Consider the following 42,348-nt stretch of genomic DNA (forward strand, 5'->3'; position numbering starts at 1 on the left):
CTAGCAAACTTTGCTCTTCTAGTTTTTTTGAGGATTGAAAATAGCATTTTTCCTATTTCGGCTGCGTATGTGTAGATACTGTTAAAGGCTTTTTCTTCTATATATTCTGTGTCTTTCAACAGAGAAAGCCAATATTTAGTTTCCAGACATTCTTTATATGCAATGGATATTTTGGCGGAAAAATCTGCTGCTGAAATTCCTCCATTGGCTTCAGCAATGTTAGCACCTATTGATGTACCACTTCTGATTAGTTGCTTCGATAAAATAAACTCTTTTTTGTCTTGAGTCAGATATTTATATGCTTTGACTATTCGGATAGCAAACTTATATGCTTTTTCATATACCAAGCTGTTCATGTCAGTTAACAGTTAACAGTAGACAGTTATCAGTTTATTAATAAAAGACCTTAAAAGCTTCCGAGTTTATCCTTAGCTCTACCTCATAAACTCTAACTAATACTTTGATAACTGTTCACTCATAACTGATAACTGTTTTACGCCCCCGCCACCACACGAAAACCCACATAGTTGAATCGATTCTCGCGCGCGAAGTCGCGACAGCTGGCAGAACGTAAATTCCTGGCATCGGTGATCCAACTACCGCCACGCAACAGTTTTATGTTATTATCTTTACTATTTAACCACGCACTTCTATCTTCCGGTGCGCCTTGGTAATTTTTGTTATATACATCTTGACACCATTCGTATACATTACCACACATATCACACAAACCAAAAGGGTTTGCCGGAAATATTCCGACATTTGTTGTTTCCCCTAGACCTTTACCTTTGGGTGCAGCGCCGTAGGGATAATCGCCGTTGTAGTTAACTAATTCTGGGGTGATGGTTTCCCCAAAATAAAACGGCGTTTCTGTACCCGCACGACAAGCATATTCCCATTCCGCCTCACTGGGTAGTTTATATTTACGTCCTGTTTTTTCACTCAATTTTTTACAAAACTCTACCGCATCATCCCAACTCACTTGTTCTACAGGTTGGTTCTCACCTTTGAAATGGGAAGGATTTTTCTCCATAATTGCTTGATACTGCGCCTGCGTGACTTCATATTTCCCCATAAAGAAGCCAGAAACTTTTACCTGACGCTGGGGACTTTCATCTGAACCTCGGTCTTTTTCGGTTGGTGGTGAACCCATCATAAAGGTTCCCCCTGGTATCTGCACCATTTCCAAGGTGACACCATTTCCCAAGTCTTCGACAAACTGTTTTCCTTGCAATTTAGGGCGACTGATAACATTTCCTTTTGCATCTACTTTTGCAGTTTGAAATGGAAAGGTTTTCATTTTGCTTGTACTAGTCTTTCCTGAATAGAACTCCCAATGTTCGGATAATGATGAAATTGATGAAATTACAGTACCAAAACCAGCAACCGCCGTGACTACAACGCCAACAGTTTGAATCACCTTTCGCCGTGACAGGTTAATTACTGGTGACGGTGAATAAGTTGTTGAAGATTTTGGCGTGATAGGTTTTGGATTTGAAGGAGTATTACGAGGAAGTGGTGAGGTTGACTTTGGCTGCGGTGTATTTGTCGCTGACTTAGGTGAAACTGGTTGTTGAGATATATCAGGAGTTGAGTTACGTAACCGTTCAATTCTTTGCAACGCCCTCACCGCTTCCATATCTGCACCAGAAGCCGCAGCTAACACCCTTTATCCATAATTGTTCAGCTAAATCTAAATTTCCTTCATCTTTGGCGCGATAAGCATCATTTTTCAAAGTCGCAATATCCGCCAAGGTTGCATATCGCGGTACAAGTATCAGGTGAGATTTATTTACAGGTTCAGCAATAATATATGGTGTTTGCCGCGCATTTTTATGCTGACGCACAATTTCCGGCACACGAAAATTGAGATACTGATTTAACCTTTCAACGGTGGCGCATTGTCCGCGAACTCCCAACCCTTCTAATAACGCCGTAGTAAATGCACCTTGTTGCAGTGCTTCAATTTCATAAGAATATTCCTGGGGACTACAAGAAAATATACTAATCACGCCTTTTTGTCGCGCTTCCTCTTCTGTCTGTCTCCCAATACCTTCACCACTTTTTTGACCGTGGTTGCGACAAGCATCTAAAATCAACACAACGTTATCTGCACCACAACGCCGCAACCGTTCGGTGACAAAGTTAATGGGTATCGCTGTTTCTTCAATATCTGCGGGGTTCCCATCCAAAGGCATGAGATAATCGCGTTCAGCATGGCGCATCCCATGTCCACTAAAAAAGAACCAGAAGTTATCACCCGCACCCATGAAGGGTTGATTAAATAACTCTAAAAATACGCGCCGCAAATTTGCGCGGGTGGGACGAGTCGATTTTCCACCAATATCAGGAGAGTCATCGGTAAAGAAAAAAATCCTCTCAAACCCCGCCTCGGTGCGAAGAAACTGCTGGATTAATTCTGCATCCCGCTTGGCATAATTTAGCTGTTGCAGATAATCATACCTGTTGATACCGACTGCGATCGCCCAATTTTTCGCCATCTACTTTGGTTCTTGTCGCTTGAATGTCAGCTTTATCGCGCCTTTCCCACTAGCTTTTGCACCACTTCCAATTAACTTGACTTCCCCTTCACCGCTAATTTCCACCGATAATTCAATTTCTTCTAGCTGCATTTTAGAATTTGCTTGCTGTTCTGCACGGCTAAACAAGCGTCCTACTACTTGCAGAAAGTTTCCCATGTTTTGCTCTAATATTTGAGCGTTAACTTTCACGGCATCGTCTTTAGTGCTAGTAGATTCCTTTACCGTTTCGTCTTTCCAACTGCGTGTATTACTTCCGCCTTTTGCACCGTCAGGAATTGAAATTTGTGGAACGTCATCGGTAACAATCCAAATGCTGTCTTGAGATGTGTCTGGCATATTAAACTCAGTGTTTATTTAGCATTTTTGCATAAATATTTTGTATCACGCAGAGGCGCAAAGATGCAAAGAAATCTCTTATGTAATAGTCAATAGCTGATGAAGCAAAGTTGATTAATATATACACATTTCCAGTAATTTAGCTGCCTGAATGGATTACAATTTGAAGGTTCAGAGGCACAGGTTAATTAGCGATCGCCTAAATTTCCTTGATTCATTTCCTCATACACAATGCTTTTATCTCTTTCAAAAAATGCGTTATATCTACCATATTTACAACCATTAGTCAAATAAAAAGCTAGTTTTTATAATAAAATTTTACTTTTAAAAGTAAGCAAAAAGTAAGAAATGGATTTTTTGAGAAATCCTGAAAACGTTATATAGCAAGAAAAATAAATGGTACGACCGCGCAAGGTATTTGCTCAACATTGGCTCAAAAGTGACAAGGCACTCAACGCAATTGTGCAGGCGGCAGAGTGTAGTACAAATGACCGCATCCTGGAAATTGGGCCAGGTACAGGCATTCTAACTCGACGTTTATTACCTTTAATACAGGCTTTGGTAGCAGTCGAAATCGATAGAGATTTATGTAAGTTATTAGTCAAAGAATTAGGAAATAAAGAAAACTTTTTATTATTACAAGGTGATTTTCTAGAGTTAAATTTAGAAACAAATTTAGTAGCATTTCCTCAATTTCAAAATGCAAATAAAGTAGTGGCGAACATTCCCTACAATATCACCGGTCCCATCATCGAGAAACTATTAGGAACCATCGCCAATCCTAACCCCAAACCATTTGATTCCATAGTGCTATTAATTCAGAAAGAAGTAGCAGAAAGATTGTATGCTAAAGCCGGGTCAAAAACTTTTGGAGCTTTATCAGTAAGAGTGCAGTATTTAGCAGAATGTGAGTTAATTTGTCCAGTTCCCGCAAGTGCATTTTACCCACCACCAAAAGTAGACTCAGCAGTAGTGAGGTTGCGTCCGCGTCGATTGGAAATTCTTGCCAACGACCCACGCAGATTAGAGAATCTGATAAAGTTAGGATTTGGGTCAAAGCGCAAAATGTTGCGGAATAATTTGCAATCTGTAATTGACCGCGATCGCCTGACTCATTTACTGGAACAATTAGAAATAAATCCCCAAGCTAGAGCTGAAGACATCAGCACTCAGCAATGGGTAACTCTCGCTAATGAAGTGGGAAGCATGAAGTCTGAAGTATGAAGTATTCATTTCAGACTTCACACTTCAGACTTCACACTTAATCCTTAATGTTTTTGAACATGCGTTCCTACAGTTTAATTGCTCCTGCCAAAATAAATTTGTATTTAGAAATCATCGGCGATCGCCCAGACGGTTATCATGAATTAGTCATGATTTTGCAAAGCATCGACCTCGCCGACAAAATTTCTGTCCGCGCCATCAGTGACGAAACTATTCGCGTTCACTGTAACCATCCCCAAGTCCCCACAGATAAAACTAATCTGGTATATCGCGCCGCCGAACTGATGGCGACACAATTTCCCGAAGCTTGGGCTAAACATGGTGGAGTGGAAATTACATTAGAGAAAAACATCCCCGTCGCGGCTGGGTTGGCGGGAGGTTCAACAAACGCCGCAGCAGTTTTGGTAGGAATAGATTTACTCTGGAACTTGGGACTTACCCAAACAGAAATCGAAGAATTGGGCGCTACCCTAGGTTCAGATATACCATTTTGTGTCGCAGGTGGGACAGCGATCGCCACAGGTAGAGGTGAACAACTTGCGCCACTGCCAAATTTAGATCATATATATATAGTATTAGCCAAATATCGCAGTCTAGAAATTTCTACACCTTGGGCATACAAAACCTATCGTCAAGAATTTGGTCATACCTATATTAAAACTACCGAAGATTTAGCAGCACGCGCCGCCGCAGTTCATTCTGGTGGAATAGTCAAAGCCATTGTGCATAAAGATGCAGCCGAAATTGCCCAAAAACTGCACAATGACTTAGAGCGTGTTGTTTTACCTGCTCATCCCCAAGTTATGCAACTACGCGAACTTTTTGCAACTCAACCGGGAGTTTTAGGAACAATGATGTCTGGTTCCGGGCCGAGTGTCTTTGCAATTATTGAGTCTGAACCACAAGCCCAAGCCGTGAAACAATACATTAGAGAAGCAATACCCAATGAAGATTTAGAATTGTTCGTGACTCGCACCATTACCCACGGCATTCAGATAGCATCTTAAGAAGGGAACAGGGAACAGGGAACAGTTTTATGAGTGAAAACATTACACCACAAGAAACAGCAACCCAGGCGCAAGCATCACCACTACGCTGCATTACAGGTGCCATAATTTCCAGTGGAATGGCTTATGCTTTATATTCGCTGATGATTGCGATCGCAACTTCCTTTGCCAGCAAACCCGTCCATTCTACTAATGAACTAGTCATCAAAATTACCTCTGCGGTACGTACCTTAGTAGTTGGTATAGTTGCTTTAGGCAGTGGGATATTTGGGATAGTAGCGCTCGGATTAATAGCTTTGGGTGTGCAACTATTAATCCAGCAGTTGTCTCAGCCAAAGAATAATTAAAATTATTGCTGGCCTGTTTATGTTTGAACAACAGGTAAGCACTTTTCCAACTGAGTGCAAGTATTAAAAAACTCCTGCTTTTTTCGCCAATGTTTGGGAGGTATGCCATGATGCTGTCGAAACTGGCGAGAAAAGTGACAAGCATTTTGATAACCTAAAGCCAGAGCAATTTGCTCAACGGTTTGGTTAGTATTCTTCAACAAAGAACGCGCCGCCATCATTCGCCGCTTAACAATCCATCCATTGACAGTTTCTCCTGTGTGTTTCGCAACTCTATTAGTTAAATAAGCCCGGGAATAACCCACCGCCTCAGCAACTTTAGCTAAGGTAATTCCTTGGTGATAATTAGCTTCAATGTAGTCGAAAACTTTTTGGAATTGAGGAACCGAAGGGAAAAATGGCTCAGGAGTGTTCGACACCGCGATATTTGCAGGTATAGATTGCGATATTTGATGTGTTTGAGTAGCATACCAATACCTAAGCAGAGCTTGTTTTTCCAATCGAATATTGATCGCCCTCAACAATTGCTCAACAGTTAAAGGTTTGGTCAGATAATCGTCCGCACCCAACTCCATCCCTTTACGTAAAGCATCCTTAGTATCGCTACCGGTCAGAAAAATAAAAGGAATAATCGCTGTCAGTTGGTCTTGACGCAAAGCATTTAAAACATCGTAACCATCCATATCTGGCATTAAGATATCGCAGATCACCAAATCTGGTAAATGCTCTTGTGTTAGTTGAATACCAATACGACCATTTTCTGCACCGATTGTGTCATAACCTTCAGCTTGTAAACTGTCTAAGAAGAGATTGCGGGTAACAGCATCATCTTCAATGACTAGAATTGTTGGCGACGATGTGTGCATCATTGTTCTACTACTAGGATTTGTGGCAGGTTGAAAAAACTCATTCAAAACTTTTATTTCACTGATGGCAGCATAATAGTAAAAGTTGTGCCTACACCAACTTCACTTTTCATATCAATATGACCACCGTGTAAGTCAACCAGAGTTTTCACAATTGCTAGTCCTAGTCCAGTACCCGGTAGATTCGCAATATTACTACCTCGATAAAATGGTTCAAATAGCCGCGCTTTATCTGCTGTGGGAATACCAATACCTCTATCCGTGACTTGAAAAATCACTGTCTCTTGTTCCCATGAAAGTTGGAAATCCACCACAGCACCTGATGGAGAATACTTGATTGCATTGTCGAGCAAGTTCTTCAGTATTGGCTCCAGCAATTTTTTATCGAAAAAGGCAGTAAAAGAGCAATCTTGACTGACAAAATTAATTCTGTTTTCGCTACTGTAGGTATGGACTTGTGCCACAATCTCATGACAAAACCGCACTACATTCAGTGGTTTAGCCTCAAAGTGGAGTTTAGCCGCTTCTGCTTTAGCAAAAAAAATAATGTCGTCTAGCATTTTGCTGAGTTGTTCTACAGCTATTTGAATGCGATCTAATAATGGTTTAGTTTTTTCCTCTGTCCATTCATAGATGTGTCTTTTGAGTAAGCTATTAGAAAATGAAACTACATTCAGCGGTGTACGTAATTGATGAGAAAGCATAGATAAAAATTGCGCTCTCAATTCACCCAGTTGTTTAGACTGTTCTAAAGCTTGGCTCAGTTCGGAAATATCCCAAATACTCCAAACTCTACCAATCACTTCGTGATTTACCTTCTGCGGTTTAGAGTATTGAGCGAAGACTCTACCATCCTTTAACTCTAGAATGTCGTAGCGATCGCTCTGACAATCACACTTCATTTCCCACATCGAATCCCGAAATAGTTGCGGCTGTTTGAGTTGATTCTCAAAAAAAGCTTGGCATGGAAAACTATGTCTCGATATTGTCAGAGAGTTAGGTATCTGCCACATCTGGACAAATTGTTGATTAAAACTAACAATATCTTCCTCTAAACTAACTGCAATCATGCCATGAGCCGTTGATTCCAAAATAGAACGAAGTAAAGTGACAGATTTTTCTAAACTTGCCTCCTTCTGCTTCCGTTCTACAATTTCTTGCAGTAAATGTTTGTTAACCTGTTTTAATTCCTCAATTAAAGTGTGCATATTTAACTCTACTATTTCATCACTCTTACACCTACAAAAGTAGTTAAATCCCCACAACTCGGATTGTGGCTTTAGCACCGATTTCGAGATGGAAAGAACTAACGTGTAGCCGTTAGTATTCATATCCCGCACTCCTTTTAACTATTTGACACTAAAGCTATATAGCGGAGAATTGGCAACTTTCACAGGCTGAATCCGGCTGTAAATCATTAATGGCAATAGCAAAGGGAAATTAAAAAATAATTTAAATTTCTGATTTATTTAAAAATATTCTACCAATAAAAAGATATCACTTCGATTTTTTACTGAGAAAAAACATTTCTTTTTATAAATTAAGATTTTTATATAGACAAGATAAAGATTACTTCATTCTTATTGCCAATGTATCGCAATTCTCAGAAGAGAATTAGCATATTTCCCTAATCAAAACCTGTATTTTTAATTCATACCATCTAATAAATAATTAGTATTTTCCTAGAGCTAAATAGTATAAATTTATCTAACAATTTTAGATTATTATTGAATATAATAAAAATTCTCTTAGTGTAGTTATCATGGTGTAAACTCGCATATATTTACTTTTATCGCTCATCCACAAAAATATATTTTTGTCAAATATATGTGTATTTTATAGTCTTACTTTTTTCATGTTGCATTGATTTTTTAAATTTTACTCCCTATGGAATCTAACTATAAAATAATAGACTAAATCATCTATCTAAAGATATAAATAATTTGATAATTAAGATAAATCAACAGATAAAATAAGTAAAATAATTGCCTTTACTTCCCTCTGAAGAAATAAAAAAAATTAAGATTTAATGTGTTGTAGAATACATAAAATTCATGAAATGGACAAAAAAACCAAAGTTAGACTGACACATTTATGGTTATCTAGACAGTGTTATGACTCCAAACCAGATTGCATTTGCAGCATTTTTTCCAACAAGCAGAGATATATTTAGTCTTGACAAAATTTAATCAATGGCAAGAGCGAAAAAACAGATAGGTCTAGCAAAACAATGATCATATATCTGCGACCTAATATTCAGTAGTCTTAACAAAGAAGCAGCTTCTGCAACACGGTTTATTGATAGGGGGAGGATATTTCTAAATTCACTCAGCAGATCATAATGCTAGTTGATTTAATCCACCCCTATTTTCAAATTTCATTTGTGCTGTAGTGTCAAACTAGTTTTGTTGAGGTAGCGAGATTAATTGGAAAATCAGGCGATCGCACTATGTTCCCTACAACAGTTTCAAAAAAATGCCGATGATTTGTGATTGACCCACCTACAATACCTTTGGCGATGTTCGTGTATCGCGCACTATCACTAAAGTTAAAATGGACACTGCCTTAGCAGATAGCCTGTTTCACCTGGATTCTCAGCGTAGAAGCTTATTTACCAGCAGCTACGAATATCCAGAACGATATAAAAGATGGGCAATTAACTTGAATTCTCTAATGGAATTAACCATCAGAGAACAAGCTTTCACTTTCTCGGCACAAAGCGATCGCGCCAGACATCACAAGCAGCACCAGCAATCTACCACGCAAATAGGGTTCAACGTCTTCTACCAACACACAACGCTGACCACGAAACAGGTTAGTAGGTGAAATTAGTTGAGGTGGCACTTGACTACTTTAGCCAGGGTGATTTATTTGAAGTAGTTCCGAGTCAAAACTTTTTTCAGGCCTGTGAACAGCCACCCAGTCAGCTATGCCAAACATAAAAACAAATCAATCCCAGCGCTTATGGGTTGACAATATTTGTTTAATTGTGAAAGAAACTATCGATTATATAGCCTTTACTACATCCTATTTATATCCGTGAACTAATAGGCGGATACCCTGAACAGAGTTTTTGGTGTTAGAGACAATCCAAACTATAAAATCTGGAGCTTAAAACCAGAGAGAGGGTTTTATGCATCAACTCGACAATTTACAAAACGCCAAAAAAATTAATACAGAACAAGTTGAACAAATTGTTAAAGCAATTATTGCCGGTAAGTATTCCTGGGCATGTGTTTTAATGCTCCGGTTTTCTGGTTATAACCCTATAGATTACATCCCATATCGCACCTACATTCGCCTCCTAAAAAATAACTACTTACTTGAAGGTGCAAAGCGAAAAGAAGCAAAAGATTCCGAACAAAAATTAGGCGTTTTTGACATCAAATCAAATTGGGTACGCTCTTAAAAACTCCACTTGCTTAACTACCCAGAAGAAATTTAATCATTGGCCAGATGTTTCTGGCTAATTTTCATGTTTTGAAATAGCCTATATAGGCTATTTCAAAACATGTAGCGGGAGCTTTACCCAACAAAGCCTGGATGATTTTGGGTTTCGTTACTCCACTAAAAGTTTTGGTGTAACTGTAACTTTCCTATAAAAATGCCAAAACTTCAGCTTTCCAAGATTAGTGAAAACAACTTTACTCAGCAAGATTTGTTTGGCTGAGGTGAATGCTTCATAGTTTCTGATTTAGTTCATCTGCCAATTTTTTACAACTTATGATTTATCCGATGACTACTGTGAATTCTCATCTCCAACCGATGTTAAGAGAAATTGTGTGGCAGAAAAAGCAAGAAGTAGCACAGATTCAACAACACATGTCTTTAGCTTCTTTGCAACGTCAGTTAACAGCTGCGCCAACTGTACGAGATTTCTTAACAGCTTTACAACAAAGTCCTCATCATCCTAGTCTGATTGCAGAAATTCAAAAAGTTTCTCCAGGTTATGGCATGATTCGTGCAGACTTTGATGCTATTGCGATCGCCAAAGCATATCAACGTGCTGGTGCTGCTTGTATTTCTGTTTTCACTGAAAGAACATTTTTTCAAGGTAGTTTTGAAAGTCTGCGGATAATTCGCCACAAAGTATCAGTACCACTGCTTTGCAAAGAGTTTATTATTGATCCCTGCCAAATTTATTTAGCACGAGCCGCAGGTGCAGATGCAGTTCTACTGATAGCCGCAATTCTTACAGATAGACAACTACAAGATTTTCAACGCATTATTCATTATTTGGGGATGAATGCCTTAATAGAAGTGCATACCCTAGCGGAACTGGATCGAGTATTGCAGCTAGATGATGTTCGTTTGATTGGGATTAACAACCAAAGTTTGGTTGACTTCACCGTGGATATCAGCACAACTCAAAGACTACTAGCAGCCAGGCGATCGCAAATCCAAAACTTAGGTGCGATCGTTGTTAGTGAATCAGGTTTGTATACCAATACGGATTTATCCCTCATGGCTGAAGCCGGTACTAACGCCGTTTTAATCGGAGAATCTTTAATCAAAGAAACAGATATAGAACAAGCTGTACGCCGTTTGCTGAATATTGATTCTTCAACGTTCAAAGAGTAGTAGCATGATCGGACTAATTTAGTGTATGGGCAGCTTCAACAAAAAATCTCAGACACGCAACTTTAGTTCTGAATCATCCTTTCTACCCCTCTAAATTAGTCTTACCCATCAAGAAGTTGGGTTTTGCATTGCTTAACCCAACAATTTAAAATAAATATTTATATAAATATATTGATTGATGACTATTGATACACAAGTAAGTTACTCTTAAGAAAAATTAACATTTAAATTCCGCCGATGCTAAGACTATTTACCGACTTCGACGGCCCCATTGTTGATGTTTCTGAACGGTACTATCGCGTTTATCAATATTGTTTAGAAAAAACTAAACGTCCAGGACAAGCGGTTCGCCAACTAAAAAAAGCTGAATTTTGGCAACAGAAGCGATCGCGCATTCCCGAAATCCAAATTGCTTTAAATTCCGGACTGGATGAGGTGCAAGCACAAGAATTTTCTCAACTGCGGCGGAAAACAGTACATACACAACCTTATTTTGAATATGACACCCTAGTACCAGGTGCAGTAGATGCACTGTTCAAAATTCAAGCAGCTGGAATTGATTTAGCAGTCATGACAATGCGAAGAGTCTGGGAATTAGACTTCGCCTTCCAGAAATTTGATTTAGAGAGATTTTTCCCGGAAAATCGCTGTTATTGCCTAAGTAACGATTATGTGAAGACTCGTGACATCGAAGATAAGCCAATGTTAATGGCAAAAGCATTAAAAGAACTATCTCCCGCTGCTGATACATGGATGGTAGGAGATACAGAAGCTGATATCACTGCTGCTAAAAAACATAATATTCAAGTTATGGCAGTCGAGTCTGGTATCCGCGATCGCACTCAACTAGAACTGTACCACCCCGACTTAATTGTTCCCGATTTAAGTTCAGCAGTGGCTCTCATCTTAGAGAATAGAACTCTAGCTCTCAGATAGTGCCTCTTGTGCAAAAAATGGGTAACAGCATAAATCATCTGCTACCCATAAAGAATTTCAAGCTTTATACCTTACCGCAAAAAACTACTAATCAACCACAATAATATAAATGTGAACACTGTAGAAAATTGCTCAGTACTCAGCCTACCTAAATTGAATTGTGGTAAAAGCCAGCTTGCAACTAATCCGCCAATAATCAAGCCTAGTATCAGACCAATCAGCGTTAACAAAACGGCTCTACCAAACTTACCTTCTTTACGATTGAGAAAGTAAACACTAATACCTACCCCAACCACTAACACCAACTGTAAAACTTGATCACCCGTGGCAGGATAAAAAATACCGATAGCACTCAAACCCAAATACCAAGCACCTGGTAACAGTACATCTGCCGTTGTTGGCTGATCTAATATTCTTTGTAGCCATGCAGGTGACTGTTCACGAGGAGTGGAAACTTCTTTAGGAGGAAATTGCACTCGTAGTTCTGGAAACCGGATTCGCTCAGGTACTTTGATTTTGCCTTCCTGACGCATCCGTAACCGATCCATTAAAATTGCGTCATAAGAAGCTTCAATTAGTTCCAGACTCTTAGCATCGCCACTGTGTTGCTCCAATAGGCGATTGCGAGCATCCTGAATTTCATCAAAGCTTGCATCTTCGGACACCCCAAGTTTGTCGTAGGGATTTTGATCGCTCATGGGAGTTTACACTTCAACCTTAGTCAGCGGCGGTATTTTGCTTTTTGGAAAACAACTTTAGGTTTTGCCTAGATTTAAACAAATGTTGCCAGCAACTTAATATGCTCTACCAGGAATAGTAGCACGGGTAAGTTAAACTGACCCAGGAAATTTAACTATAGCAACTTTAACATATTGCTAGAACTCCGTGTATCCCCTCATGTCGTTGACCAGTGAGGGCTTTACTCTAGAATTTGAACTAAGACTTCTTAAAACTTATTTTTTTATGAAAAAATTAATTTTTATGTTTCAAATTTGGCAATTTACCGTGCCTTGAGGCAATTTAGATGAACTAGCTTCACAATCACTAGTGGTATCCACAAGCATATCGATATTAAAATTGAAAAGCTTTAAATTACCACGTAATTGGGAGTAGGAAATTTTCCTAAGTTACAGAACTGCTATAACTAGCGATTACAGTACCAGCATCTCAAGTGCGGGTAACACTAGCAAATGTTGTGTAACAATCCCAAATACGCAATTCTCCTGTTAATCTTACGAATTTTTGTGCAAAGTGATGGTCATGGCTCCTGCCAAGATTCTTGTAGTTGATGACGACCCTGCGGTTCGCAACTTAATCCAACGCTTTTTGATTAAGCAGAACTATCAGGTGGAGGCGGCTGAGGATGGTAAAACAGCCTTAGCGCTATTCGAGCAATTTAACCCTGACTTGGTAATTTTAGATGTAAATTTACCAGACGTTATCGGGTTCAACCTCTGCCAAGAGATGCAAAGTCGTAATGGTGTGTTTGTTCTCATGCTCACTAGCCGTGCGGATGAAGCTGACAAGATTCGCGGCTTTGCTAAAGGTGCTGATGACTATCTCACCAAGCCATTTGGTTTAGGAGAGTTAGAAGTCAGAGTTGCTGCTATTTTGCGGCGACAACGGGTTGTGACAACGGCAGAACAAAAACGCCTAGTATTTGAAAAACTGATGATCGATCCCGTCCGTCGGGAAGTGACATTGAACAACCTACCAGTACCCCTAACAGCCTTAGAATTTGACCTGTTACATTTTTTAGCCAGCCATCCTGGGCGGGTTTGGCGACGAGCCGAACTAATTCAAGAGGTTTGGGACTATGAATATGTTGGCGACCAACGGGTTGTAGATGTACATATCGGTCAAATTCGTAAGAAAATTGAAGTTGATGCCAGCCAACCAGCATTAATTCAGACGGTACGTGGCGTAGGTTATAAGTTTGAATGTCCTACTCATTCTCCGCAATTGGAAACCAACCCTTGAATTAATTGTTTCATAATTAATACTAAGTCAGGGCGAACAAATGTTCGCCCTGACTATTATGTATTCTGTTTTTGCCTAAGTCCTGATTGGTATAGCCGTAGTCACATAGATGAGGACAGTATTGATTGCTCAAAGCCTTGAGATTACTGGTTTTCTCCTCAGCACTTTGCTATATAGCGATCGCCAAGATAGTTAAGATATCAGGAAATTTAAACAACCGCACAAGATTTTAAATTCTGTCCCCTATCCCCTACTACATAACTAGCAGTTATGGAATAAAGTTTCTAAATAAACACGAGCAGCACGGCGATCGCTATCCCCATTTTGCAGTAAAAACAGTGACAATGCTGCTGTCAGCACACGGGTTTGATCCCAATCAGGGTGAGTTTCTAAATAGCTTTTGAGGGATTCATGGAGTGTTTCGGGAATTTCCGTAAAAATGCTCACCGTTGCGTTCATGAGATTTTCCTTCTCTGAGGTCGATCAAGCGAATTTACTGGCACTTTTGAAGCAAAGAATGGAACCTCCAAACATCTCAGGAATGTTTTGAGTTCCCCAGATAACTTGGGCTAGAAAAAAGTGCCAGTCGCATCATTGTGCTTCAAGAGGGGGTAGGTTTGTCAATGCTGCGAAATGTTAAAACCGGTTCTTTAAAAAAGAAATCTTGACGCAATAATCAGACTTAGAGCTAAGTTTTTGTTACATAAATTCACAAAAACTCAGTCACTGAACTAAGCAATAACTGTGAAGTAAAAATCCCCAGTAACATCGCAAGTGCTGATCATCTCGTGGAGTATCTGTGGAAAACTACTAAAATGCCTGTGGAAACCCTGTGGAATCAGTGAGGAAAATTTCAGCGAATGATAAGAATTACAAAAAATGTGAAGTCTGAATAATGACTTTTTTCTCCCACTTCCTGATTCTTCAGCGACGACGTTCTTGTAACTTTCGATATACAGCCTTTAAATCAACTTGATGATGAGCTAAGGCCACCAAGGTGTGATAAAGCAAATCCGCAACTTCACCGGCAATTGCATCTGCTTCATCATCTTTAAAAGCCATGACAACCTCAGCCGATTCCTCACCTATCTTTTTCAAAATCTTATTATCGCCGCCTGCGAATAGCTTGCAGGTATAAGAAGTATCCGTGGGGTTGTCCCGGCGATCGCAGATCACCTGAAACACCTGCGATAATGTATCTGCTGGCGGTGGATTAATTTTGCCATCTACTTGATGAAAACAACTGCGCTCTCCAGTGTGGCAAGCAATATCTCCAATTTGCTCCACCCCAATTAACAAAGCATCACTATCACAGTCATAACGGATGCTTTGAACTTTTTGAATATGACCAGAAGTCCCTCCCTTATGCCATAACTCTTGCCGGGAACGACTCCAAAACCAAGTTTCTCTAGTTTCCAAAGTCTTTTGTAACGACTCCCGATTCATCCACGCCATCATCAACACTGTGCCATCTAAATAGTCCTGCACAATAGCCGCTACCAAACCCCGTTCATCGTAGCGAATTTTTTCAACGGGAATAGCGTGACGCAATGAATCTGATTCGGTAGAAAACATACCAACTTACTTGACTCTAACAACAATGATTAATGGATTCACGATACCATTCTCAATATGACAGCTGGTATGTTTTATAAAAATGAAAATTTATTATTTAGCCTGAAACAACAACATTTCTGTCCATTGCAGACTGCATTTTAACCGCACTTAACGCAACTTGATGAGCTTTTGATGCTTCACCATACCAATGGAGAGCCGAGTTAAAAGCAGCACGGTAAAGCTCCTGGTATGCCTCAGATAACCGATTCCGGATTTCTAAAGGCAAGTCATCATTGGACTTGTACAACATGGTTGTTATTTTCCTGGTTCAGCTATTTCTATAGGATAGAAATTATGCACAGTTTTTAACCCTATCCTAAGATAGAGCTTTTTTTGTTCCTCACTTTTAGGAGACAGCCTTGGTAAACACCACAATTAAAACCACAAAATCACAAGAAATTTTCGCCGCCGCCCAAAACCTCATGCCAGGAGGAGTCAGTTCTCCTGTCAGAGCATTTAAATCTGTAGGTGGACAACCCATAGTTTTTGATCGTGTCAAAGGAGCATACTTCTGGGATGTTGATGGCAACCAATACATAGACTATGTGGGTACTTGGGGGCCAGCAATTTGCGGTCATGCTCATCCAGAAGTTATCTCAGCACTCCATGAAGCTTTAGAAAAAGGCACTAGTTTTGGAGCGCCTTCAGTTCTAGAAAATGTCCTCGCAGAGATGGTCATTGATGCTGTTCCTAGCATCGAAATGGTCAGATTTGTGAACTCTGGGACAGAAGCTTGTATGGCAGTTTTACGGCTGATGCGGGCTTTTACTAATCGTGAGAAAATCATCAAATTTGAAGGTTGCTACCACGGACACGCTGATATGTTCTTGGTAAAAGCTGGTTCAGGTGTGGCGACACTTGGTTTACCAGACTCCCCAGGAGTACCAAAATCAGCAACTAGCAGTACCCTAACGGCTCCTTTCAATGACTTGGAAGCAGTCAAAGCCTTATTTGAAGAAAACCGCGACCAAATTGCTGGTGTAATTCTAGAGCCAGTTGTTGGTAACGCTGGGTTTATTCCTCCTGATGCTGGCTTTTTAGAAGGACTCAGGGAACTCACCCAAGAAAATGGGGCTTTATTAGTATTTGATGAAGTCATGACAGGCTTCCGTATTGCATACGGTGGCGCTCAAGAGAAATTTGGCATTACTCCCGATTTGACAACACTAGGTAAAGTCATTGGTGGTGGTTTGCCAGTAGGAGCCTATGGAGGACGGCGAGAGATTATGTCCATGATTGCTCCCGCAGGCCCTGTGTATCAAGCTGGAACTCTGTCCGGGAATCCTTTGGCAATGACAGCAGGCATTAAAACCCTGGAATTGCTCCAAAAACCTGGAACTTATGAGTATCTTGACCGAATTACTCAAAAGCTATCAAACGGTTTACTGCAAATTGCCCAAGAAACTGGTCATGGAGCTTGCGGTGGTTACATTAGTGCCATGTTTGGCTTATTTTTCACCTCTGGGCCTGTTCATAACTACGAAGATGCTAAAAAGTCAGATACCTCAAAATTTGGACGTTTTCATCGCGGTATGTTAGAACGTGGTGTTTATTTAGCACCTTCTCAGTTTGAAGCTGGGTTTACGTCTTTGGCTCATACTGAAGAAGATATTGAGCAGACTCTAGCTGTTGCACGGGAAGTATTGTCTAATCTGTAAATGCTGAGTGCTGAGTTACCGAAGTTTGCTCAACGGGGGGAACCCCCGCACGCAACTTCTCGCTGAGTGCTGAGGAGCCACTGCGTTGCTTTGGTTCCCAAAGTTGAAGCAAGTGGTGTTGCTAAATACTAACTTGCAAAGCAATTGCAAACATTAGTGCCGTAGGCGCTTTCTCAACTCAGCACTCAGCACTTTCAACTCAGCACTACTTAAGTAACTGTAAAAATACGTAGAATTTTTAGCTGAAAATAACTTATTACACAAATAGCTTGATAACTACTGACGATCGCGCCTCACATCAGCTATCTTGTTGTGATGATCGCTTAGATAAACCAGTCAAACTTTAGGAACTCTTCAAAGGATTTCCAGCATAAATTACCTGCCAAGAGTTGATTTTGGTTTAAATAATTAAACTAGAGCGTAATGCTCCCAGCCATTCTTCGCGCAGCGAGTTGACAGTGCATGAGCTACTGCTTAAATCCAACCTGTCCCAATCCAGAAAATGTAGTGTATAGCCAAAGGTGTCAGTCGTGTGGCTCGCGCCTACTGCTGCGCGATCGCTATCGGGTGAGTAAACCGTTAGGTCAAGGTGGCTTTGGAGCAACCTTCTTAGCTCAGGATGAAGCTTTACCAGGAGAGCCGAGTTGTGTCATCAAGCAATTACGTCCTTCAGGCAATGCACCACACGTTTTGCAAATGGCGCGAGAACTATTTGAGCGAGAAGCTAGAACTCTAGGTAAAATCGGCAACCATCCTCAAGTCCCTAGACTACTCGACTATTTTGAAGAACAGGAACAATTCTATCTAGTCCAAAAATATATTAGCGGTGCAACCTTACAGCAGGAAATCAAAGCTAATGGAGTTTTGAGCGAAGCAGGCGTTAAGCAATTTTTGAGCGAAATTTTACCTTTACTGCAATACATCCACGAGCAGAAGGTAATTCACCGTGATATCAAACCAGCCAACTTAATTCGCCGTAGTCAAGATGCCAGAATGGTCTTGATTGACTTTGGTGCTGTCAAAAACCAAGTTACTCAAGCTGCACCTAATCAATCAGGACAGACCGCCTTAACTGCCTATGCAATTGGTACTCCTGGTTTTGCACCCCCAGAACAAATGGCGATGCGTCCAGTTTACGCGAGTGATATCTACGCTTTAGGAGTCACCTGTATTTATTTACTCACTAGCAAAACTCCTAAAGATTTAGATTACAATCCCACAACAGGTGAAATGATGTGGGAACAGTTGGTGCATGTGAGTGATCACTTGACTGGTGTATTGCGAAAAATGTTAGATGTTTCTGTTCGCAATCGTTACCAATCAGCAGCAGACGTTCTCAGAGCCTTAGAGATGGAGCCTTACTTAGATAGTTTGGCTAAAAGCTTGCTAGTAAAATCTGACACCAATACTAAAGAAAAAACATCGCAACTTGGAGACAACTCTGCTATTTTATGCAGCAATCCTTCTGCTGTAGGAGCTACAGCTACAGGAGTAGCACAGGTAGCAGCAGCCATTCGGGCTAGACGAGCTAAAATTGCCGAGGCCGCTGGTGCAGATGCCGGTGGAATACGACCAGCAGCTATGGGTAAACCAGGAATGTTGCCTAACAGCAATAGCAATAGTGCGAATACTCAACAATCCAAAGCTGGACGTAGATTAGACAGTCAAACTTTATTAACAGCCTATCTCAAGGGAAGAAGAGATTTTGCCTTACATAATTTAAACTTCCTGAATCTCCAAGGTAGTGAATTGTCAGAAACCAATTTCCATTCGGCTCAACTGCAAAGCACTAATCTCCAAGGAGCAAATCTTCACAATAGCGATTTTGGTAGGGCTAGTCTCACTCGCGCCAATCTCAGAGATGCTAATTTAAGCAAAGCTTATTTCAATCATGCTGACTTGGAAGGAGCAGACCTGCGGGGAGCAGATCTTAGTTATGCTCATTTGAGCAATGCTAATCTTCGAGGTGCTAATTTGTGTGGCGCTAATCTAACTGGAGCCAAAATTTTAGATGAGCAACTAGCACTAGCAAAAACTAATTGGATGACAGTACGTCCCAATGGTAAACGTGGCTTACTGTAATTCAATAGTGAAAAATTGCAGATCTTTACTAATTTTAAAAAGTAAGTATTAGACTCTAATAGTTTGGATTAATTAAGAGCAAAATTAAGTAGTAATACTCTCTACTTAATTTTGCTCTTCGTATTCACTCCGAAATTTATGCTGTAAATTTAATCTTTCTAATATTACTTAAGAAATGCTTAAATTATTCTTAATGATTAGCATCTGTTAAAATTAGACTACAGTAATTTACAATATAAAACAAAGTTACATAATATTTTTTTTAAATTCAAGTTTTACGATATTCATAACTAAGTACCAAAATTTAAGTAGGAATTCTTAGTAAAAATCGTCAAACTTAATTCTATTGAGTTGCGAAATTTTTAAAATAGCAACAAAGACTAAACAGGCAATTGTTCCTGATTGTAGGCTGAGAAAAAAGTTCATGATCAACATCAGCAAATCATATCTATTTACACTAAAAAATTCAGCCAAAATTGCTGAGTTCCAGAATAAGGAAATAGAGCGGAAGTTAAGCTTATATCAAGTATTTGTCAAATTGTACGAACACCATAGTGGACTTCTAGAAGATATTCTTCAGATGGAAGACCTATCATTGTCTGGTATGACAGGTTTAAACTCCAGTTATGTGCAAGGTGTAGTGAATGATGGCAAGGTTTACTTAGTCACTAACTTGGGCGATAATCAAACCCAAACTTTACTACAAGCACAACAAATTTGGACAATCGGACGTGATCGCCATTGTGGGATATGTATAGGTGATAAATATCTGTCTCGTCGCCATGCTGCCATCCAATATATAGATCAAGATGATGAACCAGGTTTTTACTTAGTGGATTTTAAAAGTACTAATGGTTCCTTTGTAAATGGTGAACGTGTCTATCAGCGAATTAGACTCAAAGAAGGCGATCGCGTTCGCATCGGTAATCTTACTTTTAATTTTTTCTACAACAATAACCGACGCATTTTACCAACAGTAGCAATGGAATTACTAATGCAGCTTTCATCTCGCAAAGGCTGTAATATAGACGATACATTGAGTTATGTTGCTCCAGAGAAGTACTTACCTGAAATTACCGACAAAGCTGTTCCATTTACCAAAAATTTTGCATTAAACCCTCCAAATAGTCATGATGGTTTTAGTACAGAACAGAAATCAGATATTTTAGATAGATTTTTCAACCAAATTACGCCTTCGCCAATATGAAAAAACAGTGAACAGTTATTATTTGTCACTGTTCACTGTTCATTAAGCTAAAACGCATCTAATATTACATAACTTCTGTACAGTTAGTCCTGAGTAATTAGTATTGACAAAGGATTAATGACAGCTTCAAGCAGAGTATGTGCAATTGAAACGCACACCATCTGACTTATTCTTCTTCTTCGTATTCTTCTTCCTCATCTTCACTGACTTTAGCTACAGAATTGGCAGAAACAACAGCACCCATATCAAGTTTCTGACGCACTTGCTGTTTAATTTGTTCAACGAATTCCGGCTTTTCTTCTAAGTATTTAATAGCGTTATCTCTACCTTGAGAAATGTTGTCACCGTTATAGCTATACCAAGCACCCTTGCGAGTTAAAACCCCTGTTTCTTCAGCTATATCGACTAAACAACCTAAAATTGATACTCCCTTACCAAAAATAATGTCAAATTCCGCCACTCTAAAAGGAGGTGCTACTTTGTTTTTAGCTACTTTTACCTTAACGCGGTTGCCAAATTCTTCTGTACCTTTTTTCAAAGTTTGAATGCGGCGAATATCTAAGCGCACAGAAGCGTAAAACTTTAAGGCGTTACCACCAGTAGTGGTTTCTGGACTACCGTAGGTAATGCCAATTTTTTGCCGCAGCTGGTTGATGAAAATTACTGTACAACCAGATTTACCAATATTACCAGTAATTTTACGCAGAGCTTGGCTCATCAAACGTGCTTGTAAACCCACATGAGCGTCTCCCATATCGCCTTCAATTTCAGCGCGGGGAACTAATGCTGCTACTGAGTCGATAACTACAATGTCAACAGCAGATGAACGCACTAGTTGATCAACAATTTCTAAAGCAGCTTCCCCTGTATCTGGTTGGGAAACCAGCAAATTTTCGATATCTACACCCAAAGCTGCCGCATAAGTAGGATCTAAGGCGTGTTCAGCATCCACAAAAGCAGCAATACCACCTAATCTTTGAACTTCAGCGAGGGCGTGTAGTGCGACTGTCGTTTTACCAGAACTTTCTGGGCCATAAATCTCAATTACCCGCCCTTTGGGTAAACCACCACCTAGTGCTAAATCTAAGGTGAGCGCTCCAGTGGAAATTGTCTCCACCCGCATCCGGGTTGCATCGCCCAGGCGCATAATAGCTCCTTTACCAAAGCTGCGCTCAATCTGGTTGAGTACCATATTCAGGGCTTTTTGCTTGCCGGAATTATCAGTGTTGATAGCCATTACTGCCTCTATCTATTATATATGGATTTATGGAGTGTTAGGGTTGGAGGTGAAGTAGAACAGATATACTATTTTAGCCAGAAAATGCGGAAATAGGATTTCTTAGAGAAATAAACGTGACAACATCGTAACGCGATCGCTACTAGATGTGACTAGTACAAAATAACCTTAGTAGGGTTTTGGTTGCTAGTTATCCCAAACACCTCCGTACCAATATAAATATATGGTTCTATCAAAACCCGGTTATACAGAGATTTTTATTAAAAAGCTAAACTACAGAATCAAGTTTGTTGCTGTGCTATCTTTCTCACAGTATCAAGATTAATTTGTAACTGTTCAGCTATTTCTTCCACCGTGATTCCCGCTTTCAGTAGCAGTGGTACAGCAGATAGCTTACCTTCTTCCCGACCTTCTTCAAGTGCTTCTTGATAAACTCTAGTTTGTTTGAGGGCGTTCAATTTCAGCATATTTTCCACCTCTTCGCGGCTTAAATGAGGAAACTTATAAACTATAATTGTCTCGATTAAATCGATTATTGCTTGACTAGATAAAGGGTTGGCGATTTCTTGCCTAGTTTGCTTGATTTCTACGGAACGAAATTGATAATCTTGATTATCACTAATAGAGCGCCCAAGCAACTCAAAGAAAATATTGGGAAACTCGGCAAATAATTGGTAGAAAATACTATCGGTCTTCACTCTGGCTATATGGAGATAAAAAAAGACGTTATGTTGAGTTTAAGTGCAGAGTGGGTTGAAGCAAAATGAATTTCGAGTTTCCTGATACTGCCCTCTCCGTAGCAGGTATCACCAACTACATTCAATCTTTATTAGAAGAAGATGAAATACTGCGGCAAGTTTGGGTAACAGGGGAAGTATCCAGCGCGAATCACCATCGGAGTGGGTTATTTTTTACACTTCAAGATCCAGATGGAACAGCAGGGATTAAGTGTGTCGCCTGGAATAGCCAAGTAGCAAAACTAGTACAAATTCCTGCGGTTGGCGAACAAATAATTATTTTGGGTAGTATCCGTCTGTATCCGCAAAGAGGAGAGTACCAGTTAACAATTTGGCAAGCTTTACCTGCGGGTGTGGGTTTACAAGCACTGCGTTATCAACAATTACGTAACCGTTTGCTGTCAGAAGGGTTGTTTGACGAGGAAAGAAAGCAGCCGCTTCCACCCCATCCCCAAACGATCGCAGTTGTGACTTCACCCACTGCTGCGGCTTGGGGTGATATTCAAAAAACCCTCAAACACAGATACCCAGGTTTACAAGTATTATTTTCGCCAGCAACAGTACAGGGAGAACAAGCGCCAGAATCGATAGTTAAAGCGATCGCCAGAGTCGAAAGAGATGGTCGTGCTGAGGTGCTAATTTTATCGCGGGGTGGTGGTGCGGTTGAGGAATTAGCTTGCTTTAACGATGAGCGTGTTGTCAGGGCTGTAGCCGAGTGTTGTATCCCGGTAATTACTGGGATTGGTCATCAACGAGATGAATCCTTGGTAGATTTAGTTGCTGATGTCTGCGTACATACACCGACCGCAGCCGCAGAATTGGTTGTGCCTGCGTTGTCAGAGTTGTATGCTCAACATCAGCAGCGAATTGATGCTTTATATGATGCGGTATATGAGGTGAGGACATCTGCTGAAAATCAACTGCAAACATTACGTAATCGCTTGCAAAGGTTAGGGTTAGATAGGCAAGTCAAACAAGAAATGCAAAAGTTACAGTGGAAGCGTCAGCAACTTTTGCAAATCACCAGCAGGCGATCGCAACAAGCCACACAGCACTTAGAAATGTTACGGCAAAAGTTAGCCACCCTCGACCCAAAAGCCGTGTTAAATAGGGGTTATGCGGTGGTACGTCAAGAAAATGGGGCGATCGCGCGAACTGCAACAGAGTTAACCTTCGGGCAAGAATTGTTGATTCAGTTGGGTCAGGGAGAAGTTAAAGTGAAAGTTACGGAAGTGACTACAAAAACCCAAAAAGATTGATGGTTAAACGCAAAAGTTCCTCGGATTCTGAAGCGATCGCCAGTGTAAATTACGAGGCGAAGGTAGCGGAAATTGAGAAAATTATCGCTCGGATTGAAGCGGGTGAATTAGGATTAGAAGAAGTATTTGAGCAGTTTGCTACTGCTGTTGAGCATATACGTCAATGTGAAAGCTTCTTGCAACAGCGACAACAGCAAGTAGATTTACTGATTGAAACCCTGAATGATGAGTAGTTTTAGCAAAGTTTATCAATACACAAAGTGAACAACAAGATCCCCGACTTCTTTAAGAAGTCGGGGATCTGAACTTTTCAGGCGCTATTCCTAAACTTATACCAATTTGAAAAATGATTGCGACACATTGATTGCTGAAAAGCTCATCTTTAAGCAATTCCCCAATCCAAAATCCAAAATCTAAAATCCAAAATGGTATTACCGCTATAGATGACTGATTTTTAACCTGAAGCATAATTCTCCCGTTAGTAATAATACACAAGAGCAAAAATCTGGTAGAGTAACTCGGACACGTAAGCTGAAAATCCGTTTCCGCCGAATTTTCAGGTGTTTAGGTAACTACTAACTGGGAAAAAATCATGAAACCTTTTCTCTTTGTCACTGACTTGGATCACACCCTCGTAGGTAATGACGAAGCTTTAGTAGAACTAAATCAAATACTGAGTCAACATCGCCAAGAGTACGGCACAAAAATAGCTTATGCTACGGGGCGATCGCCTGTGCTTTACCGCGAATTGCAAGTTGAAAAAAATCTCATCGAGCCAGATGCGCTTGTCTGTTCTGTTGGGACAGAAATTTATCTTAATAACAGCGACAGCCCAGATGCAGATTGGTCAGATATCCTCTCGCCTGGATGGAACCGCGAATTGGTATTTTCAGTAGCTAAGTCTTTTCCAGAATTATCACCACAACCGGATTCTGAACAACGCCCATTTAAGGTAAGTTTTTTTGTTAAACAAGAATTTGCAGATAAAATTTTACCACAGATTGAGACAAAACTACAAAAGTATGCTTTAAATATAAAGTTAATCTATAGCAGCGGTATTGACCTCGACATTGTGCCGCGCTCAAGCGATAAAGGTCAGGCAATGCAGTTTCTCCGGCAAAAATGGCAATTTGCAGCAGAACAAACAGTTGTCTGCGGTGATTCAGGTAATGATATTGCTTTGTTCGCTGTGGGCAATGAACGGGGAATCATAGTCGGTAATGCCAGATCAGAGTTACTCCAATGGCATTCTGAGTATCCTGCTGACTATCGATACTTAGCACAAGGTTCTTGTGCTGGGGGAATTTTAGAAGGTTTGCAATATTTTGGATTCTTATGATTAGCTATCTCAAAGGTATTATTGCTGGCGTTCAGACAAATAACGGTAATCGCGTCATTCTGACTCTGGAAGTCAATGGCATAGGTTACGATTTGCAAGTTCCGCAACGATTGGCACAGCAGTTGCCAGAATCGGGAGGGGTGGCGCAAATTTTCACCCATTACCAAGTTCGGGAAGAAGTGCCTTTACTCTACGGCTTTGCTTCACCAGCAGAACGGGACTTATTTCGTCACTTGTTAACAGTTAGCGGTATTGGCGCAGCATTAGCGATCGCCCTCTTAGACACTTTAGAATTACCAGATTTAGTCCAAGCGATTATCGCTGGCAACACCCAAATCTTAATTCAAGCCCCTGGAGTGGGCAAAAAAACCGCAGAACGTATCTGTTTGGAACTCAAAAGCAAGTTGATTGAGTGGCGTAAATCAGCAGGGTTCTTTGTCGCTACAGGCGGCCCAGCACCAGGAATTTTGGAAGAAGTGCAAATGACTTTATTTGCTTTGGGTTATACAGCCCACGAAGTCAGCCACGCCTTACACGTCGTCAGCGAAGACATTGGACTACCAAAAGATGCCTATGTGGAAGATTGGATTAAACAAGCGATCGCCCACCTCAGCAGCGAACAAGTTCAATAGAGGCGAGTATTTTTACCCAACAACTATTGACTATTGACTATTGACCGTTGACTAATTATCAAAGAATTTAAAAACGTCCACAACTGCAAATCGGTAAAATCTGGAATTGCCATAAATGCGCCGACTGTTTGCAGAATTTGTGGATCGTGAGTGGAGGCGATGCCAATGGTAGGAATACCAGCCGCAACGGCTGCACGAATACCAGAGGGAGAGTCTTCTAGGGCGATCGCATTCTCTGCGTTAATCTTTAATTTGTTTAAAGCAACTTGATACGGTACCGGATCAGGTTTACCTGCGGTGCAATCCTCTGCCAAAATTACTGTATGAAAAGCTTCTTTAATCCCTAAAACTTCAAGCACAAATTCTACATTCAACCGAGGTGCATTGGTGACTAATGCACGTTTTAACTGATGTGTCTCTGTCCAGGCTAGGAGTTCAGCAAATCCACTCAACGGTTGCAGATGGGAAGCTAATTCACGAAACAATGCTTCTTTATCGTCAGCAAATTTCTGCCCTTCTGCTGATGATAATTGCGGCAAAATATCTTTGACAATTTCTGGATTCAAGCGTCCACTAATCCGAGATTTGTAGAATTTTTCATCTATTTCAATGTTGTAGTCTGCCAACATTTGCTGCCAAGCTTGGTAATGTATCGGATCAGTATTGACAATGGTGCCATCCAAGTCAAAGAGAACTGCTGCCAGCATAATTTTTTAAGTGTAAATAAATATTAACTTTCTTTACACAGTTTACCTGAAAAGTGTGAAGTATGAAAACAAGAAGTTCATATAATTAAGTAGGGTGACGCACTGCTGAAAGGATGTTTTAACAGTTATCTTGTTGGTAGGTGGTAGTACGTTAAGGCAAATTTCTACTTTGTGTGACGCTCAAATCCTCACATTGCCGTAACACACCCTACTGGACTTCACACTTCACACTTCAGACTTCACAATGGTTGCTGCCAAAAATTTTTTTCGTGTTGATGATTTACAAGTGCAAGTTTACAATTCTGAAGCAGAAATGGCTGAGAATGTTGCACAAATTACCAGAAAATATTTAAAGGATATCTTAGAAAAACAGGGTAAAGCTGCTGTTTTATTAGCCACAGGGAATTCCCAACTAAAATTTCTAGATGCGTTAATACAGTTGGGTGGTGTAGATTGGTCAAAAATTACTTTATTTCATTTAGATGAATATTTAGGAATTACGGCTGATCATCCTGCGAGTTTCCGGCGTTATTTGCGAGAACGGGTAGAAAATAAACTGACTCCGCAGGAGTTTCATTATATAGAAGGTGATACATTAGAGCCTGTGGCTGAATGCGATCGCTACACTCAACTTTTGCAAGCACAGCCAATAGATTTATGTTGTTTAGGCGTAGGCGAAAATGGACACTTAGCTTTTAACGATCCATCGGTAGCGAATTTTCAAGATCCTTATAGTGTCAAGTTGGTAAAATTAGATCTAGTCAATCGCCAACAACAAGTAAATACAGGCTACTTCCCTAATATTGACAGTGTTCCACAGTATGCTTTTACTGTCACTCTGCCATTAATTTGTTCAGCTAATAAAATTATCTGTCTAGCACCAGAAAAACGTAAAGCTCAGGTAGTAAAACAGATGTTGCAACAGACAATCAGCACTGATTGTCCTGCATCGATTCTCCGTCATCAATCACAGGCTACGTTATTTTTAGATACAAATTCTGCTAGTTTATTGTAGAAAAAAGCTAGGAATCATATCTTTTTATTAAGCTAATCGTCATTTAAATTGCATCATTTTCATGGTAATAAAAGCTGCAAACCCTCTCCCTTGCTCCCTTGCGGTCTCAATGTGCAAACTAAATGCTTAACAGCTTACCACTCCTCACTTGCTAATTTAATCCTAGATAAACAAGCCTCAAGATAAGGACAATCTTCACACTTCAGTTCTTTCCCTGGATTAGCACATCCACAAGGTGGACTAATGAAGCATTCACTAAGTTTGTTAGATATTGAATTAGGTTTAAATATTATCTCCACAGCAGCTTCTTGGAGACATAAAATCACATCTTTTACCATAATTTTTCACCTTTATTATCTAGTTAAACCAATTAATAAATTTGCCCCTGGTAAAAAATTTATACTGAATTCTATTTAATAAGTTTCAATATAATTTCTCACATATCAATGGCAGTTTCATACTACAGACCACCTTACCCAAGCTGAAACTTGATCCTCGAATACAAACTCTCGTCTCTGAGAATTAGCAGTCTCAGCTACTAGCACTTTCAAAGTTACGGTTTCCATATTATGGTTCATAATTTGCTGTCCGTAACCAATCACTTTTCCTAGATGACCTGTTTGTTGATTCAGCACATAATCACCAATGGTGAACATAGTGGCACATTCAAGGTCTATAAATAAATTATTTTTTATAAATTCTCTCTGAACAATTAAATAAAAACCTCATTCTTACAGCATGATTTAATTTATGCTACCTAAATATATTTTCTGACTATAGATAGATGTCATCCCATTTTGGATTTTAGATGGGGAATTGCTGTCTGTGTCTAGGTTCTACCAATCATTTCTTCAATTGATATCAGCAAGTAAAGTAAAAATTTGTTTTAGATAAATTTTGAACAATAGGAAAAAAACCCAATTTTTTGGCTGAATTTATGCCTAAATCGGGTTTATGTGTTTTGGTATTAAAGATTCATCCTCATCTGTTAAAAGCTAACTCTTTTTTTTGTTTCATGATAGTTAAATACTCACTACGAGTTCCATCTACACGGTAGTGGTCGCAGATACGACAGAGTTTGATAAGATCCAATCGACTAAATACTTTTTGGCGTTCAATTCCGTTATCGTTTCGCCAGCGCCAAAAAGTTGTACGGTCAATACGGCGATCGCTCTCAGGCCATCTTCTGCGAGATAAAAAATCTACCAGTTCTGCTTCGTAAAATAAGTAACCCTTCGGTAACTTCAAGAGTTCTGCTCTTAAATCATTTAGCGGGATGAGTGGATCTAGCTCAGATAGTCTCATACCAGCAAGCCCTTATAGTTTCTTGTAAGTTCGATTACACAGAACGCCTCTACAACACGGTTTTATCACTTTCTCTTGAGTTAAAATACTGTTAAGTTAAGCCTGAATAGAGTAATCAGAAGTAGGACGAACTTATAGTTATATATTTTTCTCCCTACCACTTTTTCTACCCGCTTTTCTCAACAAACAGTACAAATTTTCGTGATTTAATCAAACACAATAAACTGATTGATATTTAATTGCAACCCTTATGCAACAAATTGCATCCTACAAAAACTACTATTTTTGATTTGCAGGTATTTTAAATAACTAAAAATATACTTTTGGATAGATGTAAAATTAATATTAAATAAATATGTAAGCGATCGCCATTTATCTACAGAATTAGTATAGGCGATCGCCAAACTTATACTACATTGACCCAAAAATCCGCTGTGTCAACTTTTCCATTGCGCTGAAACTGCATCCAAAGTTTATAAGTTCCCGGTTGGGGAAAGCTGGTGACAAATTGTATTTGTCCATCAGCGCTATTTTTGAGAGCATGGGCATGAATATAATCGGAGACTGCTAGAGGTGATGAGCTTTTTACAATCACTAAATGCCCTCTTTCACCTAAATAAGGTTGTAGATCCTTAATTGGCTGATTATTTGCTGCATCTTTAACATCAAAATTTAAGGTTACTTCTTTACCTGCTGAAATATTTTTATTAGCAAAGTTGAGATTAACTTTAGTATTAGATAAAACCTTGGTTTTTTCAAACTTTTCTAAATTTTTCGGTAGTGGAACTGAGCCGGGAATTTTGACCTGCATCAGTGAAACTGCCTCTTTTTGTCCAGATGGTTTATAGTCACTAAACAAGCTATAATCACCAGGACTAGAGAAATTAGCACTTACTTCAAAACGTCCATTACCTTTGTAAGTTGGATGAATGTGATCATAAGTAGCGAGATCATCTCTAACGACAATTAAGTGCATAAGTTTTTCTTGAAAAGTATCAAACTTGTCGATAGATTTGCCAGCAGTATCTTGAACATTAATGACTAAATTTACAGACTGATTCGGCACTATATTTTTTGGCTTAGTCAGTTTAGCTTGGGTAGTAATTTTTGTATTAACTTCATGACCAGTATGTTCCATTGAGTTTTCTTGATGATCACTCGACATATCATGCTGATGATCCGTATGTTGTGAATCCCTAGCAGATACCTGCGTTTCTCCAGATTTTGGTACTGATGAGCAACCAGGTGTGATCAATAAGCTAGTTAGTACAATAATTCCCGTCAAAAAACGCTTCATTTTGCTTTTATCCTCCAAATAAACCTAGCATTTCAATGAAAATATAGCGTAACTGCTTACAAGATGACTAACCAAGCTGAGGCATATTTGCATCTTTTAACCAAATACTAATAGCCATTTAAATTGACTAACCTAGATCAATTTTGGATAAATAATAGTTAGTCATTAACTTTACATGCAAAATCGTTATCATAATAAGTTATATTTATTATCAGAGAGACAGCCAATTTCAGAATATTTACGGTAACAAGCAACTCGTTTTTGAGATAACTTAATGTCAATCAATATTTATTACATTACTTAGTTTAAAAGTGCATTATTATGCAGTATGAAGGATATAGGTACTTTGTGGGTGTCTGTACATTGAGGAAGTAAAAAACTCTTTGCCAACCATGACACTCTAGTAAAGACTTTTACAATAAATAGGTTTTGAGGATGGCGTTTTTAGATAATTTTTTTTTCCTAACCAGTTTATTCCCCACGGACATTGCTATCTTTGGAAGCCAGGATTAGTCTGGCTGCATGTTGTTTCAGATACACTAATTGCAATAGCTTATTATTCAATACCATTCATACTGGTGTATTTCGTCAGCAAAAGAAAAGATGTGCCTTTCGGCTGGATATTTTTAATGTTTGGCGCATTTATCATCGCTTGCGGTACAACTCATGTGATGGATGTGTGGACACTGTGGTACCCCAGCTATTGGTTATCAGGATTGATTAAAGCAATCACAGCTTTAATTTCAGTAACTACCGCTGTACAACTTTTACCGTTGATCCCTCAAGCACTAGCTTTACCTAGCCATGCACAATTAGAAGCAGCAAACTCTCAACTAGCAACAGAAATTGCCGAACGTAAACGTACAGAAGACATACTCAGAGAAAGTGAAGAACGTTGGCAATTAGCTTTACGTGGTAATAATGATGGTATTTGGGATTGGAATATTAAAACAAATAAAGTTTTCTTCTCCTCTCGTTGGAAAGAAATGCTGGGTTATGCAGACAATGAGATTGAAAATAACCTTCAAGAAATCTGGATACGAGTCCACCCAGAGGATTTAGATTCTGTAGTAAAAGCAGTGCAAAATCACTTTGCCAAAGTTACGTCATTTTACGCGACGGAATTTCGAGTTCTGTGTAAAGACGGAACATATAAATGGATATTAGATCGGGGTCAAGCTTTGTGGGATGAAGCGGGTAATGTAGTCAGGATGGTAGGTTCTCATACTGATATTACTGAGCGCAAGCAAGCAGAAGAAACTTTGAGTGAAATACTCGCGCAACTAGAAATTAAAGTAGAAGAACGCACAGCCGAGTTAAAAAGAATCAACGAATCACTAGAGGCAGAAATCGCCAAACGTAGACAGATAGAAAAGGCATTACGAGATAGTGAAGAGCGATTTCGTACAGCATTTCATCAAGCAGCAGTTGGTATTGCACATGTAGGTTTAGATGGAAGATGGTTATTAGTTAATCAACGGCTGTGTGATATTGTTGGGTATACAGCCGAGGAATTAGAGTCACGCACTTTTCAAGAAATTACTCACCCCGATGATTTAACTACATCGTTGAAATATGTTGATGAAATATTAATAGGTAATATTCAAACCTATACAATCGAAAAGCGTTACTTTTGCAAAGATGGTTCTGTCGTCTGGATTAATCTGACTGTATCTTTAACACACAATATTGCCGGAGAGCCTAATTACTTTATTGCTGTCATTGAAGATATTAGCGATCGCAAACATTCTCAAGCGCAAATTCAAGCATCATTACTCGAAAAAGAAGTTTTACTGAAAGAAATTTACCACAGAGTCAAAAATAATTTACAGGTAATTTCTAGTCTGCTCAATTTGCAATCTGAGTATATTAAAGACAAACAAGATCTGGTCATTTTTCAACAAAGTCAGCAGCGCATTGCCTCAATGGCTTTGGTTCATGAAAAAATGTATCAATCGCCTGATTTAGCTCGGATTGATTTTGGGGAATATATTCAAGATTTAGTCACTAGTTTATTTAGTTCTTACGAAGTTTACGAAGGTGCAATCTCTTTAAGATTTAATGTTGATTGTCAGGTATTACTTGGCTTAGATTTAGCAATTCCCTGTGGTTTAATTATTCATGAACTGGTTTCTAACTCTTTAAAATATGGTTTTCCTAATGGTGGAGATGGAGAAATTTTTATTGGAATTTCAGAAAAAGTAGAACAGCAATTTACCATTACCGTAAGCGATAATGGTGTAGGTTTACCACCTAATTTTAATTTCAAAAATACAGCATCTTTAGGTTGGCAGTTGGTTGATGCTTTGACTCAACAAATAGCAGGAAATATTAATATTAAAATTAACCCTGGTGTAGAGTTTCAAATAACATTTCCATTAATATAAGTTAGGTAATCTATATTTAACATACTCAGACATCAGGAGGCAGAAAGAGGTTTTCATCTCATGGATTTTTTAACAAACTTATTTTTATCTTTGTTTGGTAATTACTTGTACAAAATACATACATGACAGACGCAAATATTTTAGTTGTCGAAGACGAATCTATTGTTGCTAAAGATTTACAAAATAGACTGAGAAAATTTGGTTATACAGTACCGGCTATTGCTTCTTCAGGACAAGAAGCAATTAATAAAGCTGTAGAAATTATCCCTGACTTAGTGCTAATGGATATAAGATTAAAGGGGCAAATGGATGGTATACAAGCTGCGGAGCAAATTCATAAATACTTAGATGTTCCCATAATTTATCTAACTGCTTATGCTGATGATAATACCCTAGAAAGAGCTAAAATTACCGAGCCATTTGGTTATTTGCTCAAGCCTTTTAAAGAAAGAGAACTACAAACTAATATTGAAATAGCTCTTACAAAACACAGACTAGAAAAGCAATTAAAAACCAATCAAAAATGGTTGTCTACCCTATTAAATAGTATTAGTGATGGAGTGATATCGAGTAATAGCAATCAACTAGTCACTTTTATGAATCCGGTGGCGGAAAAATTGACAGGATGGACACAATCAGCAGCAATTGAAAAAAATATATCAGAAATATTTAAAATTATTGATTTAACAACTCGTGAACCCTTAGAAAATCCACTAACAAAAGTTTTCCAATCAGGGGCGATCGCACCTCTCTCGACAATAACTTTACTGATTGCTCAAAATGGGAGCGAAACGCCAATTGAGCAGAGCGCCGCACCTATCAAAGATGACAAAGATAATATTACAGGCGCAGTGTTAGTGTTTCGGGATGTAAGTGAACGGCTACAAGCACTAGAAGCGCGACAAAAGCAAATGCAACAAGAACAACTTGTAGCTCAGTGGGAGCAGCTAAATCAACTCAAAAATGACTTTTTAAATTTAGTTTCCCATGAATTGCGATCGCCCCTGTGCCACATGAAAGGTATGATCCAAATGTTACAGATGTCCACAGCTGTTCAAGAACAGCATTACTTTTTGGACGTTCTGGAAGCAGAGTGCGATCGGGAAATGGAATTAATCAACGACTTATTAGAGTTACAACGCCTGGAAAATTCATCTAATCTCCTGCTGGCTCCTGATTTATTACTCTTCCAACAATGGCTACCTTGGTTAATCGAGCCATTTCAAATTCGCACTCAAGAACATCAACAAACCTTGCAGTTAAATCTTCCAGAAAATCTGCCTTCACTATTCTCCGACCGTACCTGCTTAGAACGCATCTTAGTGGAATTGCTCAATAATGCTTGTAAGTATACACCTAGTGGCGGTGTAATTATTTTGAGTGTCAGCCATGAAATTTCGGAATTTTCAGTCAAAATGCTGATTACCATTAGTAACTCAGCAGAAATCCCCATCACCGAATTACCCAAGATTTTTGAAAAATTCTACCGCATCCCTGATACAGACATTTGGAACCAAGGTGGTACAGGCTTAGGTTTAGCGATCGTCCAGAAATTAATAGCACAACTGCAAGGTAGCATTCAAGTCATCAGTAACCAGGGATGGACGACGTTTACTTTAACATTGCGTGATTTAGAACTGTCTTGAAAATTAAGAGTTGTGATATTACCTACTCACAACTCCTTTTCTCAACCTAGAAGACAAAATGTTAAACCGCCAAGACAAGACTATAGCCGCACTAGCTAAACCAATTGCTAACCCCCACCACAAACCGAGCGCTCCCAACCCAAACCAAATTTCTAAAGCGTAACCAGTTAATAAACCAACACACCAATAAGCAAAAACTCCAATCAACATTGGGATGCGAGTATCTTTTAGTCCGCGTAACGCTCCAGCTGCGGTGACTTGTATTCCATCAACAATTTGAAAAATCGCTGCTACCGCCAGTAATTTCATTGCCAAGGCTATCACATCTTGATTGTTGGGATTGTCAACATCCAGGTAAAGCGAAACCACCAATTTTGGAACTAGCCAAAATATCAATCCGGCGATCGCCATAGACAAAGCTCCCAAAGCAATTCCCACATATCCAGCCAGACGCACACCCTTCAAATTTTGCTCTCCGGCTAACTGTCCTACACGTACTGTAGTGGCGAAAGAAATGCCCAAAACCATCTGAAATGACATAGAAGCCGTTTGCAAAGCAATTTGATGGGCGGCCAGAGCCGTTGTCCCTAATTGTCCGATAATAAATGTGACAACAGTGAATAATCCCGCTTCTACGGCAATTAATCCGCTAATGGGTAAGCCAACCTGAAAAATATCCCAAAAAACGTGGCGATTTTGTTGCTGAAAACTGGAATTAGCTGAAAATTGAAAGATTTGGTAAACAGCAAAGCGACGTTGACTCAATATATAAATAGTCAAGGCAATAAACATACTCCATAGTGACAGAGTACTTGCCCAACCAATACCAGCTAATCCAAGGGCGGGTAATCCTAATTTGCCAAACATTAAAACATAGTTAGCTGTAATATTGAGTAACGTACCCAAGACCACAGTTACCATCACTAACTGCGGTTGTGAGAGGGCAGAAAGAAAGCTTTTCAGCACAGCAAAACCCAATCCAGGGATAAAACCCCAAGCGATCGCTCTTAAATAAGTTTGCGCTAATGCAGCGGTATCAGCATTTTGTCCCAACAGCATCAACAAAGTACTTCCATGCCAAAGTAAGACTGTAATCGGTATCCCTAACAGCAGAGATATCAATAACCCTTGTCGCACAATCTTACCAACTTCTTCCAGCTTTCCGGCTCCGTAGGCTTCCGCCGCCAAAGGACTGACAGCCGTAATCATCCCTGTAGTAATCATCAAAAAAAAGATAAAGATCGAAGCACCCAAACCTCCAGATGCGATCGTCTGACTTCCTAGCCAACCCATCATCACTGTATCTACAAAGCCAGTTGCTGATTGCGCTACTTGTGCTGCTGCTAACGGAACAGCTAACAGCAGACATTGTTTAACTTCAGAAATCAATCTGGAGCCACTGGTTTTGTCATTCATCATCAGATTTAAAAATTACGGGAGGATGGGAGAATTTGCCATTTCTGCTTTTGTAGGATACGGCAAAAATGAACCACCAACAGCAGTTTATGTTGTTGGTGGTTAAATTCACTCCTCTAAATGGTCGATTTCTTCTGGTTCATCTTCATAGGTATCGATTAGCTCTACCACTTCTTCTTCCTCGTCGTCTTCCTCATCTTCGTAATAGTTTTCTGCAAATACGTAAGGTTGTAATCGACCAGTACTAGCTAACCAATCAAGTAAAGATTGCTCTTGCTTGAGAGGAATTATTGGTGCTGGCTGATAACGGGGTTCTTCGTGGAGAGCAGGGTTAGACAGCTTAACCATTGTGTTTGACCCCCGACAAGCTCTCTGCATCCCAAGTTGCTTTCAGTAATTGCAACCCGGTATGATTAACAGTTTGCTGCGTGTAATTTCAAAAGCCTCTAACTTGTGGTAGATGTTCTTTTTTCCACAAGAATGATTTGGGGGATAAAAAATTGTGATGTGCGATCGCCTACATGATTTGATAACTCTTGATGGATGCAATGTAGACAAACTGATTTATCTGTCAGGTTCCTGTTCCCTGTTCCCTGTTCCCTCCCTAAACATAAACACAACAACCAAGCAAAGCCTGATTGTTGTGTAAGGGTGTGGCACTTACTGTTAAGCTCTGCTTAGGAAGTCAGAGCGTAGTTTTACTTGTAAAGTTCTGTCGCTAAACGCCAAGCCAGAAGGCCTGGAACTAGCGCCACAACTAGAGCAATATAAACTTGGGTATCTGAGATGGGCATGGTTGAAAATCTCCTAAGCTCAAATCAATATTGGACAGTTCGTTTACTACTTTTCCTTGTTTTGCTGATTTTGGGGAATATCTTGTTACAAGATGCAACAAAAGCCCTTGTCAGTCAGTAGTCTATAGTTATCTTTCATTATAAAAATTTATAAAAATATGGATTTGTATTTAGGGATTGATTATGGCACTTCTGGCGCACGCGGAGTGGTAATTGATGAGCAAGGCAAGATACAAACAGAAGTGCGCTATTCTGGGCAGAAGTTGGAGGCTCCACACTGGAAAAGTACCTTATGGAGCTTATTAGCCGAGATTCCTGAGCCATTGCGGCGAGAAATCAGAGCGATCGCTATCAATGGGACTTCCTCTACTGTTTTGCTGTGTGATGGGGCTGGTGAGCCTGTAGCTGCACCTTTACTTTACAACGATGGGCGGGGCGCAGTTGTACTGGAGCAATTAAAAAAAGTTGCACCACCAAACCATACAGTATTAAGTGCTACTTCAAGTCTTGCCAAACTTCTGTGGATGTCACAGCAGTCTTTTTTTTCAGAAGCTCGCTATTTTCTGCATCAAGCCGATTGGTTAGCCTTTCTCCTGCATGGAAAATTGGGTATTAGTGATTACCACAATGCTTTAAAGTTAGGCTATGACGTGGAAGCCTTGGAATATCCAGAATGGTTGGAAAAACTAGAAATACCGATTCAGTTACCAACAGTTTTAGCACCAGGAACGCCAATTAGAGAAATTCGCCCGGATATTGCATCTCAGTTCGGTTTACAAAAAGATTGCTTGGTATGTGCAGGAACAACTGATAGTATCGCCGCTTTTATTGCCAGTGGTGCAGAATCTCCAGGGGAAGCGGTGACATCTTTGGGTTCCACCTTGGTACTGAAATTATTAAGTCATACCCGTATAGAAGATGCCAGATATGGAATTTACAGTCATCGTTTTGGTGATTTGTGGTTGACTGGCGGTGCGTCTAATACTGGTGGTGCAGTGTTGCGAGAATTTTTTAACAATGCAGAGTTAGCAAGCTTGAGTCAGGAAATTGATCCAGCAACAGCCAGCAACTTAGATTATTATCCTTTGTTGAAAGCTGGCGATCGCTTTCCCATTAATGACCCTAATTTACCACCCAGACTCACACCACGCCCCGCAGCACCAAGGGAATTTTTACACGGTTTGCTAGAAAGTATGGCGCGGATAGAAGCACGGGGATATGAATTACTACAAAACTTGGGTGCAAATCAAGTAACACGAGTTTATACAGCAGGTGGTGGTGCAACAAACTCTACTTGGAATGCTATTCGTCAACGGCATTTAAAAGTACCTGTAGTTGCATCAGAAAACACCGAAGCCGCTTATGGGACAGCACTTTTAGCGAAAGCAAAAGCAAGCAACCACAAGAATGCAAAAAAGTTTACATAAAAAAAACCAGAATTCCTGTGTTTTTTCTGATTTTTTTGGGAATGCTAACGAAGAAGCAATTTCCAGCCTGAGAAATTGCTTGCTTAAGCAGTATCAAACTTTTATAGGATTTTTATGTCTAGACGTTTGCCCAAAGGCCGTAGCGCCAGTTCAGTTGCTTTAGAACCAGAAGTTGCGATCGCTCTTATCGGGCTATTTTCCGGCGCAGCTGATGGTGAAGGTATTAGCTACTCCGAAGAATACGCTTTGAGTGAAATGCTGGGCGAAATTGCTCAATTTGAAGATTATTCTGAAGACGACTTTGAAGAATTAGGCGAAACATTAGTCTCTCTGTTAGAAGAAGAAGATCCAGAAGACTTAATTGCCAAAGCGATTGAATCCTTGCCAAACAGAGGTTATCGTGAAGCCGCATACATCACCGCTATTTTGGTAGTAGGTATTGATGAAGAAGTACCCGATAGCGAACAAGATTATATTTCTGAGTTGCAAGAAGCTTTGAATATTTCCAACGAACGCGCTCAAGAACTTATAGATGAAGTATTTGGAGAAGACGAAGAAGAATGTGAAGATGACGAAGACGAAGACGAAGAATAATTTTTAAATATTACTAGGAGTGGGTTAGGCGATCGCTAACCCACCTAAAAAAATTCCACTCCCATCATCCGCAACCTTCAGGGTGCTTTCTACCTTTCGGCAAATTTCCACAACGTTAGAAATCTCACAACAATCCCCGATAACGAATAGAATCAATACCATTGCCCCAAATCGAACAGTCAGTTCGGGGATAGGCAATCAAGAGAAACGCTATTTCTATGATTGAGTAGTAGAGGGTTTAGTACGCTGCTGCTGATAAAAAGCAACAACTTTTCGGACATAAGCAGCAGTAAAGCCACTGTTACAACCTGTATAGTTACCAGTCATCCACCAACAAGCAACACCATTAACCGCCGCAGTTTCATTATTGTTAGCGGCGCGTAACTGTTTGTCTAACTCCCGACGTGTAATGCAAGAAATAACTTGGCGTGCAGTTACTGGATTATTTTCAAACTGTGTTGGTGTCAGTTCTTTTTTGAGGCAAAATTTCGACCAAGCTTTGACTGTACCAGGTTGAACTTGCCAATCACTATAAAGTCCATCGTTGACTTTACCCGTTTGGGGTGCAGCTTTTCGCAGCGCTTCTACCATTGCTGCAACTTGCGTATTAGAAACCGACTGTTGTGCTGGAACCGCTAATGCAGATACTCCAAGGCTAACACTGGCAAGTAATGTACTCATTAACAATCGCATCAACTTTTTCCTCATCACTCCAGACTTCAGTGTAAAACCAAGATGGACTATCCGACATCTTCCCAAACATCAGCATCAATAAGTTAAAGAAATGAAAACAATAAAACTTTTTTTGTCAAGCCTACTTGACCTTTTGTAACAATATTGTTAGATTTATTTATATAAGTTAACAAGCAAGGAAAAAAATTATGTATACCACAATTAACGAAGATGGCGTTCTAAATAACTATGCAACCGAACCTAAGATGTATTACGCCGAGTATCCAGCCATTTGGGAACAACGCCGTTACGTTATCCAAGGCGCAGTTGCAACTGCACTTGTAACAGCTTTAGTTTTATTTGGGTTTGTAGTTAGTTAAGATTTTGAGACTTCGGTATATCCCATCGACATTTAGACCTTCTCCTTTGACCCCGGTAAGTTTCGCCGGGGTTTTTGCTATTCACTGACAACAGTAGGGAAAATCCGACTCAAAGCCGCAAACTGCTGCCAACATAAATATAAAGCGCGGGGTACATGAAAACATCCCTTCCATTTACCGCCTTTGAGATTTAATAACACTTCTCCACGCCGATTAAGATAGCCAAACCACTCCCCATATTCGGGATCTGCAAAGTGCTTCCAGGCGTAATCGTGCATTTTTTCATACCATTCCCAGCAAGCTGCACGTTTTGTCAGGCGATAACCCATTGCTAATGCAACTAAAGACTCTAGATGTACCCACCACAACTTCTGATCCCATTCCAATTGTTGTGGTGGATGTCCATCTGCATCCATAAAGTAATACAAGCCGCCGTATTCTTCATCCCAAGCAAAATTTAAGATATTCAGTACTACGTCAACGGCTTGGTTAATTGTTTGAAGATCATTTTTCCGGCGGGCGATGTCCATAATAAACCACATTGCTTCAATACCATGACCGGGATTAATTAATCTGCCCTCAAAACAATTGATGTGAGAACCATCGGGGGCAACATTTTCATACATTAATCCCCTTTCTTGGTCGAGGAAATCACTCATCACTTCCTGAACGGTTGTGGCTAAAACACTCTCTAAAGTTTCACTGGGAAGTAACCATTCCATTTCGAGAGTCAAGTTAGCTAAAATCATCGGCACAGCCAAAGCTTTCATTGGTCTTGTACTGGGATAAGTTTTAGTATATTTACCTTTGGGATTATCTTGGCGACGTAATACATTGTTGTACGCTTGCATTGCCACATCTTGCGCCCATTCTTCACCAGAGGCTAAGGCATATTGGCTAAAAGCCATTGCGGCAAAGCAATCAGAAAAAATATTGTAAGGCTGTACTAGGGGTTGACCTTCACGAGTTAGGGCAAAATACCAATTTCCTTCCTCATCTCTGCCATGTTGGGCGAGAAACTTTGCACCATTCCTGGCAATGTTCAGCCAGTTTTCCCGTTTTTCTAATTGGTTACATAACATCGAAAAAGTCCAGACTTGGCGGTTTTGCAACCAAATAAATTTGTCGGTGTCGTAAACTTGGCCTTCACGATTTAAGCAGGTAAAGTAACCGCCTTGTTCCAAGTCTAAGGAGTGTTGTTCCCAAAATGGGAGTACATCATTCAGGAGTGCGTTTTTGTAAAGTTCCGCCAATGCTTTAAAGTCGTACTCCATACATTTCCGCCCTTGTATCAACACCAACAGGGTTAAATTATCTCACGCAGAGAGTTAGTAAATGTAAGTTTTCTCTGTTTGATAAGAATAGTATTTAAGCCGAATAACATCTTGTAATTGTTCAAGCAGTTTCTTTGGGCGTTGTTCCATCAGTGTTATGCAGAAAAATTCCGTTTAATACTCTAAATAAGGATGTTATGCGGAAAAATTCTAGATAACACCAAGGGATATATAGAAAAATTCCATATAATACTCCCGTGAAGGGTGGTTATACGGAAAATTTCGGTATAATACCCAAATAAGGTGGCAAAAAAGAAGTTTTCCGTATATTCAGACAGGATTTCGTTGTAATGCTTGATATATTAGGATTGAAAAAAGATTATACGGAAACTTGCAGTGTAATAAATTGTTAAACTGAACTAAAATCTCGTAAAGAATTTCTAGGAGTATTAATATTCAATCAAGTTTCTAGAGTTTAGCCCAAGACGTAGAAATCTGAGTTATGGCAAATTCATCTCCTACAAGTATTGCAAAGTCTCTAGTTTTTCCAGCGATTCTGAGTCTAATTGTCAGCGTAACTGGCGGCATCTTAGTTTTTCGTACAACTGATAAAAAAGCAGGTCTAAACTATAACGTTGACACGTCAGCAGTCTTTACGGGACAAACTAAAAATATTTCGATTATCAGCGTAATGATTAGCAACCCAGAACAGAAAGAAGTGGAAGATGTTCGGGTAGTTATTCCTGTAGAGAAATCGCAGCTAACTGAGTATAAGGTTGTAGGAATACAGTCTAGCTCTTACTCTCAATCTAGTGATGCAAAGCAAATTGAAATAAAGGTTCCATACTTAAATCCTAAGGAGTCATTTTCAATTCAGATTCTCCTTTCACCAAATTCACCTAACTTTAGCCTTAGTAGCGAAAGGGTTATAGTCCGCGGCAAAGGAGTTTCAACATCTCTCTCCTCCGTCAATCAAGATAATAAATTCTCCGAGGTTTTCTCATCAGTTGCTGCGGCACTTATATCGTTAATTATCTTATCAGTTCCCCGTTTTTTCCCTTCTCTTTTATACACGAGCAAACATTCTGATGATCAGCGGGATATAATGGCTTATATCTTAGGGGCTAATGGCTTTTACGAAGAAGCCAGCCATTTTCGGAATATTGAGAGAGACACTTCATATTGGGCATTATCTGACTACCTAGCTGAGAAGTGTATTGAGTCTGGAGATAAAGACAAGACTCAACGGGGTATTAAATGCTTAAGTGATCTGCTGTCCTATGCCAGTATGGAAGACACTTCTGAATTACTTATTCATTACAATTTATCTCGTTTATCTGCTATTGTTGGTGATTTAAAGTTAGCGAGAGATCATCTTGAATTAGCTCGGAAGGGAAGACATCGTGTTATTGAAATGAGGATATCTTTTGACAAAAATATATCTCAAATCCTTTGAACGATAGATACTTTTAATAGGCAGTGACCATTATCCAGTCTAACAATCCCGTTGCACACCGACCGTTGAGAGATTGTTGATGGGGTCAAGAGGTTATATGCGGCGGGTGAACGGGGTCGTTATACTGCTCAGTCCTTGGTGAAGATAGTTACCGCAAGGTTATCTGTTAGTATCAGCATCAGTTTCTCGTAGGTTCTGTGAGGCGGCTCCTGAAGGTTATTAACAGGGCATTTAGAATAGAAGCATCTGGTTCAAGTAAGCAATGCTTACTAAATACAATGCTTACACTGAAGGAAGAGGGAGATAAATGGCTTCCAAATTCAGTAGCGGATTTGGAAAATTATCTTAAACAATTCATGGTTCTAAGTAGAACGACTTAAAAAAACCAAA

At 39.7% G+C, this 42,348-nt stretch carries 44 protein-coding genes; 21 read left to right on the top strand and 23 right to left on the bottom strand.

Features of this window, described 5'->3' with window-relative positions:
* The 4 genes from NCWK1_RS12210 to NCWK1_RS12225 form a co-directional block, all read right to left on the bottom strand.
* The coding region (locus NCWK1_RS12210) for a four helix bundle protein (RefSeq protein ID WP_103124904.1) at window positions 1-356 on the bottom strand (356 nt) is incomplete at its 3' end.
* A gap of 137 nt (window positions 357-493) precedes the next feature.
* On the bottom strand, window positions 494-1,666 hold the full coding sequence (locus NCWK1_RS12215) for a formylglycine-generating enzyme family protein (protein WP_340641199.1): 1,173 nt from the start codon (window positions 1,664-1,666) through the stop codon (window positions 494-496).
* On the bottom strand, window positions 1,608-2,501 hold the full coding sequence (locus NCWK1_RS12220; RefSeq protein ID WP_245894887.1) for a caspase family protein: 894 nt from the start codon (window positions 2,499-2,501) through the stop codon (window positions 1,608-1,610). Before NCWK1_RS12220 ends, NCWK1_RS12215 begins: the two co-directional genes overlap by 59 nt.
* The gene (locus NCWK1_RS12225) at window positions 2,502-2,879 is read right to left on the bottom strand and encodes a Pepco domain-containing protein (RefSeq protein WP_103124906.1); all 378 of its coding nucleotides are present in this window, start codon (window positions 2,877-2,879) and stop codon (window positions 2,502-2,504) included.
* A 396-nt stretch (window positions 2,880-3,275) separates the two neighbouring features.
* On the opposite strand from NCWK1_RS12225, the gene rsmA reads away from it, so the two are divergent.
* The 3 genes from rsmA to NCWK1_RS12240 are packed head-to-tail and all read left to right on the top strand — an operon-like array spanning window position 3,276 to window position 5,457.
* Window positions 3,276-4,103: a 16S rRNA (adenine(1518)-N(6)/adenine(1519)-N(6))-dimethyltransferase RsmA gene (gene rsmA, locus NCWK1_RS12230; RefSeq protein ID WP_103124907.1), complete on the top strand. Its 828-nt coding sequence runs from the start codon at window positions 3,276-3,278 to the stop codon at window positions 4,101-4,103.
* 59 nt (window positions 4,104-4,162) lie between these two features.
* Window positions 4,163-5,110 carry a 4-(cytidine 5'-diphospho)-2-C-methyl-D-erythritol kinase gene (gene ispE, locus NCWK1_RS12235; RefSeq protein WP_103124908.1) on the top strand — a complete coding sequence of 316 codons (948 nt, stop codon included), beginning with the start codon at window positions 4,163-4,165 and terminating at the stop codon, window positions 5,108-5,110.
* 29 nt (window positions 5,111-5,139) lie between these two features.
* Entirely contained in the window at window positions 5,140-5,457 is a 318-nt protein-coding gene (locus NCWK1_RS12240; RefSeq protein ID WP_103124909.1) for a DUF3082 domain-containing protein, read from the top strand.
* 17 nt (window positions 5,458-5,474) lie between these two features.
* Here the strand turns inward: NCWK1_RS12240 and NCWK1_RS12245 are convergent, their stop codons facing one another.
* From NCWK1_RS12245 to NCWK1_RS29535, 3 genes are all read right to left on the bottom strand, one after another.
* A complete protein-coding gene (locus NCWK1_RS12245; protein WP_103124969.1) occupies window positions 5,475-6,326 on the bottom strand; it encodes a response regulator transcription factor in 852 nt (283 codons plus the stop codon).
* A gap of 50 nt (window positions 6,327-6,376) precedes the next feature.
* Window positions 6,377-7,531: a PAS domain-containing sensor histidine kinase gene (locus NCWK1_RS12250; protein WP_245894888.1), complete on the bottom strand. Its 1,155-nt coding sequence runs from the start codon at window positions 7,529-7,531 to the stop codon at window positions 6,377-6,379.
* Window positions 7,532-9,002: 1,471 nt separating this feature from the next.
* Window positions 9,003-9,167 carry a hypothetical protein gene (locus NCWK1_RS29535; protein WP_187308132.1) on the bottom strand — a complete coding sequence of 55 codons (165 nt, stop codon included), beginning with the start codon at window positions 9,165-9,167 and terminating at the stop codon, window positions 9,003-9,005.
* 289 nt (window positions 9,168-9,456) lie between these two features.
* Between NCWK1_RS29535 and NCWK1_RS12255 the strand changes: the two genes are divergently transcribed.
* From NCWK1_RS12255 to NCWK1_RS12265, 3 genes are all read left to right on the top strand, one after another.
* Complete coding sequence (locus NCWK1_RS12255; RefSeq protein WP_096578288.1) at window positions 9,457-9,732, top strand: HetP family heterocyst commitment protein; 276 nt, start codon at window positions 9,457-9,459, stop codon at window positions 9,730-9,732.
* 314 nt (window positions 9,733-10,046) lie between these two features.
* A complete protein-coding gene (gene trpC / locus NCWK1_RS12260) occupies window positions 10,047-10,904 on the top strand; it encodes an indole-3-glycerol phosphate synthase TrpC (protein ID WP_096578290.1) in 858 nt (285 codons plus the stop codon).
* A 237-nt stretch (window positions 10,905-11,141) separates the two neighbouring features.
* A complete protein-coding gene (locus tag NCWK1_RS12265; protein WP_103124910.1) occupies window positions 11,142-11,840 on the top strand; it encodes an HAD family hydrolase in 699 nt (232 codons plus the stop codon).
* A 71-nt stretch (window positions 11,841-11,911) separates the two neighbouring features.
* Here the strand turns inward: NCWK1_RS12265 and NCWK1_RS12270 are convergent, their stop codons facing one another.
* Window positions 11,912-12,538, bottom strand: a complete 627-nt coding sequence (locus tag NCWK1_RS12270; protein WP_096578294.1) for a CPP1-like family protein — start codon at window positions 12,536-12,538, stop codon at window positions 11,912-11,914.
* A gap of 562 nt (window positions 12,539-13,100) precedes the next feature.
* On the opposite strand from NCWK1_RS12270, the gene NCWK1_RS12275 reads away from it, so the two are divergent.
* Complete coding sequence (locus tag NCWK1_RS12275; RefSeq protein ID WP_015115342.1) at window positions 13,101-13,820, top strand: response regulator transcription factor; 720 nt, start codon at window positions 13,101-13,103, stop codon at window positions 13,818-13,820.
* 261 nt (window positions 13,821-14,081) lie between these two features.
* Here the strand turns inward: NCWK1_RS12275 and NCWK1_RS12280 are convergent, their stop codons facing one another.
* The 3 genes from NCWK1_RS12280 to NCWK1_RS12290 form a co-directional block, all read right to left on the bottom strand.
* Window positions 14,082-14,279, bottom strand: coding sequence for a DUF2811 domain-containing protein (locus NCWK1_RS12280; protein WP_015115341.1), 198 nt, complete (start codon window positions 14,277-14,279; stop codon window positions 14,082-14,084).
* A gap of 465 nt (window positions 14,280-14,744) precedes the next feature.
* The gene (gene hisIE / locus NCWK1_RS12285) at window positions 14,745-15,395 is read right to left on the bottom strand and encodes a bifunctional phosphoribosyl-AMP cyclohydrolase/phosphoribosyl-ATP diphosphatase HisIE (protein WP_103124911.1); all 651 of its coding nucleotides are present in this window, start codon (window positions 15,393-15,395) and stop codon (window positions 14,745-14,747) included.
* Window positions 15,396-15,492: 97 nt separating this feature from the next.
* Window positions 15,493-15,687 (bottom strand): ChaB family protein, encoded by a 195-nt coding sequence (locus tag NCWK1_RS12290; RefSeq protein ID WP_096578298.1) that lies wholly within the window; start codon window positions 15,685-15,687, stop codon window positions 15,493-15,495.
* 109 nt (window positions 15,688-15,796) lie between these two features.
* Between NCWK1_RS12290 and hemL the strand changes: the two genes are divergently transcribed.
* The 3 genes from hemL (at window position 15,797) to NCWK1_RS12305 (ending at window position 20,384) form a co-directional block, all read left to right on the top strand.
* Window positions 15,797-17,095: a glutamate-1-semialdehyde 2,1-aminomutase gene (gene hemL / locus NCWK1_RS12295; protein ID WP_103124912.1), complete on the top strand. Its 1,299-nt coding sequence runs from the start codon at window positions 15,797-15,799 to the stop codon at window positions 17,093-17,095.
* A gap of 462 nt (window positions 17,096-17,557) precedes the next feature.
* Window positions 17,558-19,177 carry a serine/threonine-protein kinase gene (locus tag NCWK1_RS12300; RefSeq protein ID WP_103124913.1) on the top strand — a complete coding sequence of 540 codons (1,620 nt, stop codon included), beginning with the start codon at window positions 17,558-17,560 and terminating at the stop codon, window positions 19,175-19,177.
* Between the two features lie 424 nt (window positions 19,178-19,601).
* Window positions 19,602-20,384, top strand: coding sequence for an FHA domain-containing protein (locus NCWK1_RS12305; protein WP_103124914.1), 783 nt, complete (start codon window positions 19,602-19,604; stop codon window positions 20,382-20,384).
* A gap of 166 nt (window positions 20,385-20,550) precedes the next feature.
* Here the strand turns inward: NCWK1_RS12305 and recA are convergent, their stop codons facing one another.
* Together recA and NCWK1_RS12315 are read right to left on the bottom strand one after the other, a co-directional pair.
* On the bottom strand, window positions 20,551-21,621 hold the full coding sequence (gene recA, locus NCWK1_RS12310) for a recombinase RecA (RefSeq protein WP_096578306.1): 1,071 nt from the start codon (window positions 21,619-21,621) through the stop codon (window positions 20,551-20,553).
* A gap of 281 nt (window positions 21,622-21,902) precedes the next feature.
* Window positions 21,903-22,319, bottom strand: a complete 417-nt coding sequence (locus NCWK1_RS12315) for a DUF2887 domain-containing protein (RefSeq protein WP_103124915.1) — start codon at window positions 22,317-22,319, stop codon at window positions 21,903-21,905.
* 65 nt (window positions 22,320-22,384) lie between these two features.
* On the opposite strand from NCWK1_RS12315, the gene xseA reads away from it, so the two are divergent.
* From xseA to ruvA, 4 genes are all read left to right on the top strand, one after another.
* A complete protein-coding gene (gene xseA / locus NCWK1_RS12320) occupies window positions 22,385-23,617 on the top strand; it encodes an exodeoxyribonuclease VII large subunit (protein WP_103124916.1) in 1,233 nt (410 codons plus the stop codon).
* Window positions 23,617-23,850 (top strand): exodeoxyribonuclease VII small subunit, encoded by a 234-nt coding sequence (xseB, locus tag NCWK1_RS12325; RefSeq protein WP_096578310.1) that lies wholly within the window; start codon window positions 23,617-23,619, stop codon window positions 23,848-23,850. Before xseA ends, xseB begins: the two co-directional genes overlap by 1 nt.
* Window positions 23,851-24,209: 359 nt before the next feature.
* Window positions 24,210-24,956: a sucrose-phosphate phosphatase gene (locus NCWK1_RS12335; protein WP_103124918.1), complete on the top strand. Its 747-nt coding sequence runs from the start codon at window positions 24,210-24,212 to the stop codon at window positions 24,954-24,956.
* Window positions 24,953-25,588, top strand: coding sequence for a Holliday junction branch migration protein RuvA (gene ruvA / locus NCWK1_RS12340; protein WP_096578314.1), 636 nt, complete (start codon window positions 24,953-24,955; stop codon window positions 25,586-25,588). The genes NCWK1_RS12335 and ruvA overlap by 4 nt, the downstream gene beginning before the upstream one ends.
* A 23-nt stretch (window positions 25,589-25,611) precedes the next feature.
* Here the strand turns inward: ruvA and NCWK1_RS12345 are convergent, their stop codons facing one another.
* Complete coding sequence (locus NCWK1_RS12345) at window positions 25,612-26,295, bottom strand: HAD family hydrolase (protein ID WP_103124919.1); 684 nt, start codon at window positions 26,293-26,295, stop codon at window positions 25,612-25,614.
* 244 nt (window positions 26,296-26,539) lie between these two features.
* On the opposite strand from NCWK1_RS12345, the gene NCWK1_RS12350 reads away from it, so the two are divergent.
* Window positions 26,540-27,310, top strand: a complete 771-nt coding sequence (locus NCWK1_RS12350; protein ID WP_103124920.1) for a glucosamine-6-phosphate deaminase — start codon at window positions 26,540-26,542, stop codon at window positions 27,308-27,310.
* 455 nt (window positions 27,311-27,765) lie between these two features.
* Here the strand turns inward: NCWK1_RS12350 and NCWK1_RS12360 are convergent, their stop codons facing one another.
* The 3 genes from NCWK1_RS12360 to NCWK1_RS12370 all read right to left on the bottom strand — a co-directional run bounded on the left by NCWK1_RS12360 (window position 27,766) and on the right by NCWK1_RS12370 (window position 29,912).
* Complete coding sequence (locus NCWK1_RS12360) at window positions 27,766-27,966, bottom strand: hypothetical protein (RefSeq protein ID WP_096578322.1); 201 nt, start codon at window positions 27,964-27,966, stop codon at window positions 27,766-27,768.
* A gap of 325 nt (window positions 27,967-28,291) precedes the next feature.
* Window positions 28,292-28,615, bottom strand: a complete 324-nt coding sequence (locus NCWK1_RS12365) for a hypothetical protein (protein WP_096578324.1) — start codon at window positions 28,613-28,615, stop codon at window positions 28,292-28,294.
* Between the two features lie 406 nt (window positions 28,616-29,021).
* Window positions 29,022-29,912 (bottom strand): hypothetical protein, encoded by an 891-nt coding sequence (locus NCWK1_RS12370; protein ID WP_096578326.1) that lies wholly within the window; start codon window positions 29,910-29,912, stop codon window positions 29,022-29,024.
* Between the two features lie 473 nt (window positions 29,913-30,385).
* Between NCWK1_RS12370 and NCWK1_RS12375 the strand changes: the two genes are divergently transcribed.
* Together NCWK1_RS12375 and NCWK1_RS12380 are read left to right on the top strand one after the other, a co-directional pair.
* Window positions 30,386-32,299 (top strand): PAS domain S-box protein, encoded by a 1,914-nt coding sequence (locus NCWK1_RS12375; protein WP_479691899.1) that lies wholly within the window; start codon window positions 30,386-30,388, stop codon window positions 32,297-32,299.
* 122 nt (window positions 32,300-32,421) lie between these two features.
* Window positions 32,422-33,945: a hybrid sensor histidine kinase/response regulator gene (locus NCWK1_RS12380; RefSeq protein ID WP_103124922.1), complete on the top strand. Its 1,524-nt coding sequence runs from the start codon at window positions 32,422-32,424 to the stop codon at window positions 33,943-33,945.
* A gap of 18 nt (window positions 33,946-33,963) precedes the next feature.
* Here the strand turns inward: NCWK1_RS12380 and NCWK1_RS12385 are convergent, their stop codons facing one another.
* From NCWK1_RS12385 to psaM, 3 genes are all read right to left on the bottom strand, one after another.
* On the bottom strand, window positions 33,964-35,364 hold the full coding sequence (locus NCWK1_RS12385) for an MATE family efflux transporter (protein ID WP_245894889.1): 1,401 nt from the start codon (window positions 35,362-35,364) through the stop codon (window positions 33,964-33,966).
* 105 nt (window positions 35,365-35,469) lie between these two features.
* Entirely contained in the window at window positions 35,470-35,709 is a 240-nt protein-coding gene (locus NCWK1_RS12390; protein ID WP_103124924.1) for a DUF3134 domain-containing protein, read from the bottom strand.
* 350 nt (window positions 35,710-36,059) lie between these two features.
* On the bottom strand, window positions 36,060-36,155 hold the full coding sequence (gene psaM / locus NCWK1_RS12395; protein WP_015115322.1) for a photosystem I reaction center subunit XII: 96 nt from the start codon (window positions 36,153-36,155) through the stop codon (window positions 36,060-36,062).
* 158 nt (window positions 36,156-36,313) lie between these two features.
* Between psaM and NCWK1_RS12400 the strand changes: the two genes are divergently transcribed.
* Together NCWK1_RS12400 and NCWK1_RS12405 are read left to right on the top strand one after the other, a co-directional pair.
* On the top strand, window positions 36,314-37,582 hold the full coding sequence (locus NCWK1_RS12400) for an FGGY-family carbohydrate kinase (RefSeq protein WP_103124925.1): 1,269 nt from the start codon (window positions 36,314-36,316) through the stop codon (window positions 37,580-37,582).
* Window positions 37,583-37,696: 114 nt separating this feature from the next.
* Window positions 37,697-38,176, top strand: coding sequence for a tellurite resistance TerB family protein (locus tag NCWK1_RS12405; RefSeq protein ID WP_096578338.1), 480 nt, complete (start codon window positions 37,697-37,699; stop codon window positions 38,174-38,176).
* A 24-nt stretch (window positions 38,177-38,200) separates the two neighbouring features.
* Here the strand turns inward: NCWK1_RS12405 and NCWK1_RS29540 are convergent, their stop codons facing one another.
* Window positions 38,201-38,338, bottom strand: coding sequence for a hypothetical protein (locus NCWK1_RS29540; RefSeq protein ID WP_187308133.1), 138 nt, complete (start codon window positions 38,336-38,338; stop codon window positions 38,201-38,203).
* Between the two features lie 54 nt (window positions 38,339-38,392).
* Entirely contained in the window at window positions 38,393-38,857 is a 465-nt protein-coding gene (locus NCWK1_RS12410) for a hypothetical protein (protein ID WP_422730855.1), read from the bottom strand.
* Window positions 38,858-39,057: 200 nt separating this feature from the next.
* On the opposite strand from NCWK1_RS12410, the gene psb34 reads away from it, so the two are divergent.
* Window positions 39,058-39,228, top strand: a complete 171-nt coding sequence (gene psb34, locus NCWK1_RS12415) for a photosystem II assembly protein Psb34 (protein ID WP_103124927.1) — start codon at window positions 39,058-39,060, stop codon at window positions 39,226-39,228.
* 77 nt (window positions 39,229-39,305) lie between these two features.
* Here the strand turns inward: psb34 and NCWK1_RS12420 are convergent, their stop codons facing one another.
* Window positions 39,306-40,502 carry a n-acyl-d-glucosamine 2-epimerase gene (locus NCWK1_RS12420; protein ID WP_103124928.1) on the bottom strand — a complete coding sequence of 399 codons (1,197 nt, stop codon included), beginning with the start codon at window positions 40,500-40,502 and terminating at the stop codon, window positions 39,306-39,308.
* A gap of 502 nt (window positions 40,503-41,004) precedes the next feature.
* Here NCWK1_RS12420 and NCWK1_RS12425 point away from each other — a divergent pair.
* Window positions 41,005-41,958, top strand: a complete 954-nt coding sequence (locus NCWK1_RS12425) for a hypothetical protein (RefSeq protein ID WP_103124929.1) — start codon at window positions 41,005-41,007, stop codon at window positions 41,956-41,958.
* Window positions 41,959-42,348: the final 390 nt, after the last annotated feature.

Source organism: Nostoc cycadae WK-1, from assembly GCF_002897135.1.
Taxonomy (GTDB): Bacteria; Cyanobacteriota; Cyanobacteriia; order Cyanobacteriales; family Nostocaceae; genus Nostoc_B.

What these genes read in the sequence shown, in the direction of transcription:
- NCWK1_RS12220 (WP_245894887.1), bottom strand. Translation starts at nt 2,501, where the DNA reads ATGGCGAAAAATTGGGCGATCGCAGTCGGTATCAACAGGTATGATTAT.
- NCWK1_RS12225 (WP_103124906.1), bottom strand. Translation starts at nt 2,879, where the DNA reads ATGCCAGACACATCTCAAGACAGCATTTGGATTGTTACCGATGACGTT.
- rsmA (WP_103124907.1), top strand. Translation starts at nt 3,276, where the DNA reads ATGGTACGACCGCGCAAGGTATTTGCTCAACATTGGCTCAAAAGTGAC.
- ispE (WP_103124908.1), top strand. Translation starts at nt 4,163, where the DNA reads ATGCGTTCCTACAGTTTAATTGCTCCTGCCAAAATAAATTTGTATTTA.
- NCWK1_RS12240 (WP_103124909.1), top strand. Translation starts at nt 5,140, where the DNA reads ATGAGTGAAAACATTACACCACAAGAAACAGCAACCCAGGCGCAAGCA.
- NCWK1_RS12245 (WP_103124969.1), bottom strand. Translation starts at nt 6,326, where the DNA reads ATGATGCACACATCGTCGCCAACAATTCTAGTCATTGAAGATGATGCT.
- NCWK1_RS12250 (WP_245894888.1), bottom strand. Translation starts at nt 7,531, where the DNA reads ATGCACACTTTAATTGAGGAATTAAAACAGGTTAACAAACATTTACTG.
- NCWK1_RS12255 (WP_096578288.1), top strand. Translation starts at nt 9,457, where the DNA reads ATGCATCAACTCGACAATTTACAAAACGCCAAAAAAATTAATACAGAA.
- trpC (WP_096578290.1), top strand. Translation starts at nt 10,047, where the DNA reads ATGATTTATCCGATGACTACTGTGAATTCTCATCTCCAACCGATGTTA.
- NCWK1_RS12265 (WP_103124910.1), top strand. Translation starts at nt 11,142, where the DNA reads ATGCTAAGACTATTTACCGACTTCGACGGCCCCATTGTTGATGTTTCT.
- NCWK1_RS12270 (WP_096578294.1), bottom strand. Translation starts at nt 12,538, where the DNA reads ATGAGCGATCAAAATCCCTACGACAAACTTGGGGTGTCCGAAGATGCA.
- NCWK1_RS12275 (WP_015115342.1), top strand. Translation starts at nt 13,101, where the DNA reads ATGGCTCCTGCCAAGATTCTTGTAGTTGATGACGACCCTGCGGTTCGC.
- NCWK1_RS12280 (WP_015115341.1), bottom strand. Translation starts at nt 14,279, where the DNA reads ATGAACGCAACGGTGAGCATTTTTACGGAAATTCCCGAAACACTCCAT.
- hisIE (WP_103124911.1), bottom strand. Translation starts at nt 15,395, where the DNA reads ATGTTTTCTACCGAATCAGATTCATTGCGTCACGCTATTCCCGTTGAA.
- NCWK1_RS12290 (WP_096578298.1), bottom strand. Translation starts at nt 15,687, where the DNA reads ATGTTGTACAAGTCCAATGATGACTTGCCTTTAGAAATCCGGAATCGG.
- NCWK1_RS12300 (WP_103124913.1), top strand. Translation starts at nt 17,558, where the DNA reads ATGAGCTACTGCTTAAATCCAACCTGTCCCAATCCAGAAAATGTAGTG.
- NCWK1_RS12305 (WP_103124914.1), top strand. Translation starts at nt 19,602, where the DNA reads ATGATCAACATCAGCAAATCATATCTATTTACACTAAAAAATTCAGCC.
- recA (WP_096578306.1), bottom strand. Translation starts at nt 21,621, where the DNA reads ATGGCTATCAACACTGATAATTCCGGCAAGCAAAAAGCCCTGAATATG.
- xseA (WP_103124916.1), top strand. Translation starts at nt 22,385, where the DNA reads ATGAATTTCGAGTTTCCTGATACTGCCCTCTCCGTAGCAGGTATCACC.
- xseB (WP_096578310.1), top strand. Translation starts at nt 23,617, where the DNA reads ATGGTTAAACGCAAAAGTTCCTCGGATTCTGAAGCGATCGCCAGTGTA.
- NCWK1_RS12335 (WP_103124918.1), top strand. Translation starts at nt 24,210, where the DNA reads ATGAAACCTTTTCTCTTTGTCACTGACTTGGATCACACCCTCGTAGGT.
- ruvA (WP_096578314.1), top strand. Translation starts at nt 24,953, where the DNA reads ATGATTAGCTATCTCAAAGGTATTATTGCTGGCGTTCAGACAAATAAC.
- NCWK1_RS12345 (WP_103124919.1), bottom strand. Translation starts at nt 26,295, where the DNA reads ATGCTGGCAGCAGTTCTCTTTGACTTGGATGGCACCATTGTCAATACT.
- NCWK1_RS12350 (WP_103124920.1), top strand. Translation starts at nt 26,540, where the DNA reads ATGGTTGCTGCCAAAAATTTTTTTCGTGTTGATGATTTACAAGTGCAA.
- NCWK1_RS12360 (WP_096578322.1), bottom strand. Translation starts at nt 27,966, where the DNA reads ATGTTCACCATTGGTGATTATGTGCTGAATCAACAAACAGGTCATCTA.
- NCWK1_RS12365 (WP_096578324.1), bottom strand. Translation starts at nt 28,615, where the DNA reads ATGAGACTATCTGAGCTAGATCCACTCATCCCGCTAAATGATTTAAGA.
- NCWK1_RS12370 (WP_096578326.1), bottom strand. Translation starts at nt 29,912, where the DNA reads ATGAAGCGTTTTTTGACGGGAATTATTGTACTAACTAGCTTATTGATC.
- NCWK1_RS12380 (WP_103124922.1), top strand. Translation starts at nt 32,422, where the DNA reads ATGACAGACGCAAATATTTTAGTTGTCGAAGACGAATCTATTGTTGCT.
- NCWK1_RS12385 (WP_245894889.1), bottom strand. Translation starts at nt 35,364, where the DNA reads ATGATGAATGACAAAACCAGTGGCTCCAGATTGATTTCTGAAGTTAAA.
- NCWK1_RS12390 (WP_103124924.1), bottom strand. Translation starts at nt 35,709, where the DNA reads ATGGTTAAGCTGTCTAACCCTGCTCTCCACGAAGAACCCCGTTATCAG.
- psaM (WP_015115322.1), bottom strand. Translation starts at nt 36,155, where the DNA reads ATGCCCATCTCAGATACCCAAGTTTATATTGCTCTAGTTGTGGCGCTA.
- NCWK1_RS12400 (WP_103124925.1), top strand. Translation starts at nt 36,314, where the DNA reads ATGGATTTGTATTTAGGGATTGATTATGGCACTTCTGGCGCACGCGGA.
- NCWK1_RS12405 (WP_096578338.1), top strand. Translation starts at nt 37,697, where the DNA reads ATGTCTAGACGTTTGCCCAAAGGCCGTAGCGCCAGTTCAGTTGCTTTA.
- NCWK1_RS29540 (WP_187308133.1), bottom strand. Translation starts at nt 38,338, where the DNA reads ATGGTATTGATTCTATTCGTTATCGGGGATTGTTGTGAGATTTCTAAC.
- NCWK1_RS12410 (WP_422730855.1), bottom strand. Translation starts at nt 38,857, where the DNA reads ATGAGTACATTACTTGCCAGTGTTAGCCTTGGAGTATCTGCATTAGCG.
- psb34 (WP_103124927.1), top strand. Translation starts at nt 39,058, where the DNA reads ATGTATACCACAATTAACGAAGATGGCGTTCTAAATAACTATGCAACC.
- NCWK1_RS12420 (WP_103124928.1), bottom strand. Translation starts at nt 40,502, where the DNA reads ATGGAGTACGACTTTAAAGCATTGGCGGAACTTTACAAAAACGCACTC.
- NCWK1_RS12425 (WP_103124929.1), top strand. Translation starts at nt 41,005, where the DNA reads ATGGCAAATTCATCTCCTACAAGTATTGCAAAGTCTCTAGTTTTTCCA.